This is a genomic window from Salidesulfovibrio brasiliensis JCM 12178 (assembly GCF_001311825.1).
Lineage (GTDB): Bacteria > Desulfobacterota > Desulfovibrionia > Desulfovibrionales > Desulfovibrionaceae > Pseudodesulfovibrio > Pseudodesulfovibrio brasiliensis.
Genome location: NZ_BBCB01000009.1, coordinates 1 through 57,671, shown reverse-complemented (window position 1 = coordinate 57,671; position 57,671 = coordinate 1). Strand labels below are relative to the sequence as shown.

The 57,671-nt window shown below is 58.4% G+C and carries 50 protein-coding genes and 6 pseudogenes (1 of these 56 running past the window's edge); 28 read left to right on the top strand and 28 right to left on the bottom strand.

All coding sequences use genetic code 11. The annotated features are described in order from the left end of the window. A protein-coding gene (locus JCM12178_RS04875) for an L-serine ammonia-lyase (RefSeq protein ID WP_054649262.1) crosses the window boundary here: on the top strand, window positions 1-499 show its final stretch. It extends 728 nt beyond the left edge of the window; only the last 499 of its 1,227 coding nucleotides appear in the window; its start codon lies beyond the left edge, outside the window; the stop codon is at window positions 497-499. Between the two features lie 315 nt (window positions 500-814). Here the strand turns inward: JCM12178_RS04875 and JCM12178_RS04870 are convergent, their stop codons facing one another. The 4 genes from JCM12178_RS04870 to JCM12178_RS19350 form a co-directional block, all read right to left on the bottom strand. Further along, window positions 815-2,374, bottom strand: a complete 1,560-nt coding sequence (locus JCM12178_RS04870) for an ATP-binding protein (RefSeq protein WP_054649260.1) — start codon at window positions 2,372-2,374, stop codon at window positions 815-817. A 33-nt stretch (window positions 2,375-2,407) separates the two neighbouring features. After that, window positions 2,408-2,938 (bottom strand): BMP family lipoprotein, encoded by a 531-nt coding sequence (locus JCM12178_RS20225; RefSeq protein ID WP_054649258.1) that lies wholly within the window; start codon window positions 2,936-2,938, stop codon window positions 2,408-2,410. Then, complete coding sequence (locus JCM12178_RS20220) at window positions 2,919-3,506, bottom strand: BMP family lipoprotein (protein ID WP_054649256.1); 588 nt, start codon at window positions 3,504-3,506, stop codon at window positions 2,919-2,921. Before JCM12178_RS20220 ends, JCM12178_RS20225 begins: the two co-directional genes overlap by 20 nt. Window positions 3,507-3,850: 344 nt before the next feature. Beyond that, window positions 3,851-4,048 carry a hypothetical protein gene (locus JCM12178_RS19350; protein WP_245628621.1) on the bottom strand — a complete coding sequence of 66 codons (198 nt, stop codon included), beginning with the start codon at window positions 4,046-4,048 and terminating at the stop codon, window positions 3,851-3,853. On the opposite strand from JCM12178_RS19350, the pseudogene atpD reads away from it, so the two are divergent. From atpD to JCM12178_RS04795, 13 genes and pseudogenes are all read left to right on the top strand, one after another. Further along, window positions 3,953-5,331 (top strand): annotated as a pseudogene (atpD, locus tag JCM12178_RS04855) (F0F1 ATP synthase subunit beta). The gene JCM12178_RS19350 and the pseudogene atpD overlap by 96 nt on opposite strands. Continuing rightward, window positions 5,328-5,717 (top strand): F0F1 ATP synthase subunit epsilon, encoded by a 390-nt coding sequence (locus JCM12178_RS04850; protein WP_054649254.1) that lies wholly within the window; start codon window positions 5,328-5,330, stop codon window positions 5,715-5,717. Before atpD ends, JCM12178_RS04850 begins: the two are co-directional and overlap by 4 nt. Continuing rightward, window positions 5,710-6,009 carry an AtpZ/AtpI family protein gene (locus JCM12178_RS04845; protein WP_054649252.1) on the top strand — a complete coding sequence of 100 codons (300 nt, stop codon included), beginning with the start codon at window positions 5,710-5,712 and terminating at the stop codon, window positions 6,007-6,009. The genes JCM12178_RS04850 and JCM12178_RS04845 overlap by 8 nt, the downstream gene beginning before the upstream one ends. Continuing rightward, the gene (locus tag JCM12178_RS19345; RefSeq protein ID WP_054649250.1) at window positions 6,002-6,469 is read left to right on the top strand and encodes a hypothetical protein; all 468 of its coding nucleotides are present in this window, start codon (window positions 6,002-6,004) and stop codon (window positions 6,467-6,469) included. Before JCM12178_RS04845 ends, JCM12178_RS19345 begins: the two co-directional genes overlap by 8 nt. Then, complete coding sequence (locus JCM12178_RS04835) at window positions 6,354-7,232, top strand: cation:proton antiporter (RefSeq protein WP_245628620.1); 879 nt, start codon at window positions 6,354-6,356, stop codon at window positions 7,230-7,232. The genes JCM12178_RS19345 and JCM12178_RS04835 overlap by 116 nt, the downstream gene beginning before the upstream one ends. Beyond that, complete coding sequence (locus JCM12178_RS04830; RefSeq protein ID WP_054649246.1) at window positions 7,229-7,549, top strand: ATP synthase subunit I; 321 nt, start codon at window positions 7,229-7,231, stop codon at window positions 7,547-7,549. Before JCM12178_RS04835 ends, JCM12178_RS04830 begins: the two co-directional genes overlap by 4 nt. Continuing rightward, entirely contained in the window at window positions 7,539-8,270 is a 732-nt protein-coding gene (locus JCM12178_RS04825; protein ID WP_245628619.1) for a F0F1 ATP synthase subunit A, read from the top strand. The genes JCM12178_RS04830 and JCM12178_RS04825 overlap by 11 nt, the downstream gene beginning before the upstream one ends. Beyond that, window positions 8,263-8,532, top strand: coding sequence for a F0F1 ATP synthase subunit C (locus JCM12178_RS04820; protein ID WP_054649244.1), 270 nt, complete (start codon window positions 8,263-8,265; stop codon window positions 8,530-8,532). Before JCM12178_RS04825 ends, JCM12178_RS04820 begins: the two co-directional genes overlap by 8 nt. 3 nt (window positions 8,533-8,535) lie before the next feature. Further along, entirely contained in the window at window positions 8,536-9,327 is a 792-nt protein-coding gene (locus tag JCM12178_RS04815; RefSeq protein ID WP_054649242.1) for a F0F1 ATP synthase subunit delta, read from the top strand. After that, the gene (locus tag JCM12178_RS04810; RefSeq protein ID WP_284690201.1) at window positions 9,324-10,871 is read left to right on the top strand and encodes an alternate F1F0 ATPase, F1 subunit alpha; all 1,548 of its coding nucleotides are present in this window, start codon (window positions 9,324-9,326) and stop codon (window positions 10,869-10,871) included. The genes JCM12178_RS04815 and JCM12178_RS04810 overlap by 4 nt, the downstream gene beginning before the upstream one ends. 8 nt (window positions 10,872-10,879) lie before the next feature. Beyond that, window positions 10,880-11,779 carry a F0F1 ATP synthase subunit gamma gene (locus JCM12178_RS04805; RefSeq protein ID WP_054649240.1) on the top strand — a complete coding sequence of 300 codons (900 nt, stop codon included), beginning with the start codon at window positions 10,880-10,882 and terminating at the stop codon, window positions 11,777-11,779. Between the two features lie 249 nt (window positions 11,780-12,028). After that, window positions 12,029-13,642: a methyl-accepting chemotaxis protein gene (locus tag JCM12178_RS04800; RefSeq protein WP_054649238.1), complete on the top strand. Its 1,614-nt coding sequence runs from the start codon at window positions 12,029-12,031 to the stop codon at window positions 13,640-13,642. Between the two features lie 304 nt (window positions 13,643-13,946). Beyond that, the gene (locus JCM12178_RS04795) at window positions 13,947-15,533 is read left to right on the top strand and encodes a sigma 54-interacting transcriptional regulator (RefSeq protein ID WP_054649236.1); all 1,587 of its coding nucleotides are present in this window, start codon (window positions 13,947-13,949) and stop codon (window positions 15,531-15,533) included. 10 nt (window positions 15,534-15,543) lie between these two features. On the opposite strand, the gene mauJ is transcribed toward JCM12178_RS04795, so the two are convergent. The 11 genes and pseudogenes from mauJ to nifH form a co-directional block, all read right to left on the bottom strand. After that, the gene (gene mauJ / locus JCM12178_RS18175; protein ID WP_157054755.1) at window positions 15,544-16,284 is read right to left on the bottom strand and encodes a methylamine utilization protein MauJ; all 741 of its coding nucleotides are present in this window, start codon (window positions 16,282-16,284) and stop codon (window positions 15,544-15,546) included. A gap of 150 nt (window positions 16,285-16,434) precedes the next feature. After that, entirely contained in the window at window positions 16,435-17,700 is a 1,266-nt protein-coding gene (gene nifB, locus JCM12178_RS04790; RefSeq protein ID WP_083465738.1) for a nitrogenase cofactor biosynthesis protein NifB, read from the bottom strand. Window positions 17,701-17,712: 12 nt separating this feature from the next. Further along, window positions 17,713-19,080, bottom strand: coding sequence for a nitrogenase component 1 (locus JCM12178_RS04785; RefSeq protein WP_054649232.1), 1,368 nt, complete (start codon window positions 19,078-19,080; stop codon window positions 17,713-17,715). Further along, window positions 19,070-20,463 (bottom strand): annotated as a pseudogene (gene nifE / locus JCM12178_RS04780) (nitrogenase iron-molybdenum cofactor biosynthesis protein NifE). The gene JCM12178_RS04785 and the pseudogene nifE overlap by 11 nt, the downstream one beginning before the upstream one ends. Before the next feature lie 9 nt (window positions 20,464-20,472). Continuing rightward, complete coding sequence (locus JCM12178_RS04775) at window positions 20,473-20,931, bottom strand: GNAT family N-acetyltransferase (RefSeq protein WP_054649230.1); 459 nt, start codon at window positions 20,929-20,931, stop codon at window positions 20,473-20,475. 9 nt (window positions 20,932-20,940) lie between these two features. Continuing rightward, window positions 20,941-21,242, bottom strand: a pseudogene (locus JCM12178_RS04770) ((2Fe-2S) ferredoxin domain-containing protein). A gap of 128 nt (window positions 21,243-21,370) precedes the next feature. Beyond that, complete coding sequence (gene nifK, locus JCM12178_RS04765) at window positions 21,371-22,750, bottom strand: nitrogenase molybdenum-iron protein subunit beta (RefSeq protein ID WP_054649228.1); 1,380 nt, start codon at window positions 22,748-22,750, stop codon at window positions 21,371-21,373. Window positions 22,751-22,760: 10 nt separating this feature from the next. Then, window positions 22,761-24,398, bottom strand: a complete 1,638-nt coding sequence (gene nifD, locus JCM12178_RS04760) for a nitrogenase molybdenum-iron protein alpha chain (RefSeq protein WP_054649226.1) — start codon at window positions 24,396-24,398, stop codon at window positions 22,761-22,763. A gap of 56 nt (window positions 24,399-24,454) precedes the next feature. Continuing rightward, window positions 24,455-24,826: a P-II family nitrogen regulator gene (locus tag JCM12178_RS04755; protein WP_054649224.1), complete on the bottom strand. Its 372-nt coding sequence runs from the start codon at window positions 24,824-24,826 to the stop codon at window positions 24,455-24,457. Further along, window positions 24,823-25,167 carry a P-II family nitrogen regulator gene (locus JCM12178_RS04750; RefSeq protein ID WP_054649270.1) on the bottom strand — a complete coding sequence of 115 codons (345 nt, stop codon included), beginning with the start codon at window positions 25,165-25,167 and terminating at the stop codon, window positions 24,823-24,825. Before JCM12178_RS04750 ends, JCM12178_RS04755 begins: the two co-directional genes overlap by 4 nt. A 33-nt stretch (window positions 25,168-25,200) precedes the next feature. After that, window positions 25,201-26,027: pseudogene (gene nifH / locus JCM12178_RS04745) on the bottom strand (nitrogenase iron protein). Between the two features lie 321 nt (window positions 26,028-26,348). Here nifH and JCM12178_RS04740 point away from each other — a divergent pair. The 5 genes and pseudogenes from JCM12178_RS04740 (at window position 26,349) to gap (ending at window position 30,683) form a co-directional block, all read left to right on the top strand. Next, on the top strand, window positions 26,349-27,419 hold the full coding sequence (locus JCM12178_RS04740; RefSeq protein WP_054649222.1) for a LeuA family protein: 1,071 nt from the start codon (window positions 26,349-26,351) through the stop codon (window positions 27,417-27,419). A gap of 11 nt (window positions 27,420-27,430) precedes the next feature. After that, the gene (gene modA, locus JCM12178_RS04735) at window positions 27,431-28,138 is read left to right on the top strand and encodes a molybdate ABC transporter substrate-binding protein (protein WP_054649220.1); all 708 of its coding nucleotides are present in this window, start codon (window positions 27,431-27,433) and stop codon (window positions 28,136-28,138) included. After that, window positions 28,139-28,948 (top strand): molybdate ABC transporter permease subunit, encoded by an 810-nt coding sequence (gene modB / locus JCM12178_RS04730; RefSeq protein ID WP_245628618.1) that lies wholly within the window; start codon window positions 28,139-28,141, stop codon window positions 28,946-28,948. A 326-nt stretch (window positions 28,949-29,274) separates the two neighbouring features. Further along, complete coding sequence (locus JCM12178_RS20655; RefSeq protein WP_369404460.1) at window positions 29,275-29,616, top strand: GAF domain-containing protein; 342 nt, start codon at window positions 29,275-29,277, stop codon at window positions 29,614-29,616. Window positions 29,617-29,664: 48 nt separating this feature from the next. Continuing rightward, window positions 29,665-30,683: pseudogene (gene gap / locus JCM12178_RS04720) on the top strand (type I glyceraldehyde-3-phosphate dehydrogenase). Between the two features lie 77 nt (window positions 30,684-30,760). Here gap and JCM12178_RS04715 read toward each other — a convergent pair. The 6 genes from JCM12178_RS04715 to JCM12178_RS04690 form a co-directional block, all read right to left on the bottom strand. Beyond that, window positions 30,761-31,096: a zinc ribbon domain-containing protein YjdM gene (locus JCM12178_RS04715; protein ID WP_054649218.1), complete on the bottom strand. Its 336-nt coding sequence runs from the start codon at window positions 31,094-31,096 to the stop codon at window positions 30,761-30,763. Window positions 31,097-31,251: 155 nt separating this feature from the next. Further along, the gene (locus JCM12178_RS04710) at window positions 31,252-32,100 is read right to left on the bottom strand and encodes a glycerophosphodiester phosphodiesterase (RefSeq protein ID WP_054649216.1); all 849 of its coding nucleotides are present in this window, start codon (window positions 32,098-32,100) and stop codon (window positions 31,252-31,254) included. Beyond that, the gene (locus JCM12178_RS04705; RefSeq protein ID WP_054649214.1) at window positions 32,100-32,954 is read right to left on the bottom strand and encodes an ABC transporter permease; all 855 of its coding nucleotides are present in this window, start codon (window positions 32,952-32,954) and stop codon (window positions 32,100-32,102) included. Before JCM12178_RS04705 ends, JCM12178_RS04710 begins: the two co-directional genes overlap by 1 nt. After that, entirely contained in the window at window positions 32,951-33,805 is an 855-nt protein-coding gene (locus JCM12178_RS04700; protein ID WP_054649212.1) for an ABC transporter permease, read from the bottom strand. The genes JCM12178_RS04705 and JCM12178_RS04700 overlap by 4 nt, the downstream gene beginning before the upstream one ends. Window positions 33,806-33,807: 2 nt before the next feature. Next, a complete protein-coding gene (locus JCM12178_RS04695) occupies window positions 33,808-34,890 on the bottom strand; it encodes an ABC transporter ATP-binding protein (RefSeq protein WP_054649210.1) in 1,083 nt (360 codons plus the stop codon). Between the two features lie 80 nt (window positions 34,891-34,970). Next, on the bottom strand, window positions 34,971-36,029 hold the full coding sequence (locus JCM12178_RS04690; RefSeq protein WP_054649208.1) for an extracellular solute-binding protein: 1,059 nt from the start codon (window positions 36,027-36,029) through the stop codon (window positions 34,971-34,973). Between the two features lie 290 nt (window positions 36,030-36,319). Here JCM12178_RS04690 and JCM12178_RS04685 point away from each other — a divergent pair, with 290 nt between their 5' ends. The 4 genes from JCM12178_RS04685 to JCM12178_RS04670 all read left to right on the top strand — a co-directional run bounded on the left by JCM12178_RS04685 (window position 36,320) and on the right by JCM12178_RS04670 (window position 39,359). Beyond that, window positions 36,320-37,048, top strand: a complete 729-nt coding sequence (locus tag JCM12178_RS04685; RefSeq protein ID WP_054649206.1) for a GntR family transcriptional regulator — start codon at window positions 36,320-36,322, stop codon at window positions 37,046-37,048. Window positions 37,049-37,165: 117 nt separating this feature from the next. After that, on the top strand, window positions 37,166-38,098 hold the full coding sequence (locus JCM12178_RS04680) for a glycosyltransferase (protein WP_054649204.1): 933 nt from the start codon (window positions 37,166-37,168) through the stop codon (window positions 38,096-38,098). 3 nt (window positions 38,099-38,101) lie between these two features. Beyond that, complete coding sequence (locus JCM12178_RS04675) at window positions 38,102-38,527, top strand: GtrA family protein (protein WP_054649202.1); 426 nt, start codon at window positions 38,102-38,104, stop codon at window positions 38,525-38,527. 187 nt (window positions 38,528-38,714) lie between these two features. Beyond that, on the top strand, window positions 38,715-39,359 hold the full coding sequence (locus JCM12178_RS04670; RefSeq protein ID WP_054649200.1) for a hypothetical protein: 645 nt from the start codon (window positions 38,715-38,717) through the stop codon (window positions 39,357-39,359). 205 nt (window positions 39,360-39,564) lie between these two features. Here JCM12178_RS04670 and JCM12178_RS04665 read toward each other — a convergent pair whose 3' ends face one another. Next, a complete protein-coding gene (locus tag JCM12178_RS04665; protein WP_054649198.1) occupies window positions 39,565-40,074 on the bottom strand; it encodes a chemotaxis protein CheW in 510 nt (169 codons plus the stop codon). 10 nt (window positions 40,075-40,084) lie between these two features. After that, the gene (locus JCM12178_RS04660; RefSeq protein ID WP_054649196.1) at window positions 40,085-42,115 is read right to left on the bottom strand and encodes a HAMP domain-containing methyl-accepting chemotaxis protein; all 2,031 of its coding nucleotides are present in this window, start codon (window positions 42,113-42,115) and stop codon (window positions 40,085-40,087) included. 109 nt (window positions 42,116-42,224) lie between these two features. Between JCM12178_RS04660 and JCM12178_RS17575 the strand changes: the two genes are divergently transcribed. Continuing rightward, window positions 42,225-44,180: a response regulator gene (locus JCM12178_RS17575; protein WP_083465736.1), complete on the top strand. Its 1,956-nt coding sequence runs from the start codon at window positions 42,225-42,227 to the stop codon at window positions 44,178-44,180. 30 nt (window positions 44,181-44,210) lie between these two features. Here JCM12178_RS17575 and JCM12178_RS04650 read toward each other — a convergent pair whose 3' ends face one another. After that, window positions 44,211-47,243: a PAS domain S-box protein gene (locus tag JCM12178_RS04650; protein ID WP_157054753.1), complete on the bottom strand. Its 3,033-nt coding sequence runs from the start codon at window positions 47,241-47,243 to the stop codon at window positions 44,211-44,213. Window positions 47,244-47,711: 468 nt separating this feature from the next. Here JCM12178_RS04650 and JCM12178_RS04645 point away from each other — a divergent pair, with 468 nt between their 5' ends. From JCM12178_RS04645 to rsgA, 4 genes are all read left to right on the top strand, one after another. Beyond that, on the top strand, window positions 47,712-48,326 hold the full coding sequence (locus tag JCM12178_RS04645; protein ID WP_369404459.1) for an AraC family transcriptional regulator: 615 nt from the start codon (window positions 47,712-47,714) through the stop codon (window positions 48,324-48,326). A gap of 43 nt (window positions 48,327-48,369) precedes the next feature. Beyond that, window positions 48,370-49,302: a DUF362 domain-containing protein gene (locus tag JCM12178_RS04640; RefSeq protein ID WP_054649192.1), complete on the top strand. Its 933-nt coding sequence runs from the start codon at window positions 48,370-48,372 to the stop codon at window positions 49,300-49,302. 2 nt (window positions 49,303-49,304) lie between these two features. Then, window positions 49,305-50,879 carry a 4Fe-4S binding protein gene (locus JCM12178_RS04635; protein WP_054649190.1) on the top strand — a complete coding sequence of 525 codons (1,575 nt, stop codon included), beginning with the start codon at window positions 49,305-49,307 and terminating at the stop codon, window positions 50,877-50,879. Window positions 50,880-51,397: 518 nt separating this feature from the next. After that, window positions 51,398-52,486 carry a ribosome small subunit-dependent GTPase A gene (gene rsgA, locus JCM12178_RS04630; protein WP_054649187.1) on the top strand — a complete coding sequence of 363 codons (1,089 nt, stop codon included), beginning with the start codon at window positions 51,398-51,400 and terminating at the stop codon, window positions 52,484-52,486. A 397-nt stretch (window positions 52,487-52,883) separates the two neighbouring features. Here the strand turns inward: rsgA and JCM12178_RS04625 are convergent, their stop codons facing one another. The 4 genes and pseudogenes from JCM12178_RS04625 to JCM12178_RS04615 form a co-directional block, all read right to left on the bottom strand. Beyond that, the gene (locus JCM12178_RS04625; RefSeq protein WP_054649185.1) at window positions 52,884-53,741 is read right to left on the bottom strand and encodes a universal stress protein; all 858 of its coding nucleotides are present in this window, start codon (window positions 53,739-53,741) and stop codon (window positions 52,884-52,886) included. A gap of 10 nt (window positions 53,742-53,751) precedes the next feature. Beyond that, the gene (locus tag JCM12178_RS04620) at window positions 53,752-55,242 is read right to left on the bottom strand and encodes a SulP family inorganic anion transporter (RefSeq protein WP_054649183.1); all 1,491 of its coding nucleotides are present in this window, start codon (window positions 55,240-55,242) and stop codon (window positions 53,752-53,754) included. A 206-nt stretch (window positions 55,243-55,448) separates the two neighbouring features. After that, window positions 55,449-55,730 (bottom strand): annotated as a pseudogene (locus tag JCM12178_RS19340) (IS3 family transposase); the annotation flags it as partial. A 324-nt stretch (window positions 55,731-56,054) separates the two neighbouring features. Then, the gene (locus tag JCM12178_RS04615; RefSeq protein ID WP_054649181.1) at window positions 56,055-57,230 is read right to left on the bottom strand and encodes a Fic family protein; all 1,176 of its coding nucleotides are present in this window, start codon (window positions 57,228-57,230) and stop codon (window positions 56,055-56,057) included. Window positions 57,231-57,671: the final 441 nt, after the last annotated feature.

Here is a 57,671-nt window from a genome sequence, read left to right as displayed (position 1 = left end):
GCTCTACTACCTGCGCGAGACGCAGCAGCCCACGCATACGGAAATCCTGCACGCGCTCGCAACTGCGGGCCTCATCGGCACCATCATCAAGCAGAACGGCTCCATCTCCGGGGCCGAGGTCGGCTGTCAGGGTGAGGTCGGCTCGGCCTGCGCCATGGCCGCCGCCGCCGCAACACAGATCATGGGCGGCTCTGTGCGCCAGATCGAGTACGCCGCAGAGATGGGCCTTGAGCACCACCTCGGGCTCACCTGCGACCCCGTGGACGGACTGGTGCAGATTCCCTGCATCGAGCGTAACGCCTGCGCCTCCTCCCGGGCGCTCAGCCGCGCGCAGATGGCGTACCTCTCGGACGGCAGACATCGCATCCCCTTTGACGAGGTCGTACAGGTCATGAAGCAGACGGGCCACGACCTGCCGAGCCTCTACCGCGAAACCTCCACCGGCGGCCTCGCCAAGGTCTACGGCGACCGCATGAAAAAGACCCTCCAAGGTTGCTGATCGGAAACGATCTCCACCTGTGAATGGGACCCCGGATCGGCCGGGGTCCCTCTTTTTTTGCCTGACTGCAACGGTCCTGACGGTTTTATAAAATCGGGCACATGGTGACGTACTACCGTCGCAGACAAACATCCATCAGGTGGTATTCGATGCGACAATTCACGACCATCCTCGGGTGGTGGCATGATGGGCGGCTACCACGGTGGCATGGGCTGGGGGCAACAACCGCTACCCCCTGCCCTACACTCGGAATCCACTCTCACGGGGCGGCCTGCGCCGTCCCGTGATTTCTGTGTTCACATGGTCACTGGGCCCTCATTCGACAGAAGGAGTGCCGGAAGAAACGGGCATCATGAATGTGAAGGTGCTTCCTTTTCCATATTCCGACTCCACGCGAATAACGCCGCCATAATGCTCCACGATTTCCTTGCAGATGGCCAGCCCGAGACCGGTGCCCTTGGGAAGGGACATGGACTGCGAACCGTGATCCACCTGAGAGAACCGGCCGAAAATCTTGGCCTGCTCCTCTTCCCTGATGCCTATGCCCGTGTCCGAGACGCTCACTTCGACCATGCCGTCTGCAACCGCACGGGCGCTGACGCGCACCAATCCGGCAGGAGTGAACTTGGCAGCATTGCTCAGAAGATTCATGAGTACCTGCCCGAACCTGTCAGGATCAGCCATGACCGGCGGCAGGTCTGAAGGTATGTCATACTCCAGAGACAGGTCGCTGTTCTCCGAGAAGGCTCCGGCAACGGCCTTGACAGCGTTCTCCACCACCTCCGGCAGATACAGCTCACAATCCCGCCACTCCATGTAGCCCGCCTCGATCTTGTTCAGGTCGAGCACGTCGTTGATGAGGCGGGTGAGCCGCTCCCCTTCCTTTTCGATGATTCCGAGGTTTTCCTGTACGCGCCGGGCCTTCTTGCAGATAGAGTCCTCGGTATCTTCCAGATTCGTGCAGATGCGACCCATGTCCCGATTCATGAGTTTTGCAAACCCGAGTATGGAGGTCAGCGGGGTTCGCAGCTCGTGGGAAACCTGCGAAAGCAGTGAAGATTTCAGTCTGTCGAGGTCGGTAAGGCGGGTATTGAGTTGTTTCAGCTCAAAGGCCTTTTCGGTCAACCGCATGGTGCGCTCTCTGACCTTCTTTTCCAGACGCTGGTTCAACTCCGCAAGCTCTGCCTCAGCTTCACGACGGGCCTGCATGTTCGCGCTCAGGTTGGCGGTCATGATATTGATGCTTTCCGCCAGATCACCCAGTTCATCATCTCCGGCATTCTCTATGCGGTGGTCGAGATCACCCGTGGCGATGGTTTTCACCGAACGCACAAGACGATGAACGGGCTTGCCAACGAAATGATTCAGCAGCAGGGTAAGTGCAAGGATTATCACCACACTCGCAAAAAGGATTCCGAAAACCATGAGCCCGAAAAGACGGGAGATTTCCTTTCTGGCCGGACCGAGGTCCATGACCACCTCAACGCTGCCGACCAGCCCGGCATTGATATGCGAGGCTACGACATCGCGCCTTACAACGATGATATGGCTGCCCGCACGCTGCTTCCCTTCCGGAACAGGCACAACATTGATCCCGTCGGCATCAAAAACCGAAACGTTCAGGACATCGCGGTTGTGAAGCAGGCTTTTGGCGTTGTAGACCAGCATTCCGTATGCCTGACGAGCCAACGGGTCCTGACAGAGGTCCGCAAACAACTCCACGCGCTGTACCGCATCATCACGGACCTTGCTCATGAGCCGATCCGTATAGATGTTGGTGACAATGATGCTCGGCACCACCATGAGCAGCACAAGCCCGACAACGATCACCGCATTGATCTTGAAGGAAAGCCGTGAAGTGATTGCTCGTTTCAAGGTCGCACCCTCTGCCTCAGGCCGATTGATTGACTACTGCACCGCAGGAATCTCAATGTCCCCGGCAATTATCAATTGCCTCAACTCTTCCAAACGCTCCAGGACAGCCTCGGGGATGAGTTCCCTTGTGTAATGCATGGGACTCAGCCCAACCCCGCCGTTGGCAAGATCGTAATGGTGGTCGCCGGAACGGAAACGCCCTTCGACGATTTCACCAATAAGCGACTCTACCGCAACGTCGAGATGCTTCATGACGCTGGTGAGAATGTGTCCTTCCGCGAGATAGTCCTGATCGGAGTCCACGCCAATGGCGTAGCGCCCCTGCTTCATGACAAAGTTGTACACACCTATGGCCGAAGCCCCGGCAACGGGAAAGAACACGTCCGCACCATGTTCGCGAACCATGCCTGCCGCTATTTCGGCAGCGGCGTTCGGACTGTTCCAAGGGCTTCCCTCGGGAGAAAACGTGTTGATGTATCGCGTTATCAGCGTCGCTTCCACCTCTGCGGCAAGAATACCCGCCTCGAATCCATTAATGAACTCCTCAACGGGTCGAACCGGCATTCCACCGATGGCACCGACCACTTTTTTTTGTCGACATGTTGGCGGCCAGATACCCGGCAAGATAGGCCGCTTCCCCGGTTCTGAAGGTGGCAGAGGCCATGTTGTGCCGGTACTCATCCAAACTGGTATCCATGAGGATGAAAATGACCTCGGGGTGTCGTGTGGCTACATCCACCATGGCAGACTCCATGGAATAGCTGGTACAAAATATGGCCCGGCAACCCTTATCCACAAGGGATTTAAGCCCTTGCACGGTTGCGTTGTGGTCGTAATCATCAGGACGCTGTTCGATCACGAAAGCCGCGCCATGCTTTCTGCAACCTCGAACCAGCCCCTTGTATTGCATATCCATGAATCCGCGGTCACCAAGCCCGCTGGAGTCCAGATACATGCCGATACGAAATTCAAAACCCGAAACCTTCTTGGACTCTGCAGGCTCCGATTCGTCGAGACTGGGCGAATCGGAGCACCCCGCCATCACGGCCGCAAGCCAGATGGTCAGAAAAGCGTACAAAATCCGCCCGCAGACCGCCCGTACAGCCTGCGCGCAACATACCATGCTGTTCATAATATCCCCCTCAACAGGTCCGCTGACCGCACATACATGCAACGGAACCCACGAAATGCCCCCGTATCACGGCAAATCAAAATGCGCCATTATTTCAGTGTAGACGAAGAATGCATCATCCTGCATCAGATCCTCTATTACCAGACAGGCCCAACCTCGAATCACTTTGCGATTGCTGTGCCCGGAACACGGGCAACATGATTTCTCCACCATCTCAAATACTCCGCAGAATACTATAACAGGCCATTGTCCATACTGCCCGTTCTGTGTCATCATGGGCCGAAAATGCCTTCCCGTCCTGTTGCGGGAACCGGAGGAACATCAATGCGACGTAGCCCATTTCTTCACATTTTCAGCAAGTTATCGCCCCGCGGAGCAACACAGTGACTCGAACCACGAACATGAAGCAGGAACACATCGGGCGCACGGTCTCCATTCGCGGCAGCGTGGTGGACGCCGCCTTTGACGATTATCTCCCGGAAATAGCCCACGTACTGCTGACCGGAGAGGGCCGAGATATCGTCCTTGAAGTGCTTGAGCACGTGAACGCCTCGACCGTGCGCTGCATCGCCATGACCGCCACACAAGGACTCGCATCCGGTGAGCCGGTCCTCGACACGGGCCGGACCATCGAGCGCCGGTGGGCAAGCGCGTACTGGGCCGCATGTTCAACGTCTTCGGCGACACCATCGACAACGCCGAGCCGCTTGACGACGGCGAACGCCGTTCCATCCACCGCGAACCGCCCCCGCTTGAGCAGCAGGCCACCAGCGCCGAGGTATTCCACACCGGCATCAAGGTCATCGACCTGCTCTCCCCGCTGGAGCGAGGCGGCAAGGCCGGACTCTTCGGCGGCGCGGGCGTGGGCAAGACCGTGCTCATCATGGAGCTCATCAACAACATGGTCGGCGGCTACGAAGGCGTCAGCCTGTTCTGCGGCATCGGCGAACGCTGCCGCGAGGGCGAGGAGCTCTACCGCGAAATGCGCGACTCAGGGGTGCTCAAGAACACGGTGATGCTCTTCGGCCAGATGAACGAACCGCCCGGCGCGAGGCTTCGCGTGGGCCACGCCGCCCTGACCATGGCCGAGCACTTTCGCGACGACCAGCGTCAGGACGTCCTGCTGCTCATGGACAACATCTTCCGCTTCATTCAGGCGGGCATGGAGGTCTCCGGGCTGATGGGCCGCCTGCCCTCGCGGCTCGGCTACCAGCCCACTCTCGCCACGGAACTGGCCGGGCTGGAGGAACGCATCTGCAACACCGCCACCGGGGCCATTACTTCTGTGCAAGCCGTGTACGTCCCGGCGGACGACTTTACGGACCCGGCCGCGGTCCACACCTTCGGCCACCTCTCTTCCAGCATCGTGCTCTCGCGCAAAAAGGCCAGTCAGGGGCTTTATCCCGCCATTGACCCGCTGCAATCAGGGTCCAGCATGCTGGTGCCCGGCGTCGTGGGTGAACGCCACTACCGGCTGGCGCAGGACATGCGCTCCACGCTGGCCGAATACGAAGAGCTCAAGGACATCATCGCCATGCTCGGAATGCAGGAACTCTCCCGCGAGGACCGGATGGTGGTCCGCCGTGCGCGCCAGCTGGAACGCTTCCTGACCCAGCCGTTCTTCGTGACCGAACAGTTCACCGGCCACTCGGGCCGCATGGTCTCCATGGAAAAGGCGCTGGACGGCGCCGAGCGCATCCTGAACGACGACTTCGCCGACAACCCGGAACAGGACTTCTACATGATCGGCGGCGTGGACGAGGTGAATAAACGCACTGACGATCAGGATGACGGGGACGCCGAAGGTGCGGAGGAAGCGGCATGAACCTGAAGATACTGCTGCCCTCAAAGGTCTTTCTGGACACCGAGGTCCGCAAGGTCGTGGCCGAAGGTCAGGACGGCTCATTTGGGCTGCTCCCTGCTCACGTGGACATGGTCGCGGCCCTGAACCCCGGCATCCTCAGCTTTGAAGACGCAACGGGCGAAGAGCGGTTCCTCGGAGTGGACAAAGGCATTCTGGTCAAACGCAAGGACGAGGTGCTGATCTCGGTTCGAAACGCGGTCTCCGCAGAAAAACTGGGGGACCTGCGCCGGGCGGTGGAAGAGGAATTTCTGGTGCAGGACGAACGCGAGAAAAAGGTGCGCTCGTCCATGGCACGGCTCGAAGCCGGATTCGCAAGACGCTTTCTGGAGTATCAGAAGAATGCCTGACCACAAGAAACCGCACGATGACCGGCTCCGCAAGAAGGTGGAGGCCGATGAAAATCGCAAGATGGAAGCCCGGAAAGAAGGCGACCGCGGCGTGTGGTTCGGCTTCGGCATGTTCGGCATCGTCGGCTGGGCCGTTGCTGTGCCCACGCTTCTGGGCGTTGGCTTCGGCCTCTGGCTCGATTCCGTGACGGACTCGGAGCGCTCATGGACGCTGGCCATGCTGCTGGCCGGGGTGGCCGTGGGCTGTTTCAACGCATGGTACTGGATAAAACGGGAGAGCGAGCATGAATGAGCTGATGGACAGCATGTCGCTCATGGTCCTTCTCACCGGGGCCATACTGGTGCTGACCATGCTCATGCGCCACGCCCTGTCGCGCACGCTCGTCCCGCCGCTTGTGGGGTATCTGCTGCTCGGCTTCGGCCTGCGACTGCTGCACGAATACACGGCGCTCCTTCCATACGGTCATGAAGCCCTGTTCGCCTTTCTCGGCAACGTCGGGCTGGTCACGCTTCTTTTCCGCGTGGGGCTGGAGTCCAACCTCTCGGGCCTGATGGAACAGTTTGCCCCGGCAGCTCATCTCGCTGGTGAACATATTCGGCAGTGCGGCCGCTGGCTTTCTGGTTTCGCGCTACCTTCTGGATTTCAGCGCCATCACCTCGCTCATCATCGCCGTGGCCTTCACCGCCACAAGCGTGGGCGTGTCCGTACAGGTATGGAAGCAGTCCGAAGCCCTCGTTACCCCGCAAGGTAACATGCTGCTTGACCTCGCGGAAATCGACGACATCTGCGCCGTGGTGCTCATGGCCCTGCTGTTCACCATCCTGCCCGCCATGCATCAGGGAGCCGAACAGGGACACATCCTGCTCAACGTCGGCACAACAGCCGGATGGTTCACCCTGAAATTCGGCGCGTTCCTTCTGTTCTGTCTTTTCTTCGGCAAGTACCTCGAACAGCCCATCTCCAGATTTCTTCGCCGCTTCGAGCAGGACGAAGGCTATATGCTCTCCATCACGGGCTTCGGGTTCGTCATCGCCGCCTTTGCCGGGATGCTCGGCTTTTCGCTGGCAATCGGCGCGTTCTTCGCTGGCCTTCTTTTCAGCCGTGACCCCGAAGCCGTCAGGGATGAAGCGCCTTTTGTGCCGATTTATGACTTCTTCAGCCCGTTTTTCTTCATAGTCATAGGCCTCGGGATAGACCCCGCCGTGCTGCTGACCTCGCTTGAACTCGGGCTTGTGCTGCTGGTCTTTGCGATATTGGCCAAGCTGCTCACAGCCGGGCTTCCGGCATGGGCGCTTCGCGACTCCGGCACCGGGCTGCTCGTGGGCGCGAGTATGGTGCCCCGGGCCGAAATCACCATGGTCATCATGGAACAGGGAACCCACCTCGGAGACTGGGCCGTGACCGAAGAAGTCTTCAGCGCAATGGTCATCGCCTGCGCCGCAACCTGCCTGCTTGGGCCAATAGCCATCCATACCCTGCTGAACGGCAGGTTCAACCCACGGGAGACCTCATGAATCAACCCATGCTCATAGCCCTTGCTCTCTGCCTCGTCGCTGGATGCGGTCTGGGCCTCTTTTTCTACGGCGGCCTGTGGTGGACACTGGAAAAATTACGCAAGAATCCGGCAAAGGCCCACCTGCTGGTTTTTGCAAGCTTCATCATCCGCACCTCGGCAAGCATGGCGGGTATCTGGTTCGTCACCGGCGGGCAGTGGCAGAAGGTGCTGGCCGTCATGGTCGGCTTCCTGCTCGTCCGTTTCGTGCTGACCAGAAAGCTCGGCCCCAACGCAATCTCACTGCCGCAGCCGGAAGGAGGCGGGCATGGCTCTTGACATCATGCAGCTCGAGGACATCACGCCGGACGAAGTGGTGCTCTGGAGTTTCGGCCCGGTGGAACTGAACGCCACCATCGTCTTCACGTGGCTGGTGATGGCCCTACTGGTGCTCATCGGCTGGCTGGCCGGACGGTCCGTGAGCGAGGGCGAAAGCATATCGCGGCTCCAAAACCTGCTGGAGGTCATCATCGGCTACACGCGCGACCAGATCCGGGACATCTCGCAGGACGACCCGGACACCTATCTGCCCTTCATCGGGACGATCTTCCTTTTCATCGCCCTGAGCAATCTGCTGGCCGTGGTCCCGGGGTTTGTTCCGCCTACGGCGTCGCTCTCAACCACCGCCGCGCTGGCCCTGCTGGTCATGGTCTCGGTGGTGGGCTTCGGCATCGCCAAAAGAGGCGTTGGCGGCTACCTGAAGAACTACATCCAGCCCACGTTCTTCATGCTGCCCTTCAACATCATCGGCGAGTTCTCGCGGACGCTTGCTCTGGCGGTCCGCCTGTTCGGCAATATCATGAGCGGCGCCAAGATCGGCGCGATACTGCTGGCCGTGGCCCCGCTCATCTTTCCTGTCCTCATGCACCTGCTCGGCCTGCTCACCGGCATGTTGCAGGCATACATCTTCGCCATACTGGCCATGGTCTACATCGGCTCGGCCACAAGGCGGCAACAGGACCAACCCGGAAATAACCAAGAAGGAGTCGACAATGGATAACGTGAGCCTCATCGGCATGGCGTCCATCATCAGCGCAGGGCTGACCATCGGCATCGGCGCCATCGGCCCGGCCCTCGGCGAAGGCCGCGCGCTGGCGCAGGCACTCAGCGCCATGGCCCAGCAACCGGACGCCGCCAACACCATCACCCGCACCCTGTTCGTGGGTCTGGCCATGATCGAGTCCACGGCCATTTACTGCTTTGTGGTCTCCATGATCCTCATTTTCGCCAACCCCTTCTGGGGTTACGTCACCGGAGGCTAGCCCGTGCTCATTGACTGGTTCACGGTTGGGGCGCAAATCCTCAACTTCCTCATCCTGCTCTTCCTGCTGAAGATTTTTCTCTACGACAAGATCGTGGCGGCCATGAAACGCCGAGAGGAAAACATCGCCGAACGTCTTCGCACCGCACAGGAGGAACGCGACGAGGCCAAAAGGGAAAAGAATCGTCTGCAAAAACGCCGCGAGCAAGCCGAAGAAGAACGGCAGGCAATTCTTCAGGAAGCACGCGACGAGGCCGCAAAACAGCGTGACGCGCTTGTGGCGGAAGCCCGAAACGAAGCCGAGACATTGCGGAAGAAACACCGCGAGGCAATCGAGCGTGAACAGGAGTCCTTCCTGCGCGAGCTTCGGCTGCTGACAGGCCGCAAGGTCTCCGAGACCTGTCGCAAGGTGCTGCGCGATCTGGCTGACGAATCGCTGGAGAGTCGTCTTGCAGATGTCTTCGCCCAAAAGCTCGAAGCATTAAGCCGTGAAGACGCGGACCGGCTCGCCTCAACCGCAAGCAAGGGCGTAGAAGTCAGAAGCGCATTCGAGCCGGATGAATCGCGCAGGGAGCGCATTCGAAACGCTCTTGAAAAGCTACTGCCCGAAGGAACGGACATTTCCTTCAACACGGACCCGGACATGGTCCTCGGCATGGAGGCCCGTGCCGGAGGCGTCAGGGTAGCGTGGAGCGCGGATGACTATCTGGACCACGTCCGCGATGCCGTGCGCGAACTTCTGGAGCAGTCCACTGCCGGAGATTCAACGCAGCCCGAAGACGGGGAGGAACAGTGAGCGACAGCCAAGACACCGGATTGAAGACCGTTCTGGATCAGGTTGACCGCGCCATGGACCGGACCCTGACCGGGCATGAACCCGAGCTTGAGGCCCGCAGCCTCGGCACGGTCTCGTTCATCGGTCCCGGCGTGGCCCGCGTGCGCGGCATGGAAGGCGTGCGAAACGAGGAACTGCTTGAATTTCCGGGCAACCGGCTCGGCATGGCCTTCAACATCGACCCGCGCGAAATCGGCGTCATCATGCTGGACGACTCGGAAGGCGTTTCCGCAGGGAACGACGTTCGCCGCACAGGAAGGATTCTGGACACGCCCGTGGGCGACGAGCTGCTCGGCAGGGTCATCGACCCCATGGGCCGTCCGCTGGACGGACGGGGCGCGCTCGGCACGAGCGAAAAGCGGCCAGTGGAACGCCCTGCTCCGGCCATCATGGACCGCGCACCGGTGACGGTTCCGCTCATGACCGGCCTCAAGGTCATCGACGCGCTCATTCCCGTGGGACGCGGCCAGCGCGAGCTGATCCTCGGCGACCGCCAGACCGGCAAGACCGCCATTGCGCTCGACACCATCGTCAACCAGCACGACAAGGACGTGATCTGCATCTACTGTGCGGTGGGCAAGCGCGGCTCGGCCGTGGCCAAGGCGGTGTCGGCCCTGCGTGAACGTGGCGCGCTCGACTATTCCCTCGTCATCTCCACCACCGAGGAAGACCCGCCCGGCCTGCAGTACACAGCCCCGTATGCCGCAGCCACCATCGGCGAGCATTTCATGCAGCAGGGCCGGGACGTGCTGGTGGTCTACGACGACCTGACACGCCACGCCCGCGCCTACCGCGAGCTCTCGCTGTTGCAGCGCAGGCCGCCCGGACGCGAGGCCTTTCCCGGCGACATCTTCTACGTCCATTCCCGGCTGCTGGAACGCGCCACGCACCTGCGCAAGGAGCACGGCGGCGGGTCGCTCACCGCCCTGCCCATCGTGGAAACCGAGGCCCAGAACCTTTCGGCCTACATCCCCACGAACCTCATCTCCATCACGGACGGCCAGATATACCTGTCCCCGCAACTCTTCCAGCGCGGCATCCTGCCCGCCGTGGACGTGGGCACTTCGGTATCGAGAGTCGGCGGCAAGACGCAGCTCAAGGCGTACCGCATCGTGGCCGGAGACCTGCGCCTTTCATACTCACAGTTTGAGGAACTGGAATCCTTTTCCCGGTTCGGCACCCAGCTGGATGACGAGACGAAAAATCGTCTGGAGCGAGGGCGCAGGGTCCGGGAGGTGCTCAAGCAGCCGCAGTTCTCGCCCCGCACCGCCGCCGAACAGGTAGCAGTACTCGTAGCCGTGAACCGTGGCTATCTTGATAGCGTGGCGATTGATGACATAACCGAAGCACAGCGTCTGGTCCGTGAGGCGGTAACATCGGAACTGCCTGAAATCTGCGACAGGATTCTGCAAAACGAAACCCTGGAAGACGATGATCTGAACACGTTGGGCGAGACCATCACCAGAGCGCTCGCCCCGCTCGTGCCCGAAGAGGACAAGGACTAGGAACGCCCATGGAAACGCTTCAGGAACTCCAGCGCAGTATCGGCAACATTCAGGAACTGCACTCCGTGGTCAGGACCATGAAGGCGCTGGCAGCCGTGAACATCAACCAGTATCAGGAGGCGGTTCAGTCGCTTCGGACCTATCGGGAAACAGTCCTGACCGGACTGGCCTTCCTGCTTCGAACGCACCCCGGCCTTGGCCGCGCCAGCGCCAGACCTTCACACGGCAAATACGGAGCCGTGGTTTTCGGCAGCGATCAGGGCATGTGTGGCAGGCTGAATGAAGATGTGGCGGAAAGAGCGTTGAAACGGCTTGCCAGCGAAAATGAACCGCGCGTGCTGGCCGTGGGGCAACGGGTGGAAAACAGGCTTCGCAGCGACGGAGCCGGGCAGGTCGAATACCTGTCCGTTCCCGGCTCTGTGGAGCACGTCACCACACGGGTCCAGGACATCCTGATTGCGCTTGACGACTGGCAGCGTCAGGGAGTCACGACCATGGACCTCTTCTACACTCGCTACGAGACGGGAACCACCGGCACGGTCTCCCGCAAGCGGCTTCTGCCAGTGGACAACGCCCTGCTCGCGGATACGGCCAAATCCATACCCGCCGGACGAACGCTGCCACTCAACCCAGTAAACGTGGACACCCTCTTCTCCTCGCTTGTGCGTGAGCACCTCTTTGTCTCGCTCTTCCGTGCCTTTTGCGAATCCCTTGCCAGCGAAAACGCAGCACGACTTGCATCCATGCAGGGTGCGGAAAAGAACATCAACGACCGCCTCGATGAGCTCAAGGGCCACTACCACCAACGGCGACAAATGAGCATCACCGAGGAACTCCTCGACATCGTCACCGGATTTGAAGCGCTGGCAAGTGACGAGGAAGAAGAAAGCGCCCACCCTTCCGCCTGACCCAACCGTTTCGCAAAGTCTATTTATAATAGATCACAACACTGTCGAAAAAACTGATAGCCATATTCCATGGCTTTCATTCGATAATAATACGACAATATGTTACGCATGATATGGTTCTCCCATGAATGCGGATTACAATACAGCTTTCCGGTGCCACCAACACTCGACGGTTTCAGAGGGGCGGACATCCAGCCGCCCATGACCAATGCGAATTGGACAGAATCGGACACCCAATACGGAGACACGATGTTTCGCAGATTAAGCGTTAAGTGGAAGACGCTGAGCATAGCCATTGCGGGCCCCATCATCATCGCCGCCATCATGGCCTGGCAACAGATAGACCAGATTCGCACGGGCGCTGACGAAGCCCTGCTCGAAAAGAGCCGGGCCATCGTGCTCATGGCCGAGGCCGCACGAAACGAGATGGCCGCAAAGCTCTCAAACGGCATTATCAAGCCACTTGACCAACTTCCCAACGACAAGGTGCTTCAGGCAGTCCCGGTCATCACCGCCATCCGCATGGCCAAGGTCAACGCGGAAAAGGCCGGATACGAATTCCGGGTTCCCAAGGAAAATCCCAGAAATCCTGAAAACGCACCCACACCGCTTGAAAAAGAGGTTCTGGACAAGCTCAAGGCAGAGAATCTTGATGAGTGGGTTGTCCATGAGCCTGACCGAATCCGGTATTTCAGGTCCATCCGCCTCAGCAGCGAATGCTCCTATTGTCACGGCTACCCGGCTGGCGAAAAGGACGTGACAGGAGGCATCAAGGAAGGCTGGGAAGGTGGAAACATCCACGGGGCTTTCGAGATCATCACGTCACTTGACGAGGCAAACGCCCAAGTGAAGGGAGCGAGCATTTCCGTCAGCGCATGGACGCTGCTCACACTGGCCCTGATCGCCGCCGCCGTGTGGCTTCTCATGCAGCACTCGATCCTGCGTCCGCTGTTCGGCATACGTGGCCTTTCCGAATCCATGTCCAACGGCGACTTCACCCGGAATCTGAACAATCCCTCAGGCGATGAAATGGGGATCGTCAGCAGATCCCTGAACAGAATGACAGACACGCTCTCCGGCGTCATCGGCCGAGTCCGCAATACAACGCTCGCCGTAGCGGACATGAGCAGAGAGCTTTCGGAATCCTCATCCTCGCTTGCAACTGGTGCTGCCCAGCAGGCCGCCAACGTTGAACAGGTCGCGGCGAGCGTTGCCGAGATTACCGGAAGCATAAGCCAGACCGCCGACAACTCCCAGCATACCGAACGCATTGCCGTGAAGGCCGCCGATGACGCAGAAGAGTGCGGCACCGCGCTCGAAGAAGCGGTGGTGGCACTCAAGGAGATAGCCGAACGGATCATGGTCATTGAAGAGATTGCGCGGCAGACCAACCTGCTGGCACTCAACGCCGCCATTGAAGCGGCCCGCGCCGGACATCACGGCAAAGGCTTTGCGGTGGTGGCGAGCGAAGTGCGCAAGCTCGCAGAACGGAGCGGCAAGGCCGCGGGCGAGATCGGTGAACTCTCCAACTCCAGCATCAACGTGGCCAACCGCGCGGGCAAGCTGCTCGCCGACCTCGTACCGGAGATTCAGCGAACGGCAGAACTGGTACAGGAGATTTCCTCGGCCTGCTCCGAACAGAACACTGGGGCAGAACAGATCAACGCCGCGATACAGGACCTCGACGGCGTCATTCAACACAATGCCTCTGCAGCGGAGCAGATCGCATCCACAGCAGAAAACCTCACGAATCGGTCCGACGACCTCAAGCGCACCACGGCCTTCTTCAAGGTGAGCGAGGAAAGCGGTCGTGAGGATTACGAAGAATCGTTTGATCCCCTGCTCCGGGAACTCCCGGAGTAACCCCCTCAAGAAGAGTGCATCCCACACACTCTTCCCTGTAACACGGTCCTGCCGGTGTCGTCCCCACCGGCAGGACGCAAAAACGGGGCGCACCTTCAGGGTGCGCCCCGAATCCTTTCCGCTCTCCACTCATGGACAGGTCACATCATTGTTTCAGGCTCCACCAATACTTACGAACTTGTTCACTCATTTGTTTAATATTTACAATATTGAAAAACAAAGCTTTAGACGAAACATTCTAACTTGTTGAAATTAAAAGATTTAACAACAAGCACACTTGGCACCCATACTGCTTATCCTGCGTATGTCCGCACGCGTGCCCAAAATGAAACTCTCCGCGCTTCTGGCAATCTGTCAGGTCATCGACCGTGCGCTTGATCTTGAGCGGACGCTCGCCGACATTTTGCGCATACTCTCCGAGAACCTCGCCATGCAGCGGGCCACTGTCACCCTCTTCGACAGAAACAGCGGCCTGCTGAACATCAGCGCATCCTATGGCCTCAAACCAGAGGAAAAGGAGCGCGGCGTCTACCGTCTGGACGAAGGCGTGACCGGACGCATTTTCCAGACCGCCGAGCCGTACTATGTCCCGGACGTGAGCCGGGAACCGCTCTTTCTGGACAAAACGGGCGCGCGGGCCGTGCAGAAAAACACCCTCTCCTTTCTCGGCGTGCCGATCCTGCTCGGCGGGTCGCCCATCGGCGTGCTCAATGTGGACAGACTCTTCCACGACCACGTGAAGGTGAACGAAGACATGGAGTTTCTCTCCGTGGTCGCCACGCTCATCGCCCAGTTCATCAGCCTGAACGAAAAGGTCCGCAAGCGCGAGGAAGTGCTACGCGCTGAAAACGTGCAGCTAAAAAGCCAGCTCTCGCGAGAAAACAAGGGGCCGTACATCGTGGGCCGCTCACACGCCATGCAGGAAGTACAGCGGCAGCTTGAGCGGGTCGCGCCCACCAAGGCCACGGTGCTGCTGCTGGGCGAATCCGGGGTTGGCAAGACACTCATCGCCCGCATTATCCACGAGCTATCGGACCGCAGGGCCTACCCGTTCATCAAGGTCAACTGCGCATCCATTCCCGAAAACCTGCTGGAAAGCGAACTCTTCGGCTATGAAAAAGGTGCGTTCACGGGCGCGACGCGATCACGCCCCGGACGATTCGAGGAAGCCTGCGGTGGTACGATCTTTCTCGACGAAATCGGCGAGCTGGCCATGCCGCTGCAGGCCAAGCTGCTTCGCGTGCTGCAGGAAAAGGAATTTGAACGACTCGGCTCGGGCAAGACACGAACCGTTGACGTGCGCATCGTCACGGCCACCAACCGTGATCTGGAAAAGCTCTCCGGCGAGGGGCGCTTCCGGCCCGACCTGTTCTACCGCCTGAGCGTCTTCCCCATCACCGTCCCGCCGCTCCGGGAACGCAAGGAAGACGTGCCGGGCCTCCTGAGCCACTTCATCAACAAGGCCGCCGAGGACTATGGCCGCGCGCTCTCCCTCACGCCCGAAGCCCTCGACACGCTGGCCGGATACGACTGGCCCGGCAACGTGCGTGAAATGGAAAACCTCATCGAGCGCCTTGTCATCATGGCGGATGAAAAGCGCATCGGGCTGGATTTCATACTGAACCACCTCTCCTCGTCTGCGCCGACAGCGTTGCCCGAAGCGGACTCTCCCGCCCCGGCGTCCGCTGTGGTGGTCGAACGCTCCTCCGCATCGCTGGCAGACATGGAAAAGGCAGAGGTGGTGGCGGCCCTCAAGCGCGCTGGCTGGATACAGTACCGGGCCGCCGAGGACCTCGGCATCACCCCCCGCCAGATGGGCTACCGCGTCCACAAATACGGCCTTGAGCCCATGATCGCCGAAGGCCGCGCCGAGCTGCGCCGTCAGCGTTGATCCCACCAAATCAGAATCTAGGTAACTTCATATCCTCTGACATGTATTTTTCAACAACAGGTTGTAAAATCGAATTACAAAACCTAGCTTGTTGCAGATCTTTGAATTTATCAATTATCAGTCTTGAATCCATATTCGCATGGGCTACACCACAACGTCCGTTGCTATATACAAACCTCTCAACATCATCTGGAGACATTTTTTCATTCCCCAATCCAAATGATTTATTGCTCAAACGCTTTTCCCGAATATAACCTATAATTAGATCCCTTCTCTCGTCACGTTTCATGTTAATTTCTAGAATTTTGTATAAACAAAGCAGCATATACAAATCACTGTTACTGCTTATTCCTTCTCGATATAAAGACATTGCATCCCTTTGTTCCCTACCTGTTTCTATTGGGACAAATGAAGAAATATCAACTGGTGTTCTCCATCCCCCACAATGTCCGACAAATCGAGTCAGCCCCTTAACAGGAATTGACCCACCTGTATGAAATGTCGAGTATATAGAGATACCATAAAACCATGATAGCTCACTTAACAATCGTAAACCCGACTCATGGGCATGATTCTGACCAGATTTTGAACATTCAATAATTATTTGGTTTGATATGTTACGTTTATTATCGGATTCGCACACATCCACAACACATTCTTTTACAATCTCCACCTCATATGAACCATATTTTAAATAATACTTATCTTTGTTAAATATAGCAGATGTATCAAACGCAATAACAGCATACATAGCCCCCTCCTTTAGTTAAAACACGACATAACATATTTCAAATATTCATAACAATAACAGAAATAAGCGCCCCCGGTCCGAACGCATGGACCGGGGGCCTTTGGGGAGGTGTACCCACAACGGATACCGGGGTGGGGGTGTGTATGCCTTCTATCCGCACCCGCCGCCCCCGCCGGAGCATCCTGTTCCGCAGCCGCCACCCCGACGGGCTGCGAAGGCGCTCAGATCGCCAGTGCGATAGAGGGCGGCAAGGTTGTCGGTCACGAAACCGGTCACGGCGTGCGCCGGAAGACCGTTTTCCTCAAGAAGCTGTTTGGGGGTATCGCCCATGGCCGCGGCAAGGACGGCACGGCAGTCCTTGAGCGTGGACGCAAGCGACTCCCAACGTTTCGGTCCGCCGCCCATGGGCGGGGCCGGGCGGTCCTCGATCTTATGGAACCCGCCGTCCGGTGCCGGTCCCCAAATCTGGAAGGAGCGGGCCTCACCCAGATGCATGTTCACCAGCATCCCCTCACGACTGGCAACGGCCACGTTGGGACGGTCCTCGTCCTCGCAGGAGGGAAGCAGGCGCGAACACATGTCCAGCGTATCCGCGAACTCGCCGGAGCGATCCTTTTCAAGCAGCCCCACGGCATCGGCGCGGCAACGCTTGCAGTGCGTCATCTGCTCCACGTGCTGCCCGGCCCCTTTGCGAAGCTCCTTTATCATTGCGTGATCCGGCTCCCGGACGTCCGCAAAAGGCGTGTCCTTGTTCGGATAGACCGGGATGCAGTTCTGAAGCGTCGCGCCGAGTTCGCCCACGACCTTGGCTACCGCTTCCACATGGTGGTCGTTGTAGCCGGGAATGACGATGGTGTTGACCTTCACCGTAATGCCCCGCTCCACAAGCCCCTTGATGGACTCAAGCTGCCGTTCGATGAGTATTTTCGCCGCGTCCTTCTTGCGATAGATCACCTTGCCGTCACGGGCCCAGGCGTAGATGCGCTCGGCAATGTCAGGATCCACGGCGTTCATGGTGATGGTGGCATGCGTCACGCCGAGTTCCTTGAGCTTGTCGAGGTACGGGGGCATGCCGAGGCCGTTGGACGACAGGCAGAACAGCATGTCCGGATAGTGCTTCTTCACCAGCCGCATGGTCTCAAGCGTCTGCGCGGGATTGGCCATGGGGTCGCCGGGACCGGCGATACCCACCACCGTGGTGCTGGGCGCGGCAGCCATGACCTTGTGCAGATACTCAAGCGCCTGATGCGGCTTGAGAACGGCGGAGGTGACGCCGGGACGGGACTCGTTGACGCAGTCATGCTTGCGGTCGCAGTAGTTGCACTTGATGTTGCACTTGGGCGCGACGGGCAGATGGACCCTGCCGCACTCGCCTACGGATGATTTGTCGAAACAGGGGTGCTTTTTCGTGGTCATGATGACTGCCTCCTAGATGTATCCCCAGCCGACAGGGCTGTCGGACTGCTTTTTCTCGATCAGGGCGTTGACGATGCGGTCATACAGCTCCTGCGTGCCTTCGTAGCTGACGGTCTTGAGCCGCTGCCCGCCAAAACGGTCGTGGATGGGAAACCCAACCCGGATGAGCGGCGCGTTCCATGCCCGGGCGTAGCGCTGGCCTTTGGAGTTTCCGAGCACCAGTTCGGGCGACATGGTCTCGGCCTCCTCGGCGATGTCATGGAAATCCACGCCTTCGCGCACCAGCGGCAGCTCCGGGAGTACCCCCTCGCAGGCCGCTTCGATGGAGGCGGCGATGCCTTTGCCCTCGGCACCCGTCCCCACCAGCACCGGCTGCACGCCGATTTCCGCCAGAAACGCGGTCAGCGCCACAACGAGGTTTTCCTCGCCGTAAACCACCGCGCGCTTGCCGAAGACGTACTTGTGGCCGTCCACATAGGCGTCCACCAGCCGCCCGCGTTCCAACTTGTAGCGGCGCGGCATGCATTCAAGTCCGGAGAGCTCGCACAACACGTCGTGCAGGGCATCGGCCCCGCGGATGCCGAGCGGTATGCGCAGACGGTCATTCTCAATGCCGAAGCGTTTTTCAAGACACAGCCCCGCTGAATCCTTGGGCAGGCAGGAGCCGAACTCCACGGACGCAGCCGCGCCGGAAAGCGCCTTGATCTCACTGACGGGCGTGCCACCTGAAGCCACGGGCTCGTAATCTTCCAGCGCGGGACCGTCGAGGGTCTCGGAAATGTCAGGAAGCACGGTGGGCGTCAGGCCGTATTCGCGAAAGATGTCCTTCAGCAGCCTGATGTCCGCCGGGGAGACCATGCCGGGGAACAGGGCCACGCGCTCGCTCTTCGCCGCCTCCGGGTCGGCCAGCTGATCCACGAGGGCATGTACCGCGCGATTGAACCCGTCGGAGTGGGTGCCCTGATAGCTGGGCGTGGAGACATGAACCACGTCCGGCAGGTCAAGATCGCCGAAATCGTTACGGAACTCGTGCAGTATCAACCCCATGTCGTCACCGATGGTCTCGGTGAGGCAGGTGGAGGCCACACCCACGAGACTCGGCGAATACTTTTTCATGACGTTCAGGATGCCCTTCTTGAGGTTCGGGCCGCCGCCGTAAACAGCATGCTTTTCCCCAAGAGCCGAGGACGCGATATCGATAGGCTCGCGAAAATGCGAGATGATGTAGCGGCGCATGTAGGTGGCGCAGCCCTGCGAACCGTGCAGGAAGGGAACCGCCCCCTCCACGCCCTTGAAGGCGAGGCTCGCGCCAAGCGGCGTACAGAGCTTGCAGGCGTTTGTGGTGGATACGGCGTTCTTGCTCGCGGGATTACCTGTCATGACTGCACTCCTTGCCCGCGTTGCGGTGTCTCTTTTCCCTGCGCGGGACAAAATTCCAGACCGGGCTCATGACCGAGGCGTGCACTTCTTTTGCGAAGTTGAGCATGCCCACGAACCCTTCCAGCGGTATCTTTCGCTCATGGTTATGATCACAGAAGCCGACGCCCAGTTTGAAGGCGATGGGCCGTTCCTTGACCCCTCCCACGAACACATCCACATCCTTTTCCTTGATGAACTCCTGCAACTCCAGCGGGTTGGCGTCATCAACAATGATGGTGCCGGGATCGGTCACTTCGGCCAGCTCGGCGTAGTCTTCCGCCGTCCCGGTCTGGGACCCGACCACGGCCACTTCCATGCCGAGGTGCCGGAACGACTTGATGAGCGAGAAGGCCTTGAACGCGCCGCCCACGTAAACCGCGGCCTTTTTGCCTTCCAAATCCTTTCGGTAACGGGCCAGCCCGGGAAGGATGCCTTCCAGTTCGCTGCGAACCAGCTCCGTTGTCCGGGCCATGATCTCCGGGTCCTTGTCCGCAAAGAATTCGGCCACCTTGTAAAGAGAGTCGGCCATATCCTCGATGCCGAGCCACGAAACCCGGCAATGCGGCTTGCCGTACTTTTCCTCGATCATCTTCGCCAGATCGAGGGTCGCTCCCGAACACTGGACCATGTTCAGCGACGCGCCATGGCTGCGGCGAAGATCGTCGACCCGGCCATCCCCGGTGACGCTCGCCACCACGGTCAGGCCCATGCGCTCAAGGTATTCCTTGATGATCCACGTCTCACCGGCGATGTTGAAGTCGCCGAAAATGTTCACGGAGAGTTCCGGGATATCGGACACGTCAGCGGTCCCCACCAGCCGGAACATGGCGTTGCAGGCCGCGAGGTACCCTTCGCGCTTGCTGCCCTTGAACCCCTCGGACTGCACCGGCAGCACCGGGATTCCCGTCTTGTCCGCCACCTTGCGGCACACGGCTTCGAGGTCGTCGCCGATGAGTCCCACGATACAGGTGGAATAGACGAACGCGGCCTTGGGCTCATGGCGCTCGATGAGTTCCATCAGCGCGGCTTCGAGCTTTGGTTCGCCGCCGAAGATGATGTCCTTTTCCCTGAGATCGGTGGTGAAGCTCAGGCGGTGTAGTTCCCTGCCGCTGGAGAGCGCGCCCCGGATATCCCAGGTGTACGCGGCGCATCCCACCGGGCCGTGCACGAGGTGCAGGCGTCGGCGATGGGATACAGCACCACGCGGGAGCCGCAGAACACGCAGGCGCGCTGGCTCACGGCCCCGGCGAGGGATTCCCTGTTGCAGGCGATCTCGATGTCGCCGCTTCCGCTGCGGACGACCTGCGCCCGCCGTTCGTCGAGTATGGTTCCGGCGTTGCTCATGGCTCTCCCCTAGTGTTCCTTTCGCCTGATGCAGACGAGGTTGGTCCTGTCCCAGCCGATGCGTCCGTAGAAATCGAGCGCGGCCTGATTGTCGCAGTCAGCCAGCAGTTGCAGCCGCGTCGCACCGTTTATCGAAGCCCAGTGGATGATGGTCTCCAGCATGGCCGAAGCCACGCCCTGCCGACGGCACTGCTCGCTGACCACAAGGTCCTCGACCAGAACCGAATACCCGCCCTCGGCCGTGGAGATGACCAGTTGCCCGGTGCACATTCCGACAGTCCTGCCGTCTTTCTCCGCCACCACCATCTGCCCGCGTGCGTCCTCCATCAGCATGGCCAGCCCCCGGCGCTGCCTGCCCTCGTCCGGACAGAAGTCCGATTCGATGGAAAACAGCTCCGAAAGCAGCGAGCACATGGACGCGATGTCCTCGGCTCTGGCCGGACGGATGACATATTCTGCGGCAGACATCGGCGGCTCCTAGGCGATGAGGTATTCGGCTGCGGGCTCGCCGTCTTCGACACCGTCGAGAATGGCGTCGATGGCCTCTTCGCTGTCCACGCCCTTGAACCACCAGTTCTCGGGCATCACGACCATCACCGGCCCCTGCTCGCACTGCTTCAGGCAGCTCGTGGCGGTCACCAGACAGTCGAGGCCGCGGTCGATGACCTCTTCCTCGATGTACTGCAGAAACCGTCGGTCTGCTTGTGGCAGATGCCCTTGGGATCGCCGCCTGCGCGGAAGCTCTGACAGAGAAGGATGGTGCGCTCGGTTGTTGCCATGTGCGATTCCTCTTGGTTGTGGTTGAATGACTTTCAGGATTGTTTTTCCCGGCGGCCAAAGGGGCATTGCCCCTTTGGAATCCCGCACCTGCGGAAGGTTTCTGCCGGGTGGTTTTGTGGTGTCAGGGCTAGAGCACGAGCTCGAAGGTCTCCTCGGGGTCGTCCCGGTCCTTGCGGTCGAGAATGGCGTTGAGCATCTTTTCCAGCAGCCGCAGGCCGCCCTTGTAGCCGAGCGTGGGGAAGTACTGGTGCCCCACACGGTCCAGAATCGGGAACCCCCAGCGGATGAGCGGAGTGTCCTCGTCCCGGGCGATGTACTTGCCGTAAGAGTTGCCGATGAGCAGGTCCACGGGCTCGTTCTTGATCCACTGGTGCAGCAGGAACATGTCCCCGCCCGCCTTGACGTTGATGTCGAACGGCAGGTCCTTGGTGATTTCCCTGATGCGGGCCTCGAAACGCTTGCCGGGCGTGCCGGTGACGACGTGCACGGGCCACATGTCCATGGACACCAGAAACTCGCACATGCTGATGAGCTGGTCCGGATCGCCCCAGATGGCAACTTTCTTGCCGAAGGTGTACTGGTGCATGTCCGAGATCATGTCCACGAGCTGCCCGCGTTCATGCGCCAAGCTATCGGGAACACTGGTTCCGGCGATGACGCGAAGCGTATCCACGAAGCGGTCGGTGGCCTTCAGGCCGAAGGGCATGTCCAGCACGGTGCACGGCACCTTGCAGTTGCTGTCCAGCCAGCGGGCAGCGTCTGCCGAGCACCACTCGCCAAGCGCCATGGTGCCGATGGCGTTGCCGCTGTCCTTCAGCTCCTCGATGGTCACGCCGCCCTCGGGGAACATGCGGTACTCGCCGGAGAGCGGACCGTTCAGCACGCCCGAGGTATCCGGAAAGAGCGTGATGTCCACACCCATCATGGCAGCGATGCGTTTGACCTCTTCCATGTCCGCCGGTTCCACCCAGCCGGGAATGATGTTCACCTTGCCGTTTCGCTCGTTGGTGTTTTTGGCAAAGGTGGAGACCATGGACTTGACCATGTTGGAGAAGCCGGTGACGTGCGATCCGACGTAGCTGGGCGTTGATGCGCCGAGCATTTCCTTGCCTTCGGGAATCTTCCCGTCCTTGCGGGCCTTGGTGATGATCTGCTTCAGGTCGTCGCCGATGGTCTCGGACAGGCAGGTGGTGTGCACCGCGATGACCTCGGGTTCGTAGACGCTGAAGATGTTGTTTGCGGCCTGCAACAGGTTGGCCTGCCCGCCGAACACGGACGCCCCTTCGGTGAAGGAACTGGTGGCGGCGGAGATGGGCTCCTTGTAATGCCGCGTCAGGGTCGAGCGGTGATAGGCGCAGCAGCCCTGCGAGCCGTGGGAGTGCGGCAGGCATCCGTGGATGCCGAGCGCCGCGTACATGGCCCCGATGGGCTGGCATGTCTTGGCCGGGTTGATGGCAAGCGCCTTGCGCTCGGTGATCTCTTTCGGCGTATGTCTGAGTAACGTCATGGCGTCATCCTTATTCCCACACGTAGGTGGCCGAGAGTTCGGGGTTTTCCTGCCAGGGTGCCTTCATGTAGCTCCAGACCTTGCTGGTCACGAGGCGGTCGATCTCCTTGTAGAAGTTGATCGCGCCGCGGAAGCCCGCGTAGGGGCCGCCGGAGTCGTAGCTGTGCAGCTGCTTCATGGGCACGCCGAGCTTCTGGATGGAGTACTTTTCCTTGATTCCGGCGCAGAAAATGTCCGGCTGCATGATCTCCACCAGTTTTTCGGCCTCATACTGGTTCAGGTCGTCCACGATGATGGTGCGGTGGTCCATGTCGGGGAGCATTCCGTCATATTCCTTGAACCGGAACCCGGCAGCCTCCAGCGCCTGCGTCTGTTCGTCGGTCTTGCGCGGCCTGTAGAGCGCCTCGTCTGGCGAGACCTCGATCTCCTCGATGTTGCGGGAGTCCGCGTCCACCTTCAGATTCGGAATGACCTCGCGGCCTTCGTAGTCATCGCGATGCGCGAACTCGTATCCGGCCGAAATGGTTTTCATGCCCATTTCCCCGAAGAGTTCCTGATAGTGATGCGCGCGGGAGCCGCCCACGAAGAGCATGGCGGTCTTGCCCGAGGTGTGCGGGAGCACTTCCTCGCGCATGGCCTCGACATCCGGCATCTCTTCGGCAATGACGGCCTCGATGCGGTCCATCAGCTCCTTGTCCTCGAAGTACTGGCCGATCTTTCGCAGCGACTTGGCGGTCGCCTCCGCGCCGATGAAGTTCACCTTGATCCACGGGATGCCGTACTTGGTCTCCAGCATGTCGGCCACGTAGTTGATGGACCGGTGGCACATGACGCAGGAGAGGTCGGCGTGCTGGGCAGAGGCGAACTGGTCATAGGTGGAGTTGCCCGAGAAGGTCGCCACGTTGGTGATGCCGCACTTGTTCAGGATGCGGTCGATCTCGAACCCGTCGCCGCCGATGTTGTACTCGCCGAGCAGGTTGATCTTGTAGTCGCCTTTGACGGGCTTCTCGTTTTCGCCCACGAGGTACTTGAAGACCTGATTGTTGGCGATGTGGTGGCCTGCGGACTGGCTGACGCCCTTGTAGCCTTCGCAGGAGAAGGCGAAGATGTTGCAGTCCTCGTACTTCTTGCTCATCTTGGCGGCCACGGCGTGGATGTCGTCGCCGATAAGCCCCACGGGACAGGTGGCGAACACGCAGATACCCTTGGGGTGAAAGAGTTCGTAGGCCTCTTCAATGGCCGCTTCGAGCTTCTTTTCCCCGCCGAAAATGATGTCCTCGTCCTGCATGTCGGTGGAGAACGAGTAGGTCATGTAGTTCTCGGCCTCGGGGTCGCTTGCGTCGGTCTGGTTCCGGCGGGTGAGCCAGGAGTAGAACCCGCAACCGATGGGGCCGTGGGTGATGTTCACGATGTCGCGGGTGGGGCCCATGATGACGCCCTTGCAGCCCGCGTAGGTGCAGCCGCGCATGGTGATGATGCCGGGCACGGTGCGCACGTTGGCCGCGATCTCGGGCGTTTCGCTGCCCTCGGCCTCGTTGATGAGAATCTGCTTGGCGCGCTTCCTCGCCACCTTCGGGGGATACTTCTTGAGCATCTCCTCCTTGATGTCCACGGGATCCCACTGCACCAGCTTATTTTTGGTCGCCATATTGAAACTCCTTTATTTGCAAGCCCTTCGGATGATCCAGTCATCCGGGCGGCCTGTTAGCTGATGGACTTCTCGCCGCTTTCACCGGTACGGACCCGAACCGCGTCGGCCACGGGCAGTACCCATATCTTGCCGTCGCCGGGCTTCCCGGTCTGGTTGGTCTTGATGATGGTCCGGACAACGCCATCCACCTCTTCCTCCGGGACCACCACAGTGAGGATGCGCTTGGAATAGAGCTTGCCCTCGCCGAGCTGCTCGATTGCCTCCTCGTAGCCCTTCTCCGCGCCTTCAAGGAGCTTCAGGTCGGCAAAGCCCTTGCCGCGTCCCTGCGCCTCGTTGGCAAAGAAGGCGTCCACGCCCGCTTCGGTGAGCGCGGCCTTGGTCCTGTTCATCATGTTCATGCGAACGACGGCGACGATTTCCTTCATGCCGCTGCCTCCTCCGCCGGTTCCTTCACACCGGACGAGATGGTGTAGACCTCTTCCACGTCGCTGACGAAAATCTTGCCGTCGCCGAACGCGCCCTTGCCGGTGGAACGGGCGGCCTCCATGATGGTCTTGATGACGAACTCCTTGTCCGTCGCGGGCACCACGCTCATGAGCATGGTCTTGGGGATCTCGTCATAGGTCACTTCGCCTATCTTGATGCCCCGCTGCTTGCCGCGCCCCGCCACGGAAAACTTGGTTACCGCAGGAAACCCCGCATCCATCAGCGCGGCCAGAACATCGTCGGATTTTTCCGGTCGCACGATGGCTCGAATCATAATCATGGTCATTGTCTTCTCTCCTTGAAATTCGATTGGTTAGGCTTCCAGCAGGCCGTAATCCAGCAACAGCTGCTCCAGCTCTTCGATCTCCAGCGGATTCGGGATAACGAACATCTCGTTCTCGTCGATGGCCTTGGCCAGTCCGCGATATTCGTTGGCCTGATTGGCTTCGCCGTTCCACTCGATGACGGTCTTGCGGTTGATCTCCGCGCGCTGCACGTCATTGTCGCGAGGGACGAAGTAGATCATCTGGGTGCCCAGCTTGCGGGCCAACTCCGCGATCATCTCCTTTTCGTTGTCCACGTTACGGGAGTTGCAGATGAGCCCGCCGAGGCGCACGCCGCCGGACTGGGCGTACTTCATGATCCCCTTGCAGATGTTGTTGGCCGCATACATGGCCATCATCTCGCCGGAGCAGACAATGTAGATTTCCTCGGCCTTGCGTCGCGAATGGGCATGGCAAAGCCACCGCAGACAACGTCGCCGAGAACGTCATAGAAGGCGTAGTCGAGGTCTTCGTCTTCCTCGTAGGCCCCGAGGGATTCGAGCATGTTGATGGAGGTGATGATGCCGCGCCCCGCACAGCCCACACCCGGTTCCGGGCCGCCGGATTCCACGCACCATGAGCCGCCGAAGCCTTTCTTGCGGATGTCCTCGAGTTCCACGTCCTCGCCCTCTTCACGAAGGGTGTCGAGAACGGATTTCTGAGCCAGCCCGCCCAGCAGCAGGCGGGTGGAGTCAGCCTTGGGGTCACAGCCAACGACCATGACCTGACGGCCCATCTCGGCCAACCCGGCCACAGTGTTCTGGGTGGTGGTGGACTTGCCGATACCGCCCTTTCCGTAAATGGCTACCTTTCTCATGGAATGTCCTCCGTCTTGGGTTTGCGTGTTGAAACACTCCCTGTAAGGCAACCGCCGTGCCATCACGAAAAACGCACACTCAACAATCTGAAATAATTACTTAAACCATCGAAACGACACACGACTCCGCCCACTGCGTTTTTTGTCGCAACCTACAAGTATGTAGCTACGAAAATGTAGGAAACGACAATTACGCAGCCTGCCGCCGCTCCCCTGTCCCACACATGAACCCCTGTAATACAGATAGGTTATGAAAGCGGGCCAACTTGGCACCGCAATTGCCTTGGTATGGATGAAGAATACGAAGCCAAAGGAGCGACCATGCTTATCGACACCACCCTTCGCGAAGGCGCACAGATGTTCGGTGTACGGCTCACCTTTGCTGACCGCAGGGAGCTGGCATTGGCGCTGAACGCGGTGGGCATCGAAGAGATTGAAGCAGGCTGGATCGGCTGCCCGGACCTGAAGGATTTCTGCCAGTGGTCCGGGCCGAAACTCGGCGCATCGGTCATCTCCGTCTGGAGCCGCTGCCGCGAGGACGACGTGGCACGCGCTGCGGCCCTCGGCGTGAAACGCATCAACATCGGCGTTCCGGCCTCGGACGAGCACCGACGCAAACGCCTCGGCGTCTCCCGGCGCACCTTGGTGCGGCGCATGACCGACGTCGTTACAGCGGCAAGGAGCCACGGCATGGAAGTTTCCGTCGGGCTGGAGGACGCCTCGCGCACCCCGAAACGCCTGCTGACGAGACTGGCTCTGGCCGCCGAGGATGCCGGAGCGTTCCGGGTCCGGCTGTCGGACACCGTGGGCGTGTGGACACCCGCCAAAACCATGCGAACCGTGGAAGCGCTACGGAGCGTACTCGCCATTGACCTCGCCGTGCACTGTCACAACGATTTCGGCATGGGTACGGCAAACGCCGTCAGCGCGCTGGAAGCCGGGGCAGACTGGGCTGACGGAAGCCTGCTCGGCATCGGCGAGCGCTCCGGGCTGGCAGCCACGGAACAGCTCGCCGCGCACTCGGCGCTTGCAGCAAAAACAAGCCGCTACAATCTTGAGGGACTCGCCCACGCCTGCGAGCGCGTGGCAGAACTGGCGCGTCTTCAAATACCCCGCAACACCCCGGTCGTGGGAAGCGACATCTTCTCCTGCGAGACCGGATTGCACCTGCACGGCATGACACGGGACGTGGAGCTGTTCGAGCCTTACGATCCTGCCCGAGTTTCCGGCACAAGGCGGCTCGGCTTCGGCCAAAAAAGCGGCGCGGCAAGTGCCGGAGACTGGCTGAACCATGCCCTGTCCGCCGAAATCGTCTTCATGGAGCGGGCAGCGTCGTCGCGCCCGGAGAGCGCGCTGGAGCTGACCGAAATCATGGAACCGACGAGAAACTGAAGGAGAACGGCATGAAACGACACATTCTCGCCTTCATCTTCGTGCTGCTCATGGCAGGCAACGCCCGAGGCGAAGAAGTCTCCGTGGCCTGCGCCGCCAACTTCACCGCAGCCATGAAGGAGATCGCCGCCGAATACAAAGCTTCCACAGGCATCACAGTCCTGCTCACCTTCGGCTCCACCGGAATGCTCTTCGGGCAGATTCAAAACGGCGCGCCCTACGACATCTTCTTCGCGGCCGACGAGAAACGCCCGGACCTGCTCCATGAACAGGGTAAGGCCGAAAAACCCGAGCCGTACGCCACCGGCCGCGTGGTGCTCTGGACGAGCCGGGAATCATCGGCGGACAACTGGTTTACTGCGCTGGAATCATTTGAATACATCGGCGCAGCCAATCCGAGGACCGCACCATACGGAGCCGCTGCGCTCGACGCGCTCAAGGCCAAGGGCGCGCTCGATGCCACGCGCTCCCGGCTGGTGTTCGGCAAGAGCGTGGGGCAGGCCTTCCATTTTGCCCACACTGGCGCGGCACAGGCCGCCTTCTGTGCGCGCTCGCAGGCCATTTCGGCCGGAAACGGCATCTGGTTGGCCGGTGCCCGAAGCCCCTGCCGTCAGGCAGGCGGCCTGCGTGCTGACTGGCAATGCCCACGCGCACGATTTCTTCCGCTATGTGCTCGATTCCCCGGAGGCCGCGGCAATCAAGAAACACTATGGGTATGAATGATGGACTGGACAGCCCTATACGTGACGGTGAAGCTGGCGCTCTGCGTCACCCCGATGCTTCTTCTGGCAAGCCTGCCGCTGGCACATTTTCTTGCGTACTCCAAGATGCCGGGAAGGCGATTCGTGGAAGCCTCTGTGAACCTCCCGGTGGTCATGCCACCCACGGTGCTGGGGCTCGGTCTGCTGATGGCTTTCGGCCCTCACTCGCCACTGGGCGCGGCGTGGCAGGCCATGACAGGCTCGCCGCTGGTCTTCAGCTTCGAGGGGCTGGTCCTCGGCTCCATGATCTACAGCCTGCCGTTCGCGGTGCTGCCCCTTCGCACCGCTTTCGAGAAAATCGACCCCGGCATCTTCGAGGCGGCCCGTTCGCAGGGCATGACCGGCCTTCAGGTCTTCCGCTACATGGTCCTGCCCAACGCACGCGGCGGCATTCTTGCCTCGGCCGCCCTCGTCTTCGCACACACGGTTGGCGAGTTCGGGGTCGCGCTCATGATCGGCGGCTCCATCCCCGGCAAGACCCGCGTGGCCTCCATCGCCATCTTCGAGCACGCCGAGATGCTTGATTACCATGCGGCGGGCCTGCTCTCCCTCGTGCTGCTTGGCGTAAGCTACGCCGTGCTGCTCTTCATGGGCGCGTTAAACGGCACGCCGAGATCGTGCGCTCCCGCAGTGCCGCGCACAGTGCGACAAAGGCGCCCGGATCCGCGTCGCTGTGCAGGACCGCAGAGCCGCAGGAAACACATTAAGCAGCCTTGCCCATACCGCCTTGCACATCAACGGAGTCAAAGTGTTACGAAATTCCTTTGAATTCGACGACACTTGCCCTACAGTTGCAGACAAATTCTGAATAACAGGTGGAGTCGCGGAACGCTTCGGGCGAGCCGCGACTCCGCACGTGAACCTCGAGCAAGGCAGGTACGATATGAGCCAACGGCTTTACAAAACCATCTACGACATCGCCCGAACCGTGAACTCCAGCCTTGACCCTTCCGAAGTCATGGCCGCCATTGCCGAGCAGGTAACTCGCGCCATGGACGCCAAGGGCTGCTTCATCCGCGTTCTCGACACCCGCGAAACCATGCTCAAGCCCGGCGGCTTCTACGGTCTCAGCGACCGCTACGCCCGCAAGTCCCGTGGAAGTCGGCAAGAGCCGGCTGGATCAGGAAGTGTTGCAGGGCAAGACCGTGACCATCACCGACGTGAGCGCGGACGACCGCTTCCAGTACCCCAAGGAAGCCATGGCCGAAGGCATCGTCTCCCTCGTGGTGGTGCCGCTCAACGCCCGCGACAGGGTCATCGGCGTACTGCGCGTCTACTCCGGCGAGAGCCGCGTCTTCAGCGAAGAAGAAATGGACTTCCTCCAGTGCATTGCCGACCTCTCCGGCCTCGCGCTGGAAAACGCGCGCATGTACAAGGCGCTCAAGCGCGCCAGTGAACTGGCAAACGAATTCAACTACCGCGTGTTCGAAGACTAGGAACACGAACCGCCATCCAAAGCGCGCATAACGCTTCAGGAGGATATCATGGCCAAGATAAAAGTCGGCATCAACGGCTTCGGCCGCATCGGCCGTCAGGTACTCAAGACCATTTGGGAATACCATCGCGACACCGTGGAGGTCGTCGCGGTGAACGACCTTTTCGACATCGACACCAACGCCCACCTGCTGCGTCACGACACCAGCTACCGCAGCCTGCCCGTGGACATCACCGTGGACGGCGACACCTTCCACGTGGGCGATGACTTCACGGTGCGCAACTTCGCCGAGCGCGACCCCCGGCACATCCCCTGGGGCGAGCTGGGCGTGGACGTGGTGGTGGAAGCCACCGGCATCTTCCGCACCGGCCCCACCGCCTCCCAGCACATCGAGGCGGGCGCGAAAAAGGTCGTCATCTCGGCCCCGGCCAAGGAAGAGGACATCACCCTCGTCATGGGCGTGAACGAGCACCTCTACGACCCGAAAACGCATCACGTCGTGTCCAACGCGTCCTGCACCACCAACTGCCTCGCGCCCATCGTCAAGGTGGTCCACGAGCCTTCGGCATCAGCAAGGGCGTCATGACCACGGTGCACGCATACACCAACGACCAGCGCATCCTCGACCTGCCGCACAAGGACCTGCGGCGAGCGCGGGCCGCGGCCTGCAACATGATCCCCACCAGCACCGGCGCGGCAAAGGCCGTTGCGCTGGTCATCCCCGAGATGAAGGGGCGCTTCGAGGGCTACTCCGTGCGCGTGCCGACCCCCACGGTCTCGCTGGTGGACTTCGTGGCGGTTCTGGAAAAGGACACCACCACCGAGGACCTGAAGGCAGTGCTCAAAAAGGCGGCCGAAGGCTCCATGAAGGGCATCCTCGACTACAGCGAGGAGCCGCTCGTCTCGTCCGACTACATCGGCAACCCGTTCTCCAGCATCGTGGAAGCGGACTTCACCGTGGTCCAGAGCGGCAACCTTGCCAAAATATACGCATGGTACGACAACGAATGGGGCTACTCCTGCCGCGTGGCAGACCTCATCGACTACATGGCGAAACAGGGCCTCTAGGCTCTCCCGTCCCAACAGAAAAATCCCCCGCAGGCCATGGCCTGCGGGGGATTTCCTCGTTCTGACGATTTGGCCCGTCAGCCCTTCTTCACCACAGAGGTCTTGAGCATCATCGAGCCGAATCCCGGAATCTTGCAGGAGATGTCATGCACTCCGTCTTCGGGCTCCACGAGCTTGATGTTCTTGACCTTGGTGCCCTTCTTGATGGACGAGGACGCGCCCTTGACCTTCAGGTCCTGAGCCACGATGACGGTGTCGCCGTCCACAAGCACGTTGCCGTTCATGTCCTTGTAGACACGCTCCTGCGCGTCCTCGGCCTGAAACTCGTGCCCGCACTCGGGACAGTTGAGGATGCTGCCGTCGGAATAGACATATTCGGAGCCGCACTGCGGACAATTCGGTAGATTTTCCATGATTTCCCACTTGTTGCTGGTTGTGCCCGCCCTGACTGTTATCCGCCAACCGGCGTGGATCAACAGGCCGTATTCGGAGGCGGAAGCACCTTATGCGACAGACGAAGAAAAGGAAAGTGCCGGGTTTGGAGCTTCCCGACGCCCCTCTTCAGATATCAACGCCGCCTTTCGGAAAGACGCCGACGCAGGGTGTGCGTGTAGTCCGTAATGATCGAATAGCATCCGGCATCAACCAGCGAGAGCGCCCGCTCCATGTCGTTGACCGTAAACGGCGAAACGCGGATGCCCTGCTCCTTCAGGCTCTGCACGAGTGCGGCGTCGGTGATGTCCTGACAAGGGTGGTAGACGCTGGCCCCCAATGAACGGAGATACTGCGGCAGATTTTCGGGATGGCTGCCCTCCACCAGCGCGGCCACCGGGATTTCCGGTGCGAGGCGGTGCATTTCCGCCAGATAGTCGTGATTGAAGGACGAGATGAGCACAAGCTCGTCCATCCCGGTCTTGCGCAGCATTGCCAGAATGTCGGCGACAATGGAGAGATCGCCCGGCGACTGCTTCTGATCCTTGATTTCGAGGTTCATTGGGAAATCGTTTTTGCGGCTGAATTCCAGCGCTTCCCTGAGCGCCGGAATCCGCTGTCCGGCCATCTGCTTGATGTCCTCGTCACGCACATCACCGCCCGCGATTGTCCCGAAGGGATCCTGCTCGGCGAACCACGCGCCCGCGTCCAGTTGCCGAAGTTCCCCGGCGGTGAAGGCGTGGGTCGGCCACGGTTCACGGTCGGCGAAGGCTGTTACGGTCTCCACGTCGGTGGTCCGGGTCAACACATCGTCATGGAAGACCATGAGGGTGCCGTCGGCGACCTTGTGGACGTCTATTTCCCACAGGTCCGCGCCAAGCTCCAGACAGCGCCGGGCAGCGAGCATGGTATTTTCCGGCGCAAGGGCGCGCGCGCCGCGATGAGCGCACACGTATCCCGCGCCGGGGAGATGATCGAAGAACACTACTGCTCCTTTCGCGTGAAGTAGAAGTTGACGAGCGCCAGCAGGGACGTGCCGACGATGAGCATGAGGGAGACCGCGTTGATGACCGGGGTGCTGCCGTCGCGGACCTGCAGATAGAGATTGATCGGCAGGGTCGGCTCGGAACCCACGAGGAACAGGGTCGTGTTGAAGTTCTCGAAGCTCATGAGGAATGCCACCGCGCCCGCGCCGATGATGGCGGGACGCAGGAACTTGAGGGTGATGTGCCAGATGACGCCCAGCTGGGTGGCCCCGAGATTGAGCGCGGCCTCCTCCAGCGAGTGGTCGAACTTGCGAAGCCTCGCGGAGACCACCAGCGTCACGAAGGTGGTGATAAACGAGAACTGGCCCAGCACCACCAGCCAGAAGCTGGGACGGAATATGTCGATGTCGAGGCCGAAGGTTCTGTCAAAGTAGGTCCCGGCCGTGTTCGACGCCAGCAGCAGCGAGATGCCGAGGATGACGCCCGGAATGACCAGCGGCGCGAGCATCAGAAAGTACAGCGCGCCCTTGAACCGAAACGTCTCCTTCTCGAACAGGAAGCTGGCGCAGGTGCCCACCACCACGCTGAAGATGGAGACGAAGAACGCGGTCTGAAAACTGGTCAGGATGGACCGGAGGTTCTGGTCGTCGTGAAACAGGCCGATGCGGTCCGGCCCGGCAGAAAAGAACCAGTCCAGCGTGAAGCCCTGCCACGGCAGGGACGGGAAGTTGGAGTCGTTGAAGGCCAGCACGCAGGTGACGACCAACGGCGCGAACAGGAACGTGAAATAAAGGAGTATGAAGCAGTTGAACGACCAGTCGTAGGTCTTGCTTCTCGGCAGAGAGCGGATCATGAGGCCACCTCGTCGAGTTTCTGTCTCGTGAGCCTGAGGCCCAGCCAGATGATGAACGAACTCAGGAGCAGCAGCAGGAAGCCGAATGCCGACCCCTGATTCCAGTTGAAGCTGGCGATGAACTGATTGTAAATCTGCTCGGTGAACCACAGGGAGTTCTTGCCGCCCATGAGGTTCGGCGTGAGGTAGTTCCCGAGCGTGAGCATGAAAACCACGATGGAGCCGGAAGTGATGCCCGGCTTGCAGTGCGGCAGGATGATGGTCCGCCAGATGGTGAACTGCCCTGCCCCGAGGTCGTGGGCCGCCTCGATGAGGCTGTCGTCAAGGCTCTCCATCACCGAGACCAGCGGCACGACCATGAAGAGCATGGAGGTGTAGACCAGCCCCATGATCATGGTGGCATCGTTGTAGAGCATCTCGATGGGCGTATCCACTATGCCGAGCTTGAGCATAAAGAAGTTCAGCACGCCGGATTCGCGCAGCAGGATCATCCAGCCGTAGATTCTGACCAGTTCGCTGACCCAGAACGGCAACAGCAGCAGGATCACCAGCGCGCCCTGAATGCGCGCACGGGCCAGCTTGGCGATGTAGAACGACACCGGCATGGCCAACAGGAACGTGATGAAGGTCGTGATGACCGCGTACAGGGCGGTGCGCACGAAGGTCAGCCAGTAGATGGGCTCGGTGAAAAATGTCTTGTAATTGCGGAAGGTCCAGACCATGTCGCCGTAATCGTTCTCACCGCGAAAGCTCATGCGGAGCAGGTCCAGATGCGGCAGGACGATCAGCAGGAACAGCCAGCAGAGGACCGGGGCGCAGAATATCCAGAAGACCAGACGGGAACGCTGCATGGCTACTCCTCCGCCTCGAAACAGATGCCGGAATCGGGATGCCAGCCCACTGAGATTTCGTCGCCCGGCACGATATGATCGAACCGGCGGTTTTGCGGCAGGGTCACCAGCAGTTCATGGTCTTCGCGGGTGGTGGTGAGCAGGCGGCTGTTGGCGCCGTCGAAGAGGATGCTCTTCACGGTGACGTCGAAAACGTTCAGCCCGGCCCTGTCGCGCGGCTCGATGCGCATGGCCTCCGGCCGGAGAAAGAGGTCCATCCTGCTGCCCTCGCGACAGTCGGCGTTGGCCTTGGCGATGAACGAATAGCCTTCGTCGGTCTTGAGTTCCACGCCGCCGGAATCGCTTTTTGTCACCGCGGCCTTCCACGTATTGTTCTCTCCCACAAACTTCGCCACGAACGGTGTGCTCGGCGCTCCGTAAAGCTCCTGTGGCGTCCCCACCTGCTCGAAGCGGCCCTTGTTCATCACGGCCACGCGGTCGGACATGACCAACGCCTCGGACTGGTCGTGGGTGATGTAGATAAACGTGGTTCCGACTTTGGCCTGAAGCTTTTTCAGCTCCACTTTCATCTGTTCGCGCAGTTTCAGGTCCAGCGCGCCCAGCGGCTCGTCAAGCAGCAGCACGGAGGGTTCGAGCACGAGGCAGCGGGCAATGGCCACGCGCTGCTTCTGGCCGCCCGAAAGCTGTTCGATACGTTTTTCGCCGTATCCGGGCAGGCCGACACGTTCCAGCATGGTGTCCACCCTTTTCCGCGCCTCGGAAGCAGCAATCCCACGCCGTTTGAGGCCGAAGGCGATGTTCTCGGCCACGTCCATCATGGGAAAAAGCGCGAGGTGCTGGAAGACAAGGTTCACAGGCCGCTTGTTGGGCGGTACGCCGAGCATGTTCTGGCCCCGGATTTCGATGGTGCCGGAAGTGGGCTCGTCAAACCCGGCGATCATCCTCAGCAGCGTGGTCTTGCCGCAGCCCGAGGGGCCGAGGATTGAGAAAAACGATCCGGTCGGGACATCGAACGTGACATCGTCAACGGCGGCGAACTCGCCGAATCGCTTCACCATGGAACGGACAGAAAGATCGTTGGTCATAACTCTTTGGTGGTTGCAGCGTTAAAGAGGCGGAGAGCCTTTTCGGCTCTCCGCCCCGGTGCGGATGATGGTCTAGCAGGCTATTGCGCGGCCTTGATCTTGTCCAGAACCATGCCTTCCATGCGTTCCAGATTGGCCGGAACCGGCGGATACCAGTTGATGTTGTCGATGGTTTCCTGCGGGAAGGAGCGGTCGAAGTTGGCGGCCACTTCCTTGTCGGTGTACTTGAGCGCGCCCTTGGAGGCGGTGGCGTACTTTTCCTGCGAGGAGAAGTAACCGGCGTTCTCGGGCTTCATGATGAAGTTGATCCACTTGTAGGCGGCGTCCACGTTCTCGGCCTTGCTGGGGATGGTGAAGGTGTCGATCCAGCCCAGCGCGCCTTCCTTCGGAGCCTTGAAGTCGATGGCCTTGTTGTCGGCGTGCAGCTTCCATCCGCCAGCGTCCCAGGCCATGGCCACGAAGACTTCCTCGGAGCGCATGGATTCGAGCAGGGAGTCGCCGTTGGCCCAGTAGTTCTTCACGATGGGCTTGGCTTCGATGAGGGTGTCGGCGATCTTGTCAAGCATTGCCTTGTACGCCTTGGGATCATCATAGAGATCGAACGGATTGTACCCGAGGGCAAAGCCCATGGCGATCAGGGTCGGCCGCTTCAGGCGGTAGCTCACGCGGCCCTTGTACTTGGAATCGATGAGCGCCTTGAAGGAATCAGCGCCGGGGGCTTTGTCGCTGTTAACGATCAGACCGGAGGTACCCCAGCAGAAGGGAACGGCGAAGGACTTGCCGCTGACCTTGGTGTTCTTCTTCACCGCTTCGAGCATGGACGGGATGAACAGCGCGGAATCAATGCGGGAATAGTCGAGGGGCTGGTACAGGTTGTACTTTTCCTGAACGGACGAGATGCGGTCCTGAGAGGGCTGGGCGAGGTCGAATCCTGCGCCGCGAGTAGCCCTGAGTTTTGCGATCATTTCCTCGTTGTTGGAGAAGGTCACTTCGACATCAATGCCGGTTTCCTTCTCGAACGCGTCGATCAGTTTCTGCGGGGCGTACCCTTTCCAGGTAAGAATTTTCAGCGTTTCCGCACGGGCGGTACCCGCCAGTACGAACATGGCCAGCAAAGCGAAAACTACAATCCTCTTCATGATCTACTCCACCTTTTTTGAATGGAAAAGAACGACAATCCAAACGGTTGCCTCCAATCAGGCAGGATAACCCCGGCCCGGCGAACAGACGCCCGGCCAGTCTAAGGCCTGTGGTCGCAGCAAGCGAGTTCACCTGTTGCGACCTCCCCCTCATTTGGGTTAACCCAATCAGCTGAATCTACGCAAGGTCTTGCATTCATTCTTGACGTTTCTGTTGCAAACCAACGTCATGAACGCAAAGAATAACCTTCTTGCGCGGATGAAATAACTGTGTATAAACAACACAAATCATGGAAGAAACAAAAAAGAAGCCTCAATACATGCAGGTCAAGCGACACATTCTTGACCAGCTTCGTCAGGGATCGCTGTCCTCGCATGACAGGCTGCCCACCGAACGGGAACTGACCGAGCAGTTCGGCGTCAACCGAAACACGGTTCGGCATGCGCTCGGGATACTGGAGCGCGAGGGCAAGATATACCGTTCCGGCAGAAAAGGCTGGTTCGCCAGCGGTCAGCGCCTGATATTCGATCCCAGCCGCGAGCACGTCAACTTCGACAGGCTGGCCCGCAGACAGGGCTTTGAGCCAGCGTGGCAGGTTCGCGAAAGCGGAACCACGCAGACCACCGGAGAGCTTCAGGAGTCTTTTGGCGTGGCGGAAGGAACGCCGCTTTTCCATGTCTTCGAGACCGGCACGCTGGACGGACAGCCGGTCTACTATTCGGAATATTTCTTTCTGGCCGAGGTCTGCCCCGGCTTCCTGCCCAAGATCATCACCCGGCCCATGACCGACGTTCTCCGCGACGACTACGGGATCGAACTCTTCCAGAAGTCGTTGCTCATCCGGCCCATCAGCCTGAGGGAGCGCATGGCCGGGCTGCTCGATCTTCCCGTCCGCTATCCGGGCGTGTTCTTCCGCCGCGTCAAGACGTCCCGGACCGGGCAGGTGGTGCAGGTGGATTACGAATACTGGCGCGCGGACTCCATCGAGCTTCGCAGCAACTTCTCTCCCGAAACATAAATCCCGGACCTCGCCCCACCATGCCCGGCCCCATCTCTACCATTTATCTCTTTCCGGTTTTATTGTATTTCCGCCTTGAACAATGCGTGCCCAACCAACCAGAAAATGAGTTGATACATGAGTGATTCCGTTGCCGTCATCATCCCCTGCTACAACGAGGAAGCCGCCATTGGCGGTGTTATCGAGGCTTTTCGCGAGGCTCTGCCCGAGGCCGAAATCTACGTCTATGACAACAACTCCTCGGATGACACCATCGCCGTGGCAAAGCGTCACGGAGCGATCGTCGGGACCGAGAACCGTCAGGGCAAAGGGAACGTGGTTCGCCGCATGTTCTCGGACATTGACGCCGACATCTATGTGCTCGCGGACGGCGACGGCACCTACGACGCCCCAAGCGCCGAAATGATGATCCGGAAGCTGAAAGAGGAACGACTCGACATGGTGGTAGGCGTCCGCAAGGTCGCGGAAAACACCGGCGAGGCGTACCGCAGCGGTCACGAATGGGGCAACCTGATGTTCAACAGAATATTCCGGGCCTGCTTCGGCGACGTCTTCACCGACATCCTGTCCGGCTACAGGGTCTTCTCACGCCGGTTTGTCAAATCGTTCCCGGCGCTCTCCTCCGGCTTCGAGATCGAATCGGAGATCAGCATCCACGCGGCCGAACTGATGCTGCCTGTGGCCGAGGTCCACACGCCCTACTACTCCCGCCCCGAAGGCTCCACCAGCAAGCTGAGCACGTACCGGGACGGCTGGCGCATCCTCATGACCATCATGTGGCTGTTCAAGGAAGTCTCGCCGCTTCGCTTCTTCGGCTTTGCCGCAGCCCTTTTCGCCCTCATCTCGATGCTCTTTGGCGCGCCGGTCATCCTCACATGGCTGGAAACGGGCCTTGTTCCGCGCCTGCCGACAGCGGTGCTCGCCACCGGACTCGGCATCCTTTCGGCCGTGAGCCTCACTGCCGGGCTCGTTCTTGACAGCGTATGCCGGGGGCGGCTCGAGACCAAGCGCCTTGCCTATCTGGGAGCAGCCCCCAAGGCGAGAAGGTAGACCATGCGCCGCCTCCTGACCGGCTCATTTGCCAGATACTGCGTCGGCGGCGCGCTCGGCTTCGCCGTAGACGCAGGCATCGTGCTCCTTCTGGAGCAACTGGCGATGGACCCGTTCACGTCCCGCGTGTTTTCCATCATCATCGCCATCGCCGTGACATGGGTGTACCACCGCAACGTCACGTTTACGCCCGCCGGTGACGGAATCCTCAAGGAACTGGGCCGTTACTATGTCTCCAACGCGCTCGGCGCCGGGGTCAACTACACGGTCTACAGCGCGTGGCTGATCCTTTTTGCGCCCAAGCACCTCATCATCCCGCTGGCCGTGGCCTCCATCGTGGCTCTGGCCTTCAACTACGTGATGGCCAAATTCTTCGTCTTCCGCGCCAAAAAGGTCGCCTCCGGGTCCCGCATGAAGCGGCAGAGATAGTCTCCACCGCAACTTTGGCCGCTTTCACAATCACGCAGAGCGTCCAGTAATCCAGCCCCCCTTTCTCAACGCTTTTTTACCACACGACGTCAATGCATCTTTTTTTTGCTCGCATTGATATAAAAAACGTTGTATTTAATCAGATCGCAATTATCTATGCTAAATATCAAGAAACGGAGAACATGAAATGACAGAGTGGGAACTGCAACCAGCGCTGGAAAGGATATGGATCGACGACAATCTCACGATCGATGGCGAACCCCTTCACCTCATAGCAAGAGAGGTAATGCCGGATAAGTGGGAGATAAACGATGCATCCAGAACATGGCAGTACCCGTCAATAGACTTCATGTTCATAGACAACGCACACAATGTGTGGCTTCTTGAATTGAAAAACCGCATCAAGGCCCCTGGAGACGCTTGGCGTGCGGCCTGTCAAGTGTACCACCGCAGGCAGCTTTTTTCCGAAAGAGCGTTTTCCTCCGACACCGTGCTTGAAATAACGAAGCAGTATCAGAGCCACCTCAAACGCCACGGGGAATACACCTTGGCGCAAAAATACTGGAACCAATGGACAGCGTTGAAAGACGACTTCCAGTGGTCAGGGCAAATTAACTGCATTGTTGGGACCACAGAGATCGGTCAGGCGTGGGAAACGGTTCAGCACGCCTTTTCAGAACAAAACTTTGGTCAGCTACAGTCAACCCTTTCCGCATACAAGCTGGAATCCAAAGGCAACCTTGACTTGAAACGATTCTGCTTGATGAGTCTCCCTGAAAACACACGTTTTACACCGCCCCACCTCGAACTCATTCACTATCGAATCAGATAACACTTGATCTGATAGACGTGACCACCGGGCTGACGAAAGCTCCGCTGGACGTGGCCGTACAACGATTGGGCAATGGCCCGGCGCTATCACTTTGGAACGGACACGGCTTGCTGGACAGCCCATTCAAAACAGACAAGGGCAGAAGCGTCACTGCGCTTCTGCCCTATCACTGAATAGGAGGAGGGGAGTCCGTCCTGTGCAGTCCTCAGGCGGCCATTTCAGTCGGGGTCTTGTTGGAATCCGCAGCTGCCTGCAGTTCGGCCTGTGAGAATATGGAGTCCACATCAACGATTATTATGAACTTGTCCTCCTGCCTGCCCATGCCCATGATGTACTCGGCGTTGATCGCGGCTCCCATGCGCGGGGCCGGTTCGATCTCGTTTTCAGCCATCTCGAAAACCTCGCGGACCGAGTCCACAAGCGCACCGAGGACCACGTCTTCGTCGCCGAACGCCACCTCCATTATGATGATACAGGTGTCAACGGTGTCCTGCACCATGTTCATGCCGAGCTTCATGCGCATATCCATGACCGGAACCGCATGACCCCGCAGATTGATGACACCGCGCATGTACTTCGGCGTCCGGGGGATGTCCGAGATGGTCGTCAGTTCCAGAACCTCCCGTACTCTGGCGATATCGAGCGCAAAGATCTCATTGCCCAGCGTAAACGTCAGGTACTGCCCCAAAGAGCTTGCTCTTGCGTTGGTATCCATGATGCCTCCGTTAGAACTTCTCGAATTCCTGGTCCGAAGAGTCATCCGTCATCGGGATGTGGGCACCAAGATTCGTTTCGTCCTGCTTTTCTTCCTCGGCAGGAAGGGCCCGGTGAACGTTTCTTACTACGGTAGTGGACCGTCCGCCCTGAGGCAGGGCACCATGCCCGTTCACCTTGAAGAAGGCCATGGTGAGCTGCAGTTGCTGCCCCTGCGCGGCCAGTTCCTGACTGGTTGAGGCCATCTCTTCAGAAGCCGAGGCGTTTTGCTGGATAACCGTATCGAGCTGCGATATGGCGTCACTGATTTGTGTGGCACCCTCGTTCTGTTCGTTGCTTGCCGCAGCGATTTCCTGAACGAGCGACGCGGTCTTGTCGATACTGGGAACCAGCTTGTCCAGCATTTCACCGGCCTGCTTTGCGACATCCACGGTTCTGGACGAGAGTTCGCTGATTTCGTTGGCAGCTTCACCGCTCCGCTCTGCCAGCTTGCGCACTTCCGCGGCCACAACGGCGAAGCCCTTGCCATGCTCGCCTGCCCGGGCCGCTTCGATGGCTGCGTTCAAGGCAAGCAGGTTGGTCTGACGGGCGATTTCCTCGATGATGGATATCTTCTCGGCAATGTTGGTCATGGCGTCCACTGCTTCGGACACCGCCTGCCCGCTCTTCTTGGCATCGTTTGCAGAAGAATTGGCGATCTTTTCCGTTTCGTGCGCATTGGCCGAGTTCTGTTGGATATTGGATGCCATCTGCTCCATGGACGAAGAAACTTCCTCAATGGCGGCTGCCTGCTCGGTCGCCCCCTGAGACAAAGTCTGGGTGGCTGCGGAAAGCTCTTCGCTGCCGCTTGCAACGTTCTCCGTGGCGTTGCGAACATCGCTGACCACGCCGCGCAATCTTTCCGTCATGGAATTGAGCGAAGCCGCAAGAACGCCGACTTCGTCCTTCTGGTCGATGTCCAGCGTCTGCGTGAAGTCACCACCGGCCATGGCTTCGGCAAAGGAGACCCCCTTGAGCACGGGCCGGGTTATGGCGCGGGTGAGCACATAGGCCACAAGCACGCCGAGAATGAGCGCCACGGCAAGACCCGAAATCATGACCGTTGACGCAGTGGAGAGGCTTTCCACCGCAAAGTCGGCAATTTCCACGGTCTGATTCATTCCGGCCGCAGCGGTCGCCTGCGCGACTTCAAGGACCTGATCTGCAACGACGGTACGCTGGCTGCTCACTTCCTGAAGCTTCAGCCAGTTGTCCAGAAGACTCGCCATCGCCAGCTTGTACTGATTCCCGGCATCGCGGGTGGCGGCAATCTGATCGAGGTTGAACTGGAGTCGCGTAATGCCCTTCAGGTCATCAAGCAGAGAGTCGATGGTGTCAAAGTTCTTCAGCGCGTCACGGATCAGCTCGGGGTCCCGCAGGGCTTGCGACTTGAATGCCTTGATGCGGGTATCGTTACCCATGTCGATAACGTCGTTGACGAGTGTGATCTTGCGAAGCCGCTCGGCCAGCTTTTGCGGAGAGGCGGTGGCAAACTCCCGTTCCATGGCCTCATTCTGACTTGTGAGGAAGTCCGCACAATTCTTGATGTAGTTGGCTGCGGCGGCGTCCATGATGCTGCGGCTTTCCGCGATGGCTCCGTTGAGCTTGACCGTTTGATCGGAGAGCTCCTTGTACTCGTTGACCTTGGCTTCGGCCTTGTCCACGCCCTCGCGAAGCTTGACCAGCTCGGGGAACTTGCGTGCCTGCTCCTTGCATTCTTCGATGCTTTGTTCCACATCGGCCAGCCGCTCACGGCCCTGCTTCAGGTACCCTTCTTCCTCGGTAAAAGCATAGCCGCGCATCGCGTACATGGTTAAAAGCGAGTTTCGTTCAAGGGCGTTTGCCATGCCCACTTCCGGCACATAGGCCTTGGCAAGGCGCGTGGATTCCCCCTCAACACTGCTCATGTTGAAAATCGCCAGCCCGCCAAGCGTGCAGGCAATCAGTATCAGCATGGCAAATCCGCCGCCGATCTTTGTCCCAAGCTTCAAATTCTTTAACATGGCTCCCCTCCAGCAGTTGACTGCGGTTACAAAGTGTGTATCATTAAGTACACAATCAACACATCGGATATTTTTTTGCAATAGCCTGAGAGCAAGTTATAAAAGGTTCATGAAAAAATTCGGCACCCACCTCCGCACCAAGCGTCTTGAGCTTCTGAAGGAAGACAAGAGCTTCTCGCTCAGGCGCGTCAGCCAAACCATTGGCATCGAACCCTCGTACCTCAGCAAGATCGAACGGGGACAGCCGCTTTCGCTTTCCGAGGAGAAGATCGTCGCGCTGGCGCAGCTGCTTCAGGAAGACACGGACTACCTGCTCGCCATGGGCGGCAAAATATCTCAGGATGTTCAGGCCATTATCAAAGAACGGCCCATGCTCTTTTCACGACTGGTCCGGGAAATGAAAGACATGCCCGACGAGGCCATTGCGGAAGATCAGGACTTCAAAAGGCTCAACTCGGTCCTGCACCGGCTGCATGGGCTGGCCTCCATCGGAGCCTTCCAGTTGTGCGACAGCCCGGAAAAGAGCTTCTGGACAAGTCAGGTCCCGTCAATGCTCGGCTTGAACAGTGATGCGCTTCCGAGCAGGGAGATTCTTTCCGATAGTCTTGCGCCCCGGAGTAGGACGAAGTGGGAAGAGGCCATTCGCTCAGCAATGAGGGATCAGGGCGAATACGAGTGCGAACTGCACGCCGGGGCAACAGACAGGCCGAGGCACCTGCGAATATGGGGGTATTGCGACACGGGAGACGACGGCCAGCCGAGATATGCCGGGATCATTCAGGATATCACGGAGCAGGTTTCGCTCCGGGAGCAGATACTTGCAGCCAGAGATTCGCTGGAGCTGACCGTTGAGCAGCAAAACGTGGAGATTTCCACGGCCATCCGGGAAATGCGGGAGGAAGTGGCCCGGCGCAAGGAGTTGGAAGCGGAGCTCTTGCGAATCAATGAAGCAATCACCGAGAAGGCCGACCAGCAGAACAGATTTTTCAAGCAGAGCGCGTTCAAGCTCCGCTCGCTCATTACCGGCCTGTATTCCGAACTACCGACCCACTCACATGTCGGCGGCTCCTACTTCCGCAGGATTTCGGCAAAGATCAATGACCTGAGTGACTATTTCCTTGGCGCTGCCAACATCAAGGCATCCCGCTCGCCATGCGTCCCGGCAGACATCATCACTGAAACCATGACCATGTTCGAAAAGGAAGCTGACAAAAAGAGTCTCTCCCTTGCGAGCCACACGGCACCGGACGTGCCGCATCGGGTCAGCCTTGACAGAAACATTCTGGAGCGAGTGTTGATTGTCCTGCTGGAGCTTTTCTGCAGCCATACCCCGTGGGGCCAAATACAAACCGTCCTGTCCGCAAACACGGCAGAACGGCGCCTGACAGTCGCGATTTCTTCAACCTCGCTCGACTGCCCGATCAGCGATCAGGACCTCACACTGACACCCGCGTCATTTCCACGTTCGCAATGTCCCGGAGACGCGAGACTTGTTGCCCCGCTTCTGGAATGCCTTGGCGGACACGCCAGCATTCAGACCTCTGCTACTGGCGGACATTGCGTTGTGCTGGACATCCCCTATGAACCGGCAGAAGAAACAAAGGCTCAGGAGGTCTTCTCCCATGAACCCGTTCTGGTGGTGGAGGATGACGAATCCAGCAGGACCTTTGTGGAAATCCTCATGAAACAGGGCAAATACAAATACCTCTCTGCCGAAACCGGGAAACGGGCCATGGAACTGCTGGAACGTCATTCCTTCGGCCTCGTTCTCATGGATATCCAGTTGCCGGACATTAACGGAGAAGACATCGTCAAAAGAATCAGAAAAGGCACCGGCCCAAACAACGATACGCCCGTCGTCGCTGTAACGGCGCACGCCACGCGCGAGGACCGTGAACGCTTTCTGTCGTCCGGAATCGATGAAGTCGTAGCCAAGCCGTACGAGATCGAAACCCTGATGCACATGGTCGGCGTGTGGTATAAAAACGATCAAAGACAGCGGGGAGCATGCCATTCGGACGAGGCTTCCCCTGCCGCGCCATCGCTTGAGCAGAATTCAGGCTGATAGAGTTTCGCCTGAAAGGGAAAACGCAGTTCAGCTCAGTTGAGGTTCACGATCCAGAAGGGCCTCGATGACCCCGTGAAGCCGCTTCATTTCCACAGGCTTGGTTATATATTCGTCAAGCCCAGCCTTTGTGAAGACTTCTCTGTCACCCTCCATGGCATAGGCTGTCAGGGCCACAATCGGGATATTCCTCCTGTCCTGACCGACGGCCCCTTCCCTGATGTGTCTCGTCGCCTCCACGCCATCCATAATGGGCATCTGAATGTCCATCAAAATCAAATCATAGTCGTTTTTTGCAAGCTCCCTGAGCGCTTCCTCGCCGTCGTTGACAGCATGCACATTGTACCCTGATCTCTCGAGAATAGCCTTGATGGCCATTTGATTCACGGTTTCGTCTTCGGCCAAAAGAATCGACCGTTCCCGTAAATCCCTGTCCGCTTTCTCCTCCGTTTGCACAACCAGCTCCGTGTCTATCCGTTCGTTGTCCACATCAAACAACAGGCTGAACATGAATTCCGTCCCTGCGCCGAGGGAGCTCTCGACAGACAGACTCCCTCCTAGAAGGTCAATCAGGCTGCGCACTATGGACAAGCCGAGCCCTGCTCCCTGATACGCTCTCCTGTACCCCTCGTCGGCCTGCGAAAACTCTTCGAAGACCTTGTCCAGCATCTCGTCGGCAATGCCGATTCCAGTATCCGATACGGAGAACAAGACACGCACCTGACCGGCATGTTCCACGTTCAGCAGGCTGGCTTCACATCTAATTGCTCCCGAATCAGTAAACTTGACGGCGTTACCCACAAGGTTGGTCAATATCTGCTGAAGCCTGAGAGCGTCACCGATCAGGTTTTCAGGGATCGACTCATCCAGCTTCATTATCAGTTCAAGGCCCTTTTGTTCGCACATGGGCCTGAAGAGTTGCTCCACAAGTTGAAACGTCTCTACAATGTCCAGCGGCACCTCGACAACATTCATCCTTCCGTGCTCGATTCTAGTCAAATCCAGGATGTCGCCAAGCACCCCGTTAAGACGTTTAGCCGACTGAACCGAGAGCTGCACATATTTGTCCTGTTCTTCATCAAGCTCCGTGGTCATAAGCAATTGCTGCATCCCCATGATGCCGTTTAGCGGAGTTCTCAGCTCATGACTCATGTTTGCAAGGAAAAGACTTTTGGCTTCATTCGCGGCCTCGGCTTCCTCCTTTGATACCTTGAGTTCCTGCATGGCCTGATAGAGTATGCTGTTGTCGGCGACCTGCGAGAGAATGGAAACGACTGTGCCCTTTTCATCGCGCAGGGGCGAATTGTACCACTGGCAATGCACGATGCTGCCGTCTTTCCGATAATTTCGGTTTTCCACGACATTGAACGAAGCGTTGCCATCAAAGAGTTCGCCCACATCCTGTGCAACCTTCTTCGCATCCTCAGGCGGAATGAACGGAAAGTCGGACCACGTCTTGCCCACGACTTCCCTTCTGGACCAGCCAAAAATCCTCTCCGCCTGTCTGGACCAGCTCTTTATCGTGATTCCGCCCTCCCACTCGATGACAGCCAGCGGGGAGTTGTTCACATAGAATGAAATACGATCCAGTGCCGTTTTAAGCGCCTTCTCCCTCTCCTGCGATTCCGTTATGTCCGTAATATACCCCACGGTCCCCACGGGATCACCTTCCGCGCTTGGCAGCACCGCCTTGTGGATGATGAAAAACCGCTCTCCGAGGACAGTTTCCATTACATGCTCGAAGTTCTGCACCGCCCCGGGCTGATAGAGCTCATTGTGATTGGTGCCAAACGCTACGGCGTCTTTCTTTTCAAACAGTTCGTAGGGTGTCCGGCCAATGATGTCAGAACGCTTCACCCCGAAAAACCTCTCGAACGAGGAGTTGCAGCCAAGATATCGCCCCATTCTGTCTTCATAGAAAATCGGTATCGAGATGGTTTCAAGAAGCGTTTCAATGAAACGGGCTTGCTCCTCGGAACGCCGCTGATAACGACGTCGATTAAGGAAATTGAAGGAAAGCAGAAGACTCAGCGTGGCAAAAATGGCCAATATCGTTCCATAAATCCAGACAACGGACGCATACTGGTCATAAAAACCGGGCTCGAAGTTGAGGATGGTTGTGTTGGGTGGCAGCGCGTCAACACTATAGTCGAAACGATCCATGGCCTTTTTATCGGCCATGAAGACATTCGGGCTATCCAGCATGACAGGAATGGACTCGATGGCGGCTCCGTCTAGGACCCGCAGGGCAATAAGCGCTGCGGCCCTGCCTTGGGCCTTTGAGGACACAACTTTCCCGCCCACCGGGCCGTAGCCCATCCAGAAATCCCAAGCGGCAAACAAAGGGGCGGTGGAACTCTGACTGAGCCTTGCTGCGGCGGCGCTTACGGGAATAAGCCCCCGGTCATCAAACGGACGGCATGCCGGGATGACCATCCAGCCATCCCCCAGCGCCCCGAGCTCCTTTTCAAGAACCGTGATGTCGGTGTCATCTATGATGCGAACATCTACAACATCACGCAACGGTGCAATCTGTTGCAAAAACATGGCCTTGTTGTTTTGTCCCGTGGCCGTGTCTTCGGCAAGAAAAAGGACCCGCCTGATTGAAGGATCAAATCGCTGTGCCAGCTTGATCGTGTTCAGGAAATCGGGAACCTCGGAAACGCCCGTCATGTTCCGGCGCTCTTTGAGCATCGATGGAGAATAGAAATTGATTCCCGTAAAGATCACAGGAATCGTCTCGGGGATAAGATCGCGTTCGTCCACAACAAATTTCAAAGCATCGTTATCCGTGACGATAACGAGATCATAGTCACGCTCATCCAGCTTGACCCTCAGGTACTCCTTCGCTTTGTCAAGCATGCGCGGCCAATTCTCTCCGGATCTGGCTCTGTCCAGATATTCGATGTCCATGTCATACGGGGTTTCATGCTTGGAAAAAGCTGCCTCAATGCCCTCCTGAAATCCGTCGGTCCATGCCAGCCCTTGATGGTAGCTGTGCAAAACGAGAATCCGGGTGGTAGCGTCCTTCGCCTGCGCACTTGGCACGGCAAACACCAGCACAAGCGTGACGCAGAGAAGAGATGTGACCCGACATTTCGACAAGTTCAAAAAAACTCATGCCCCCTCCGCGACGTACAATCCCCTTCAACTGTCTATGGCCGCCCCACAGCCTGGTTATCAGCGGTCAAACGCTATTTTCTGAAACACAGTACCCCCTGCGATCTTTTAGAGACAGTATTATCATAGAAGAAGGTGACTGAAATCATGGCGGCCGCATGCTCACGGACGCGTCGAGCGAGCGCGGCTTGCGGGACAAAGCAGAGGGTGAAAGCTGATAGCTTTACAGTAAATTGAGAACAGTGCCGAAAATGCTGCGTACCGCGAGAAGCGATACTGAAGCCATGGGCACGAGCCACGAGACGGGAAAACGGCACAAATAAACGCTTATCTTAGGAATTCTAACCGGGTGCAAACGAAGCCGATCGTATTAAAGTCACGTTCGGCACGACTGAAGAGACGGACGAAACGTTGCTGGGCATGTATATCGACATCGACATGGGCCATTTGAGCGCACTCATCAGCCAGATGGACTTGCAGACGGATGTCGCCGCACTGAATGACAACACCTATCCGCTGGGCATCGGCCCGTCCCTCATGGATGAAAACATGAAGAACGCGGCAGTCAAACTGCTCAAGGCGCTTTGCTTGGAAAAGGAAACGAGAATCCTCGCACCGGAACTGGTTCGGAAAATCTACTACCGGGCACTGTGCGGCACGCAGGCACCTATGCTATACTCTCCTGCAAAGGGCAGCAACGCTTTCTCCCGTGTGGCTCGGGTCATTACGAATCTGGAGGGCAACTACTCGGAAAAGTACGATGTTCAGCAGATGGCCGACTCTGTCATCATGAGCGTTTCGACTTTTCATAAGGCTTTCAAGGAAATCACAGCAGACTCACCGCTCCAGTACCTCAAGAAGATTCGGCTCGCGCGGGCACAGGACCTCATCATCCAGAAAAACACGAAAGCCTACCTTGCTGCCGACGCCGTGGGATATGAACGCCCATCCCAGTTCAGCCGCGAGTTCAAGCGGCATTTCGGTCAGAACCCGGCCGAAGTGATGCGGGATATTCGTTCAGCCTGAGCCAACCGATAGCATAAAGCACTGTTAACCGCTGGAGGTAGCCATGGATCGCCGTGATTTTCTGAAAAAGACCATCCGGGGCGGAATCGTCGCCGGGTCCACCCTCGCCTTCGGCGGCGTCAGCGCCTTCTGGAACGCGGCCGCCACAGCCGCAGAGCCTGAACAGGCATGGGACCTTGTGGCTGTCCGGGGTGGTGAACCGGATGTCATGTTCGACGCCGCCATTAGTGCCTACAACGGCATGCAGACATTTGTGTCCAGAGGAAGCAAGGTGGTCATCAAGCCGAACATCGGCTGGGACGTATCGCCTGAACGGGGCGGCAACACCAACCCCAAGCTTGTCGGACGCATCGTGGAGCACTGTCTCGACGCCGGGGCCGCAGAAGTCATCGTCTTCGACCACTCCTGCGACAGCTGGCGGCAATGCTACCTGAACAGCGGCATCGAAGCCGCAGTTGAATCCGCAGGCGGGAAAATGCTCTCGGCGGACAGCGAAAGCTATTACCGGGAAGTCGCCATTCCCGGAGGGCGCAACCTGACCAGCGCACAGGTTCACAAGGCACTGCTCGAAGCGGACGTCTTTCTTAACGTGCCCGTGCTCAAGGACCACAGTTCCTCGCTGATCACCGCCAGCATGAAGAACCTTATGGGCGTGGTGTGGGACCGCTGGTATTTTCATAGAAACGACCTGCACCAGTGCATTGCGGACATCGCCTCCTTCAGAAAGCCGGACCTCACCATTCTGGACGCGTATCACGTCATGATGCGAAACGGCCCTCGAGGAGTATCCGTGGAAGACGTGGTCAAGATGAAGGCTCAAGTGCTCTCGACGGATTTCGTGGCAGCCGACGCCGCCGGTGCCAGACTCTACGGCGTAGACCCCGACGATGTCCGTCACATAAGGCTGGCCGCAGAAATGCAACTCGGTAGAATGGACCTGAAAAACCTTTCCATCAACCGGATCAAACTCGGATAAAAATGCGTCTGCCAAAATTGAAATGGCTACGGGTCGCAGTCGCCATAGCCTTTCTGGCCTCGACGTCAGTTCTCTTTCTGGATTTCCGAGGAATCGGGACCAAGGATTACGTCGACGGAGTGCTGTTCCTTCAGTTTGTCCCGTCGCTGTTAAGCTTCCTGAAAGATGCATCTCTCGGGGCCACAGGGTTTCTTGTGGTGCTGGGCGTCACAGCGCTGTTCGGGCGCGTCTACTGCTCAACGGTGTGTCCTTTCGGAACGCTGCAGGACATAATCAGCCGCATCGCCAGCCCCAGACGTCGCGGGTTCGCCTTCTCGAAGCCGCACAACACGTTGCGCTATGCCATTCTCGGCCTGACCGTGCTTGTGTTTCTGGGCGGAAGCGGGTTGTTGGTCAACCTCCTCGACCCCTTCAGCAATTTCGGGCGCATTCTTACAAACATCATCCGTCCCGTCGTGCTCGCCGTAAACAACGCCGTTGCCCCTGTCTTTGAAGCCGTGGGGGCGCACACCCTTTACAGAGTCCGATGGCCGACAGTGGCCCCTGCCTCGGTCGGAGTGGCTGCGACCATGCTCCTCGTGGCCGGATGGCTCAGCACTCGCAACGGCCGCCTCTATTGCAACACCCTCTGTCCCGTTGGCGCACTGCTCGGGCTGATCTCCAGAGCATCACCCATACAGATTCGCCTTGCCGGGGGTACGTGCCGGGAATGCGGAAAATGCGAACGGGTCTGCAAGGCTGGGTGCATTGACTTCGAGCGGAAAAGTGTGGACGTCAGCCGCTGCGTTGCATGTTACAACTGTCTGTCCGCATGTCCCGACAACGCATTGCAACTCGGAACCGCGCCCCGAAAGACTTCCCGCTCAAAAGAGGTCGCATCCGGCAGACGGACCTTCCTCATCGGGCTGGCAACAGGCACCCTGAGCCTGACAACAACCACGGCAAAGGCGGCCCTGCCGCCCGGATTTGTTCCAAGCCGACCGACGACCATCCCGGAAAACCGATCCTGTCCGGCCTCGCCACCCGGCTCAATCTCAATCAAACACTTCACGTCCAGATGCACGGCGTGCCATCTCTGCGTGTCTGCATGCCCGTCCGGGGTACTGGTCCCTTCGCTTTCTGACTACGGCCTGCACAACATCATGCAGCCGCAGATGGGCTTCAGCTCGGCACACTGCAACTTCGACTGTACCATCTGCTCACAAATCTGCCCGAGCGGTGCCATTCTGCCACTGACCAAGGAGCAGAAACAACGCACGCAAATCGGCAAGGCGCATTTCATCAAAAAGAACTGCGTGGTGTATACCGACAACACAAACTGTGGAGCCTGCTCGGAACACTGTCCGACCAAGGCGGTGCATATGGTGCCCTACCAGACAGTGAACGGCCGTAAACTGGTCATCCCCGAAGTGAATCAGAAGATATGCGTCGGGTGCGGCGGGTGTGAACATGCCTGCCCCACCCGCCCCTACAGGGCGATCTATGTTGATGGAAACCCGGTGCATGAGCGTGCCGAAAAACCGATCATCAAAAAGCTGGAACCGGCACCCCACCTTGAAGAGGACTTTCCTTTCTAGCCAATCAGTCAGGGCCATGTGCCTCGAGAAGCATCCCTTCGCCTACCCGACAAAGTAGGCAAGGATGTGATCCATGAACAAGCGCACCCTCTTGGGCCTCTGACGGCAGCCTGTCACCATGCTTACACTTTCCAATCAGCATGAAATGCGCCGAAAAACACACGGCAGGCATGCCGATCCCCCTCTCCAACCGCGTATTGACAGCCAACTTGACATCTTCAGGCTTTTCGATAAGCATTCCGCCAATCTTCACCAAGGAGTCTGGATGTTTTGCCAGTTCATGGATCTTGTGCCCCGAATGTGGATAACGGGTAGACCACGGATCTAAGCTGCCTCCTCGCTGCGCGTCTTTCGCGGCGTCCATCTGGTTGTACTCGACCCCCGAAAGACTGTTTCTCTTGAAACAGGTCTTATGGTGTACCCTTCTTCCACATCCCCATTTACGACAATTTGACGCCGGAATACCCGGCTGACACACCACTATTGCCGATATCATCGGAAAGACAAATGGGTTCAACATGACTTCCACCATATCATCGAAGACGCTGTTTCAGCTCGGCTGGAACGACTATTTTGCACGACTGGCAGAAAGCGAAAACATTAGCATCAACAAGGTCGCCCGGGTCCTCAGCGCACAGCGCAACAGGTTTCTAGTCAGCAACGGGCATTTTGAATGGCTCTGTACGCCTTGCGGCAGGATTCGACACAACCGGCAGCTGGATTACCCCGTGACCGGTGACTGGGTGCTCGTGGAAGAAAGCGTGGTGAAACACGTGATTCCCCGACGAAACACGCTCTGTCGGGCAGAGGCCGGTTCACGCGGAAAACAGGCCGCCGAGGTTCAAAAAGAGCAGCCCATCGCGGCAAACATCGACTCGGTATTCATCGTGAGCGGGCTTGACCGTGACTTCAACCTGCGGCGAATGGAGCGCTTCCTGACGCTGATATACAACTGCGGGATGTCGCCGGTGCTCGTTCTGACCAAGGCGGACCTTCATGACTGTCCCGAATCATTCGCGGACGAAACCGCGACGATCGCATTCGGTGTTCCGGTCATCCTTACATCCACCAAGGATGCGCGAGGCGTCACCGAGCTGACCGGCTACCTGAAATCCGGTCAGACCGCATGCATGGTCGGCTCTTCGGGAGCAGGCAAGTCATCTCTGGCAAACCTGCTGTACGGCAGCAACATTCAGGCAACATCCACAGTGAGCGAAAGCGTTGGCAAAGGCCGCCACACAACAACCTCCCGCGAACTCATCACCATGCCGCAAGGCGGTCTGCTCATGGACAATCCGGGCATTCGGGAAATCGCGTTCTCCAGAAACGGTGACGGCCTGGACTCCACGTTTTCCGACATTCACGAGCTGGCGGAATCCTGCCGTTTTGCTGACTGTTCGCACCAAAACGAACCCGGCTGTGCAGTGCTTCAGGCCGTCGAATCCGGCGAACTTCGCGGAGAGCGCCTGAGCAACTATCACAAAATGCAGCGTGAAATGGACTACATCCAGGCCCGAAATGAAAAGGATGCGGATTACATAGAAAAAGAACGCTGGAAAGGCATTGCCATGGAGATAAAGCGGATGCACAAACGCAAGAAGCACTAAACCACCAAATAAGGGGCTTGGGACAAAAATCCCAAGCCCCTAACATTCAATGGCGGAGCCGAAGGGACTCGAACCCTCGGCCTCCGGCGTAACAGGACACAAAAGGAAAACGGGAAGGCCGCTTATTTACATTATTTCAGTCATTTAAAACGCAACCAATCGCATTTAAATCACGTTTGACACAACTGAAACCACGCACGAACTACGAAAATCAAGTGTCACGGAAAAACTTGATCAGGAGCGGAAGTGCGGGTTTTGATTGAGGCTGTGGTAAAACTGAACATGTCGAATACATGACTGCTTTCGACGCAAAAGCCATCAGATATTTTCTGCAATAGGCGGAGCGGGCTGCACTGTCTATCCTTGAAACGATTCATGCCCTTTGAATCCCGCCTCATCACCTCAACAACAACAGCGGCACCTCACTGGCAGAAAGCATGGCCGTTGTGGTGGACCCAACGAGAAACTGCTTGATGCGCGAGTGACCATAAGCCCCCATTATCAGCAAATCGAGTTTGTGCTCACGGCGGTAATCGATCAATGCGCTCTGCACATCGCCCGTGACGATAGCCGCCTGAGTCGGATGACCTGTAAGGGGAAGCGCCTGCCGAGCTTCTTCCAAGGCGGCGCGGTTGGCGGAGTTGTCCGTACCCACCATAACCACATGCGCTTTCAGCCCCCTTAGCAAATCACTCTTGCCAACGTTGGCCAGCGCTTTCTTTGCGGTCGCGGAGCCGTCGTAAGCAATCATGTAGCTTTGTGGTTCGCTGAAACCGGGTAGAGCGACAAATATCGGGCGATTGACCGTACGGATAACGTTCTCCAAATGGCTGCCAATGGCTCCGGATATTTCCTGATGCGCTTCACCCTGGCGACCGATGACAACCAAACGGGTTGTGGACTCCAATTCGGCCAGCGATTCGACCAATGTGCCGTGGCGTTGGGTCAGGTTCACCTCTTCGGCGCCGGCGTCCTGCACTCGCTTTCCCGCCTCCTCCAGCAGGTGTTTGCCCTGCTGCAGCGCCAAGCGACTCCGCTTGCGATCCAGTTCAACCAGCTCCTCGCGCAACTGTTCACGGCTGCCAAGACCAATGGAACCGGAGAGGTCAGCGTCCTCCTCTCGGGGAAACTCGTCCTTATCCAATACATGCAGCATGCGCAATTGTGCGCCGAGACGACCGTGAGCCCATACGGCGGCATCGCACACGGCAAGGGCCGCACTGGAGCCATCGATACACGCAAGAATTTCTTTCATGACTGTCTCTCTAGTGGCCAGCGAGGAGTTTGTCCACTTCGCCAGGTTTGTCGTGTACGCCATAGCGGTCCACAATGGTGGCGCTGGCTTCATTGTATCCCAGAATCTCCACCTCGGCGCCTTTACGACGGAATTTGAGCACCATCTTGTCCAACGCTGCGACGGCGGAGAGATCCCAGAAATGAGCTTGCGTCATGTCGATGGTGACGCTCTCCAAAGCTTCGCCGAAGTCGATGGCATCAATAAAGTTCGTGGCAGAGGCGAAGAAGACCTGTCCTCGGATGCGATACGTGCGATGCATACCGTCTGGTGTAACATCGCTTGTAACGCACATTAGTCTGCCCACCTTGTTGGCGAAGAAGAGTGAAGAGACGAGCACGCCTACGAAGACACCAATGGCCAGATTATGAGTGGCAACCACCACTACTACGGTGGAGAGCATGACAAGGTTGGCGCTCATGGGATGGGTTCGCAGGTTGCGCAGGGATTCCCACGAGAAGGTGCCGATGGAAACCATAATCATCACCGCCACCAGTGCTGGCATGGGAATCTGCCGAATGATGTCGCCGAGGAAGACCACCATGAGAATCAGCACCACACCAGCCGAGAGAGATGAGAGTCGTCCGCGTCCGCCGGATTTTACGTTGATGACGGATTGACCGATCATTGCGCAGCCCGCCATGCCGCCGATAAACCCTGTCCCGATGTTGGCAATGCCCTGTCCGATGCACTCAAGGTTGCGGCGACTGGAGGTGTCGGTCAGGTCGTCAACGATAGTCGTGGTCATCATGGATTCCAGCAGGCCAACCACGGCGAGTCCTGCCGAGTAGGGGAAAATTATCGCCAGCGTTTCAAGCGTCAGAGGCACGTTCGGCCACAAGAAGACGGGCAACGTATCTGGAAGCTGGCCCAAATCGCCCACAGTGCGGACCGGCAAGTCCAACGCCACCGCCAGAATGGTAAGCACGATGATGCAAACCAGCGGCGAGGGGACCAGCGATCCCACTTTAGGGATGCGCGGAAAAAGATAGATGATCGCGAGCCCTGCGGCAGTCATGGCATACACGTGTCCGGTGACACCAGTCAGTTCAGGCAGTTGGGCCATAAAGATGAGTATGGCCAGCGCATTGACGAAGCCGGTGACCACCGAACGCCCTACGAATCGGATTAAATCCCCAAGCCGAAAGAATCCGGCGAGTATTTGCAAAAGGCCGGTGAGAATGGTGGCAGCCAACAAGTATTCGAGCCCATAGTCCTGAACAAGCGTTACGATCAGCAACGCCATTGCCCCGGTGGCCCCCGAGATCATTCCTGGGCGTCCACCAGCGATGGCGGTGATCACAGCCATAGAAAAGGCGGCATACAGCCCGACAGTTGGGTCCACCCCAGCTATGATGGAGAAGGCGATGGCCTCTGGAATAAGAGCCAGCGCCACGACGAGTCCTGCTAGAAGGTCGCCGCGCAAATTGAATAACCAGTTTTTTCGTAGGCTATGAAGCATGTAATGGGATGGTCCGTTGGTTGTTGTTTTGTAAAAAGAAGGTGGTGACTACATGCTTAGGGGCAGGATGTCGAGGAGTAGAGAAATGACCTCGTTTTTTTTCATATGCTTCACTTGATTCAAGCCCTCTATGCACATGACAAATCGATCAACGCAGACTTTAAAAGCGCCAAACGTGTATATGCATTGCGATGTTGCCCCCGCGAAATCGGACACTCGGCTGTTGCAATTTGGCGGATGAACTCGCAGGAAAGCTTCATCCGCAGTCCCACGTGGAGGTGCCTCTCGTTATAATCCTCGAACCAGTCGGCCAGTTGGGCAGCGTTTTCGTGTCGGGCCGATCATGCACGTAGGCATAATCGCGCTTGAAGGTCGGGCAACGTACCGGGATGAAACAGCTCTCCAGCCCCGACCAGGAAGCGAAGGCCAACAGTTTCCCGAGCCGTGTAGCAGGAGCCGTTGTCCGACAGCCATTGAACCGAGTGCGGGGGGACTACCACACGAAGACGAGCCACCAAACGGCAAAAACGGCACAAAAAAAGGGTCACACTTTCGTGTAACCCTTTGATTTTAATGGCGGAGCCGAAGGGACTCGAACCCTCGGCCTCCGGCGTGACAGGACACATAAGAAAAATGGGAAGGCCGCTTATTTACATGATTTCGGCCGGTTAAAAACGTCACCAATCGCATTAAAATTACGTTTGACACGACTGAAGCCACGGACGAGCCACGTGAATTGGGCCTTCGACCAGTCTCTTTTCCGTCTGGTCCATGGCTATTCCTGACCCGGATTTCGACATCTACTGACCAGTCTATGCAGAGTGCTCGCCTGGGACATCCAGCCCCATGTCCATGATGCGGATATATTCGCTGTAGGCGTACACCCGGTTGCGTTTTCTACCACTGACCTCCTTCACGATGCCGAAGAGCTCCAGATTGCGCAAGGAGCTGTTGATCGTCGCATGGGTTTTTCCCGTAGCTTCGACCAGACTGGACGGGGTGGAGATCGGCTGTGCCAGCAGGGCGTTGTGGATGGCCTTGGCCGTCTCCTTCGCCTTACCCAATCCATTGATTGTCGCTGAATCCCTGGCAAACATGTCCTGAAGCTCCTTGGCCGTGAGGACTGCCTGGTCTGCCGTCCGCACGACCGCTTCGGCGAAGAACGCAAGCCAAGACTCCCAATCCCCTTTCCTTCTGACAGTATCCAACATGTCGTAATATTGCTGGCGATACGTCTTGAAGTAGAGACTGAGATACAAGGACGGCTGCTTCAAAAGCCCTTCCGCGCACAGAAGCAAAGTGATCATCAATCGGCCAAGGCGACCGTTGCCGTCGAGATGAGGATGGATCGTCTCAAACTGCAAGTGCGCCAAGGCTGCTTTAAGGAGCGGTGGAATATCTTCATCATGAAGGAACTTCTCCAGGTCGCCCATAAGGTCCATCAAATGAGTATGTGGCGGCGGGATGAACACGGCATTTCCCGGACGAGTGCCACCAACCCAATTCTGAGTTCGCCGATATTCGCCCGGCGCAAGATTCTGGCCGCGCCCACTCCGAAGCAGAATCGCGTGCATCTCTTTAAGCAAACGCAAGCTCAGTGGGAAACCATCCTCCCGCATGCGCTTCAATCCATGATTTAGTGCTGCAACATAGTTGCTGACCTCGGCCACGTCATCCTGGGGAACAGAAACGGCCTCGCCAACCTCGTGTGTCAATAAGTCTGATAACGAAGACTGGGTCCCCTCGATCTGGGAGGAAAGAACAGCTTCCTTACGTACATACATATAAAGGAAGAGTTCCGTATTCGGAACGATCTCATTGATGGCGTTCAGTTCGCCTAACGACACATGAGCCTGGTCGAAAAGCTTCTGCAAGTCGCCGCTCCATTTGATACCCGGCTCCGGCGGCAGTGGATCAGGGATGAATGCCTCCACCCGTTCATCCTTGACGCTGACAATCTCGATACGCCCTGTTTTCTTTCTTAACATAAGAAGCCTTATTATTTTAGAATCATCGACTAAACTAAAATAACAGAGCTGTTTATTTTAGGCAAATGCGAAACCAAAACGAATATGCAGACCTCCACAGTTCTTCACATCAGACTGAGGAAAGGACTATTCATCCCCGGCAGTACGGCGTGGGTGGAGCCACCAAAGCCCCTAATGACACGTTGTGGGCAAGCATCATAGTTGCTCAAAAACACAATTTGGCGTTCCATCTTTTGGAATAAACTTTGGTTATCATTTGCGGGAGGGGCGACCCGTGGGCGATGAACAGCACATCCGCACTCTGGCAGTTTCAATCCACGCCCCTGCGGGAGGGGCGACACAGGCCCAACGAGCGGACATCCTGCTTTGTCCTTGTTTCAATCCACGCCCCTGCGGGAGGGGCGACTGTGACCACGGTCCATGTCTCCTGCCTGTGGTGAT

Coding starts and splice junctions, on each gene's coding strand:
- JCM12178_RS20225 (WP_054649258.1), bottom strand. CDS start 2,938: ATGCCGGTTCGACCCGTTGAGGAGTTCATTAATGGATTCGAGGCGGGT.
- JCM12178_RS20220 (WP_054649256.1), bottom strand. CDS start 3,506: ATGAACAGCATGGTATGTTGCGCGCAGGCTGTACGGGCGGTCTGCGGG.
- JCM12178_RS04850 (WP_054649254.1), top strand. CDS start 5,328: ATGAACCTGAAGATACTGCTGCCCTCAAAGGTCTTTCTGGACACCGAG.
- JCM12178_RS04845 (WP_054649252.1), top strand. CDS start 5,710: ATGCCTGACCACAAGAAACCGCACGATGACCGGCTCCGCAAGAAGGTG.
- JCM12178_RS19345 (WP_054649250.1), top strand. CDS start 6,002: ATGAATGAGCTGATGGACAGCATGTCGCTCATGGTCCTTCTCACCGGG.
- JCM12178_RS04830 (WP_054649246.1), top strand. CDS start 7,229: ATGAATCAACCCATGCTCATAGCCCTTGCTCTCTGCCTCGTCGCTGGA.
- JCM12178_RS04825 (WP_245628619.1), top strand. CDS start 7,539: ATGGCTCTTGACATCATGCAGCTCGAGGACATCACGCCGGACGAAGTG.
- JCM12178_RS04820 (WP_054649244.1), top strand. CDS start 8,263: ATGGATAACGTGAGCCTCATCGGCATGGCGTCCATCATCAGCGCAGGG.
- JCM12178_RS04805 (WP_054649240.1), top strand. CDS start 10,880: ATGGAAACGCTTCAGGAACTCCAGCGCAGTATCGGCAACATTCAGGAA.
- JCM12178_RS04800 (WP_054649238.1), top strand. CDS start 12,029: ATGTTTCGCAGATTAAGCGTTAAGTGGAAGACGCTGAGCATAGCCATT.
- JCM12178_RS04795 (WP_054649236.1), top strand. CDS start 13,947: ATGTCCGCACGCGTGCCCAAAATGAAACTCTCCGCGCTTCTGGCAATC.
- mauJ (WP_157054755.1), bottom strand. CDS start 16,284: ATGTATGCTGTTATTGCGTTTGATACATCTGCTATATTTAACAAAGAT.
- nifB (WP_083465738.1), bottom strand. CDS start 17,700: ATGACCACGAAAAAGCACCCCTGTTTCGACAAATCATCCGTAGGCGAG.
- JCM12178_RS04785 (WP_054649232.1), bottom strand. CDS start 19,080: ATGACAGGTAATCCCGCGAGCAAGAACGCCGTATCCACCACAAACGCC.
- JCM12178_RS04775 (WP_054649230.1), bottom strand. CDS start 20,931: ATGTCTGCCGCAGAATATGTCATCCGTCCGGCCAGAGCCGAGGACATC.
- nifK (WP_054649228.1), bottom strand. CDS start 22,750: ATGACGTTACTCAGACATACGCCGAAAGAGATCACCGAGCGCAAGGCG.
- nifD (WP_054649226.1), bottom strand. CDS start 24,398: ATGGCGACCAAAAATAAGCTGGTGCAGTGGGATCCCGTGGACATCAAG.
- JCM12178_RS04755 (WP_054649224.1), bottom strand. CDS start 24,826: ATGAAGGAAATCGTCGCCGTCGTTCGCATGAACATGATGAACAGGACC.
- JCM12178_RS04750 (WP_054649270.1), bottom strand. CDS start 25,167: ATGATTATGATTCGAGCCATCGTGCGACCGGAAAAATCCGACGATGTT.
- JCM12178_RS04740 (WP_054649222.1), top strand. CDS start 26,349: ATGCTTATCGACACCACCCTTCGCGAAGGCGCACAGATGTTCGGTGTA.
- modA (WP_054649220.1), top strand. CDS start 27,431: ATGAAACGACACATTCTCGCCTTCATCTTCGTGCTGCTCATGGCAGGC.
- modB (WP_245628618.1), top strand. CDS start 28,139: ATGATGGACTGGACAGCCCTATACGTGACGGTGAAGCTGGCGCTCTGC.
- JCM12178_RS04715 (WP_054649218.1), bottom strand. CDS start 31,096: ATGGAAAATCTACCGAATTGTCCGCAGTGCGGCTCCGAATATGTCTAT.
- JCM12178_RS04705 (WP_054649214.1), bottom strand. CDS start 32,954: ATGATCCGCTCTCTGCCGAGAAGCAAGACCTACGACTGGTCGTTCAAC.
- JCM12178_RS04700 (WP_054649212.1), bottom strand. CDS start 33,805: ATGCAGCGTTCCCGTCTGGTCTTCTGGATATTCTGCGCCCCGGTCCTC.
- JCM12178_RS04695 (WP_054649210.1), bottom strand. CDS start 34,890: ATGACCAACGATCTTTCTGTCCGTTCCATGGTGAAGCGATTCGGCGAG.
- JCM12178_RS04690 (WP_054649208.1), bottom strand. CDS start 36,029: ATGAAGAGGATTGTAGTTTTCGCTTTGCTGGCCATGTTCGTACTGGCG.
- JCM12178_RS04685 (WP_054649206.1), top strand. CDS start 36,320: ATGGAAGAAACAAAAAAGAAGCCTCAATACATGCAGGTCAAGCGACAC.
- JCM12178_RS04680 (WP_054649204.1), top strand. CDS start 37,166: ATGAGTGATTCCGTTGCCGTCATCATCCCCTGCTACAACGAGGAAGCC.
- JCM12178_RS04675 (WP_054649202.1), top strand. CDS start 38,102: ATGCGCCGCCTCCTGACCGGCTCATTTGCCAGATACTGCGTCGGCGGC.
- JCM12178_RS04670 (WP_054649200.1), top strand. CDS start 38,715: ATGACAGAGTGGGAACTGCAACCAGCGCTGGAAAGGATATGGATCGAC.
- JCM12178_RS04665 (WP_054649198.1), bottom strand. CDS start 40,074: ATGGATACCAACGCAAGAGCAAGCTCTTTGGGGCAGTACCTGACGTTT.
- JCM12178_RS04660 (WP_054649196.1), bottom strand. CDS start 42,115: ATGTTAAAGAATTTGAAGCTTGGGACAAAGATCGGCGGCGGATTTGCC.
- JCM12178_RS17575 (WP_083465736.1), top strand. CDS start 42,225: ATGAAAAAATTCGGCACCCACCTCCGCACCAAGCGTCTTGAGCTTCTG.
- JCM12178_RS04640 (WP_054649192.1), top strand. CDS start 48,370: ATGGATCGCCGTGATTTTCTGAAAAAGACCATCCGGGGCGGAATCGTC.
- JCM12178_RS04635 (WP_054649190.1), top strand. CDS start 49,305: ATGCGTCTGCCAAAATTGAAATGGCTACGGGTCGCAGTCGCCATAGCC.
- rsgA (WP_054649187.1), top strand. CDS start 51,398: ATGACTTCCACCATATCATCGAAGACGCTGTTTCAGCTCGGCTGGAAC.
- JCM12178_RS04625 (WP_054649185.1), bottom strand. CDS start 53,741: ATGAAAGAAATTCTTGCGTGTATCGATGGCTCCAGTGCGGCCCTTGCC.
- JCM12178_RS04620 (WP_054649183.1), bottom strand. CDS start 55,242: ATGCTTCATAGCCTACGAAAAAACTGGTTATTCAATTTGCGCGGCGAC.
- JCM12178_RS04615 (WP_054649181.1), bottom strand. CDS start 57,230: ATGTTAAGAAAGAAAACAGGGCGTATCGAGATTGTCAGCGTCAAGGAT.